Annotated in this window: 31 protein-coding genes and 1 tRNA gene; 20 read left to right on the plus strand and 12 right to left on the minus strand. The window is 47.6% G+C overall.

The annotated features are described in order from the left end of the window. The 4 genes from IQ217_RS18990 to IQ217_RS12805 form a co-directional block, all read left to right on the plus strand. The coding region (locus IQ217_RS18990) for a hypothetical protein (protein ID WP_228024090.1) at window positions 1-200 on the plus strand (200 nt) is incomplete at its 5' end. Between the two features lie 218 nt (window positions 201-418). Further along, window positions 419-1,951 carry a DUF4114 domain-containing protein gene (locus IQ217_RS12795; RefSeq protein ID WP_194020235.1) on the plus strand — a complete coding sequence of 511 codons (1,533 nt, stop codon included), beginning with the start codon at window positions 419-421 and terminating at the stop codon, window positions 1,949-1,951. Between the two features lie 163 nt (window positions 1,952-2,114). After that, the gene (gene tatC / locus IQ217_RS12800) at window positions 2,115-2,879 is read left to right on the plus strand and encodes a twin-arginine translocase subunit TatC (protein WP_194020236.1); all 765 of its coding nucleotides are present in this window, start codon (window positions 2,115-2,117) and stop codon (window positions 2,877-2,879) included. Window positions 2,880-2,932: 53 nt separating this feature from the next. After that, window positions 2,933-3,583: an LON peptidase substrate-binding domain-containing protein gene (locus tag IQ217_RS12805; protein WP_190598263.1), complete on the plus strand. Its 651-nt coding sequence runs from the start codon at window positions 2,933-2,935 to the stop codon at window positions 3,581-3,583. A gap of 88 nt (window positions 3,584-3,671) precedes the next feature. On the opposite strand, the gene ftsH2 is transcribed toward IQ217_RS12805, so the two are convergent. Then, window positions 3,672-5,555 carry an ATP-dependent zinc metalloprotease FtsH2 gene (ftsH2, locus tag IQ217_RS12810; protein WP_190598262.1) on the minus strand — a complete coding sequence of 628 codons (1,884 nt, stop codon included), beginning with the start codon at window positions 5,553-5,555 and terminating at the stop codon, window positions 3,672-3,674. Between the two features lie 243 nt (window positions 5,556-5,798). Between ftsH2 and IQ217_RS12815 the strand changes: the two genes are divergently transcribed. Then, entirely contained in the window at window positions 5,799-6,425 is a 627-nt protein-coding gene (locus IQ217_RS12815) for a Uma2 family endonuclease (RefSeq protein WP_228024091.1), read from the plus strand. A gap of 77 nt (window positions 6,426-6,502) precedes the next feature. Here the strand turns inward: IQ217_RS12815 and IQ217_RS12820 are convergent, their stop codons facing one another. Then, entirely contained in the window at window positions 6,503-7,957 is a 1,455-nt protein-coding gene (locus IQ217_RS12820; RefSeq protein ID WP_194020237.1) for a pilus assembly PilX family protein, read from the minus strand. A gap of 426 nt (window positions 7,958-8,383) precedes the next feature. Here IQ217_RS12820 and petE point away from each other — a divergent pair, with 426 nt between their 5' ends. Further along, on the plus strand, window positions 8,384-8,767 hold the full coding sequence (petE, locus tag IQ217_RS12825; protein ID WP_190598261.1) for a plastocyanin: 384 nt from the start codon (window positions 8,384-8,386) through the stop codon (window positions 8,765-8,767). A gap of 373 nt (window positions 8,768-9,140) precedes the next feature. Here petE and IQ217_RS12830 read toward each other — a convergent pair whose 3' ends face one another. Next, a complete protein-coding gene (locus tag IQ217_RS12830; protein ID WP_194020238.1) occupies window positions 9,141-10,487 on the minus strand; it encodes a 2OG-Fe(II) oxygenase in 1,347 nt (448 codons plus the stop codon). A gap of 304 nt (window positions 10,488-10,791) precedes the next feature. Between IQ217_RS12830 and mnmG the strand changes: the two genes are divergently transcribed. Beyond that, entirely contained in the window at window positions 10,792-12,699 is a 1,908-nt protein-coding gene (gene mnmG / locus IQ217_RS12835; protein WP_194020239.1) for a tRNA uridine-5-carboxymethylaminomethyl(34) synthesis enzyme MnmG, read from the plus strand. Here the strand turns inward: mnmG and IQ217_RS12840 are convergent. Next, window positions 12,672-16,208 (minus strand): hybrid sensor histidine kinase/response regulator, encoded by a 3,537-nt coding sequence (locus tag IQ217_RS12840; protein ID WP_194020240.1) that lies wholly within the window; start codon window positions 16,206-16,208, stop codon window positions 12,672-12,674. The genes mnmG and IQ217_RS12840 overlap by 28 nt on opposite strands. A 137-nt stretch (window positions 16,209-16,345) precedes the next feature. Here IQ217_RS12840 and trmFO point away from each other — a divergent pair, with 137 nt between their 5' ends. The 3 genes from trmFO (at window position 16,346) to IQ217_RS19410 (ending at window position 18,065) form a co-directional block, all read left to right on the plus strand. Beyond that, a complete protein-coding gene (trmFO, locus tag IQ217_RS12845) occupies window positions 16,346-17,716 on the plus strand; it encodes an FADH(2)-oxidizing methylenetetrahydrofolate--tRNA-(uracil(54)-C(5))-methyltransferase TrmFO (protein WP_194020241.1) in 1,371 nt (456 codons plus the stop codon). Window positions 17,717-17,780: 64 nt separating this feature from the next. Then, the gene (locus tag IQ217_RS12850; protein ID WP_228016627.1) at window positions 17,781-17,936 is read left to right on the plus strand and encodes a DUF2281 domain-containing protein; all 156 of its coding nucleotides are present in this window, start codon (window positions 17,781-17,783) and stop codon (window positions 17,934-17,936) included. Between the two features lie 36 nt (window positions 17,937-17,972). Further along, window positions 17,973-18,065: a PIN domain-containing protein gene (locus IQ217_RS19410; protein ID WP_338116552.1), complete on the plus strand. Its 93-nt coding sequence runs from the start codon at window positions 17,973-17,975 to the stop codon at window positions 18,063-18,065. Between the two features lie 50 nt (window positions 18,066-18,115). Here IQ217_RS19410 and glyS read toward each other — a convergent pair whose 3' ends face one another. Further along, window positions 18,116-20,284 carry a glycine--tRNA ligase subunit beta gene (glyS, locus tag IQ217_RS12855; RefSeq protein WP_194020242.1) on the minus strand — a complete coding sequence of 723 codons (2,169 nt, stop codon included), beginning with the start codon at window positions 20,282-20,284 and terminating at the stop codon, window positions 18,116-18,118. A gap of 235 nt (window positions 20,285-20,519) precedes the next feature. On the opposite strand from glyS, the gene IQ217_RS12860 reads away from it, so the two are divergent. From IQ217_RS12860 to IQ217_RS12870, 3 genes are all read left to right on the plus strand, one after another. Continuing rightward, a complete protein-coding gene (locus IQ217_RS12860; protein WP_194020243.1) occupies window positions 20,520-21,617 on the plus strand; it encodes a glucose-1-phosphate thymidylyltransferase in 1,098 nt (365 codons plus the stop codon). Window positions 21,618-21,865: 248 nt separating this feature from the next. Beyond that, complete coding sequence (locus tag IQ217_RS12865) at window positions 21,866-22,561, plus strand: aldehyde oxygenase (deformylating) (protein ID WP_194020244.1); 696 nt, start codon at window positions 21,866-21,868, stop codon at window positions 22,559-22,561. A 220-nt stretch (window positions 22,562-22,781) separates the two neighbouring features. Then, window positions 22,782-23,804, plus strand: a complete 1,023-nt coding sequence (locus IQ217_RS12870) for a long-chain acyl-[acyl-carrier-protein] reductase (RefSeq protein ID WP_194020245.1) — start codon at window positions 22,782-22,784, stop codon at window positions 23,802-23,804. A 382-nt stretch (window positions 23,805-24,186) separates the two neighbouring features. On the opposite strand, the gene IQ217_RS12875 is transcribed toward IQ217_RS12870, so the two are convergent. The 3 genes from IQ217_RS12875 to cobU all read right to left on the minus strand — a co-directional run bounded on the left by IQ217_RS12875 (window position 24,187) and on the right by cobU (window position 25,713). Further along, window positions 24,187-24,378, minus strand: coding sequence for a hypothetical protein (locus IQ217_RS12875; RefSeq protein WP_010873442.1), 192 nt, complete (start codon window positions 24,376-24,378; stop codon window positions 24,187-24,189). A 230-nt stretch (window positions 24,379-24,608) separates the two neighbouring features. Continuing rightward, complete coding sequence (locus IQ217_RS12880; RefSeq protein ID WP_190598251.1) at window positions 24,609-25,031, minus strand: hypothetical protein; 423 nt, start codon at window positions 25,029-25,031, stop codon at window positions 24,609-24,611. A 127-nt stretch (window positions 25,032-25,158) separates the two neighbouring features. Further along, window positions 25,159-25,713 (minus strand): bifunctional adenosylcobinamide kinase/adenosylcobinamide-phosphate guanylyltransferase, encoded by a 555-nt coding sequence (cobU, locus tag IQ217_RS12885; RefSeq protein ID WP_194020246.1) that lies wholly within the window; start codon window positions 25,711-25,713, stop codon window positions 25,159-25,161. A gap of 121 nt (window positions 25,714-25,834) precedes the next feature. On the opposite strand from cobU, the gene IQ217_RS12890 reads away from it, so the two are divergent. Beyond that, complete coding sequence (locus tag IQ217_RS12890; RefSeq protein ID WP_194020247.1) at window positions 25,835-26,815, plus strand: undecaprenyl-diphosphate phosphatase; 981 nt, start codon at window positions 25,835-25,837, stop codon at window positions 26,813-26,815. Here IQ217_RS12890 and IQ217_RS12895 read toward each other — a convergent pair. Together IQ217_RS12895 and guaA are read right to left on the minus strand one after the other, a co-directional pair. Then, window positions 26,783-28,066: a DNA cytosine methyltransferase gene (locus tag IQ217_RS12895; protein ID WP_194020248.1), complete on the minus strand. Its 1,284-nt coding sequence runs from the start codon at window positions 28,064-28,066 to the stop codon at window positions 26,783-26,785. The two genes, IQ217_RS12890 and IQ217_RS12895, sit on opposite strands and share 33 nt — an antisense overlap. 86 nt (window positions 28,067-28,152) lie before the next feature. After that, window positions 28,153-29,781: a glutamine-hydrolyzing GMP synthase gene (guaA, locus tag IQ217_RS12900; protein ID WP_194020249.1), complete on the minus strand. Its 1,629-nt coding sequence runs from the start codon at window positions 29,779-29,781 to the stop codon at window positions 28,153-28,155. A gap of 225 nt (window positions 29,782-30,006) precedes the next feature. Here guaA and IQ217_RS12905 point away from each other — a divergent pair. Together IQ217_RS12905 and IQ217_RS12910 are read left to right on the plus strand one after the other, a co-directional pair. After that, window positions 30,007-30,091 (plus strand) — tRNA-Ser (locus IQ217_RS12905). A gap of 235 nt (window positions 30,092-30,326) precedes the next feature. Beyond that, on the plus strand, window positions 30,327-32,960 hold the full coding sequence (locus IQ217_RS12910) for a PBP1A family penicillin-binding protein (RefSeq protein ID WP_194020250.1): 2,634 nt from the start codon (window positions 30,327-30,329) through the stop codon (window positions 32,958-32,960). A gap of 5 nt (window positions 32,961-32,965) precedes the next feature. Here IQ217_RS12910 and sppA read toward each other — a convergent pair whose 3' ends face one another. Next, complete coding sequence (gene sppA / locus IQ217_RS12915) at window positions 32,966-33,799, minus strand: signal peptide peptidase SppA (RefSeq protein WP_194020251.1); 834 nt, start codon at window positions 33,797-33,799, stop codon at window positions 32,966-32,968. 100 nt (window positions 33,800-33,899) lie between these two features. Continuing rightward, window positions 33,900-36,398 carry an ATP-dependent DNA helicase RecG gene (gene recG / locus IQ217_RS12920; RefSeq protein WP_420826689.1) on the minus strand — a complete coding sequence of 833 codons (2,499 nt, stop codon included), beginning with the start codon at window positions 36,396-36,398 and terminating at the stop codon, window positions 33,900-33,902. A gap of 185 nt (window positions 36,399-36,583) precedes the next feature. Here recG and IQ217_RS12925 point away from each other — a divergent pair, with 185 nt between their 5' ends. The 4 genes from IQ217_RS12925 to IQ217_RS12940 all read left to right on the plus strand — a co-directional run bounded on the left by IQ217_RS12925 (window position 36,584) and on the right by IQ217_RS12940 (window position 41,100). Next, window positions 36,584-38,629 carry an ABC1 kinase family protein gene (locus tag IQ217_RS12925; RefSeq protein ID WP_194020253.1) on the plus strand — a complete coding sequence of 682 codons (2,046 nt, stop codon included), beginning with the start codon at window positions 36,584-36,586 and terminating at the stop codon, window positions 38,627-38,629. A 103-nt stretch (window positions 38,630-38,732) separates the two neighbouring features. Beyond that, on the plus strand, window positions 38,733-39,917 hold the full coding sequence (locus IQ217_RS12930; protein ID WP_194020256.1) for an aspartate aminotransferase: 1,185 nt from the start codon (window positions 38,733-38,735) through the stop codon (window positions 39,915-39,917). A gap of 41 nt (window positions 39,918-39,958) precedes the next feature. After that, on the plus strand, window positions 39,959-40,534 hold the full coding sequence (locus IQ217_RS12935) for a Uma2 family endonuclease (RefSeq protein ID WP_194020254.1): 576 nt from the start codon (window positions 39,959-39,961) through the stop codon (window positions 40,532-40,534). Further along, window positions 40,519-41,100 carry a hypothetical protein gene (locus IQ217_RS12940; RefSeq protein WP_228024092.1) on the plus strand — a complete coding sequence of 194 codons (582 nt, stop codon included), beginning with the start codon at window positions 40,519-40,521 and terminating at the stop codon, window positions 41,098-41,100. The genes IQ217_RS12935 and IQ217_RS12940 overlap by 16 nt, the downstream gene beginning before the upstream one ends. Window positions 41,101-41,203 lie beyond the last annotated feature (103 nt).

Raw genomic sequence — 41,203 nt, forward strand, 5'->3', positions numbered from 1 at the left:
AAATAGTCCTTGGCCTGCTGAATTTCTTCTGGGGTCATAGATTTTTCCTGTTTTTCTTATTTTTACAGCAATTTTCTCTACTCACATCACTAAGCATTTATACTCAGGGCAAAAGTGGGATGCTCCCCAAGTTTACTCGTCAGCAAGCCCAAAAAACAATAAAACTTATAGCTAATTCAATTAAAAATACGGCAATATAAATAATTAAGGTACTTTCAATACAAGCCTTGTAGAAATCTCTACTGTCTTAATTTTATTTCAAGCAGCTATATTCGCTAAGGAGTTTACAGCAAATTCCGAATCAACTTGACACACACAGGATAGTCGTAATGATTATTCTGTAACGGTTTTGCTGTGCCACTCAAATACCGTAACCGTTGTAACTTTTCTAAAATCATTCTCTTTCTTGGTTAATGCAATGACTCCAACCCTCAAAATCTCGGCTTTTAAAGATATTTCAGCTTTTTTATTGAGCACCCTCCAGCCGCAGTTAGATATTAACTTAGAAATTAAATATGTCAAAAATGCTGATGAAGCCCATCAAGATTTGTTCGACAATAATGCCGATATAGTTTTAATGTCCTATGACGATACTTTGTCCCTATCATTAGAGGATAAATATTCTGCAATTTTGGCCCTTTTCCCCATTCACGGAGGCATTTTAGACCTGTGTGGCGAGATTGATCCAGAAGCGAATAAAAATAGAATTGGAATTGATACAAACACCGGTTACGCTAGGGCTTTACGTTCTTATTTAAGCCAAAAGCTCACGCCAGAAGAATACCAAAACTTAGATTTTATCAAGGCAGGTGCCACTAATTTACGCTATGACGAACTAATTAACAATCAAATCGATGCTACTTTACTCAATCCTCCCTATTCTTACTTAGAAGGTGCCCAAGCTGATCCAGGTTTTCAGCTTTTTTTAGGGGACTATCAAGGGGTTGTAGCTAATACGAATAAATATGTTTGGCAGGACCTCGACAAACGAGCTTTGCTAAAGGATTTTATGGTCAGTTATCAAGCTATGTTGCAAAATCTAGAAACGAATTCACAATCAACTATTCAAAGCTTATCCGATTACTATAGCATTTCTACAGACATAGCAACTAATATCTATAATCGTCTATGGATGCCCAATGGATTGAATGTCAATTTTCAGTTTAACAACCTCCAATTACAAGGGACGGAGTCTATTTTTTCTCAAGACACTAATGTCTTTGTTCCTTTGAAACGTTATTGGATCTTGAATCAAGACTTGAATAGCTTTTATCTTGATCCCAATGCAACTGATGCTTTTAATTTTCAGCCTAATACGGACAATTTAGGAAGTTTAGTCTACGATATTAGCTCTGTCTCCGGAGAAATTAAAGGCGAAATTGATGATGGTGCGTTGTCCCAAACCAATGCTCTATTTCATAACCTGGTGGGGTTTTATGCGGTGGAAAACACAAGCGGAAGCATTCTCGATGTGGATGATCTTAATGGTAATGGTCTGGTAGATGACTTGCTAAATCCAGGGGATAAAGGCTATGCCCAAACTGCGCTTCGTCAACACGTCAATAATTTTTTTCTGGAAGCTGGGGCCAATGGTGATCCCAGTAAAAATACCACTGCAAGTGAATTTGGAGAAGTGGTTTTGGCCGGAGGACGTTTTTATGCTCCTTTTTTAATCGCCAATGGGGGAGATTTATTAGTGAAATCAGGCAGTTTTGAGCAGGCGATCGCCGCTTTTTTAGCGCTCAATCCTGGGAATACAGGAGCCAGCCTGGAAAATTTTCAAACTAAGGCTGTTGCTTATTTTAGTTTTGGTGCCGCCAATCCTGATGCTTCTGAACATCTGCGTCGCTTGGAAAATAACACTTTTGGCTTTGAAGACCTGCCCAGTATTGCTGGGGTCAGTGACTATGACTTTAATGACACTGTGTTTAGCTTTTTTTATCGCACCTAGATTTTTGTTTTTTAGAAATTATTCTGGCCGGACGGCAGGACTACTTTATGCAAACCCACCATAATCCAGACCCCGGCGATCGCCCAGCCAACTTCCATATCTTCGCAATCAGTGGCTGGAGAATGTCAGAATAGGGGCAACTTGTTGTCCTTGCCGTTAAACCATGCCGACCCAGCTTGATAACATCACTTCCCCGGAAACTTCCCCTGATTATTTGGACGAAGTGCCTAATGACATGGAAATGTCTTTGTTTGATCACCTTGATGAACTTAGAACTCGCATTTTTCTGTCCTTGGGGGCAGTCTTGGTCGGAGTGGTGGCCTGCTTTATCTTTGTCAAACCCTTGGTGCAATGGCTCCAGGTACCGGCGGGCACAGTGAAATTTTTGCAGCTTTCCCCTGGGGAGTTTTTTTTCGTTTCCGTTAAGGTAGCGGGCTATAGCGGCATCCTCGTGATGAGTCCCTTTATCCTCTACCAAATTATTCAATTCGTTTTACCTGGTTTAACCCGTCGGGAACGTCGATTGCTGGGGCCGGTGGTGCTGGGCTCCAGTGTGCTTTTTTTTGCCGGTCTAGGCTTTGCCTACTATGCTCTCATCCCCGCTGCGCTCAAATTTTTTGTCAGCTACGGGGCAGATGTGGTGGAGCAACTCTGGTCCATTGATAAATATTTTGAGTTTGTGCTTCTGTTGATGTTTAGCACGGGGCTAGCCTTTCAAATTCCGATTATTCAAGTGGTTCTGGGCTTTTTGGGCATTGTCTCCTCCGAGCAAATGCTGAAGGGTTGGCGCTTTGTGATTTTGGGGGCGATGGTGCTGGGGGCAGTCCTCACCCCTTCCACGGATCCCCTCACCCAATCCCTTTTAGCTGGAGCAGTGCTGGGGCTTTATTTTGGGGGCATCGGTTGCGTGCGCTTACTGGGTAAATAGTCCCCAATCCTTTATCATTTGAAGTACGTTGCTTAACATTAAGAAATATTAAGATGGCATCCTCCGTTGCAATTAGGGAACTTCCTATTTTTCCACTGCCTGAAGTTGTGCTTTTCCCTGGGCGGCCCCTGCCCCTGCACATTTTCGAGTACCGCTACCGGATGATGATGAACACCATTTTGGAAGACGATCGCCGTTTTGGGGTGTTGATGATCGATCCCAGCACAGGGGAAATTTCCGATGTGGGTTGCTGTGCAGAGGTGTTGCGCTACCAAAGATTACCCGATGACCGGATGAAGGTTTTAACCCTGGGACAGCAGCGTTTTCGGGTGCTGGAATATGTGCGGGAAAAGCCCTACCGAGTCGGTTTAGTGGAATGGATTGATGATAAATACACGGGGCAGGATCTCCATGGCTTGGCCAAAGAAGTCGATCGCCTGTTGCATGACGTGGTTAATCTCTCCGCCAAGTTGACCGACCAGAATTTGGAATTGCCCGATGATTTACCCGTGTTGCCGGTGGAATTGTCCTACTGGGTAGCAGGAAATCTTTATGGCGTTGCCAGTGAGCAACAGAGTTTGCTGGAATTACAAGACACCGCCGAGCGCTTGCAACGGGAAGCGGAAATTCTCATGTCCACCCGCAACCACCTCGCCGCCCGCACCGCTTTAAAGGATGTTTTGGGTACAGAGGGAGAAGAATAGAACATTTTTTTAAAAAAGCTAAAAAAAAGCCCTGTTCCGGAGAATCAGGGCCTTACTGACCAAACTAATTTGCTAGAGAAGGGAAATTTTACAGTTGGGGAATTAATTGTTCCTTAACGGGAACCTCGGCGTATTCCGCCACAATTTGCCGAAATTCTTCCCCGTCAATGGTTTCTTTCTCAATTAAAAGATCCACGAGGCGATCGACTACTTCTCGTTGTTCTTGGACGATTTTGCGGGCCATTTGGTGACCCTGTTCGGCCAACTGCCGCACCTGGACATCAATACGGGTGGCTACTTCTTCGGAGTATTCAGAACGGTTCATCAAGCCACCGCCGAGAAATACTTCCCCGCCTGAACTCTCCAAAGAGATGGGGCCAAGGTTGCTCATGCCAAAACGAGTTACCATCTGGCGGGCCATTTCGGTTACCTGTTGTAGGTCACCACCGGCACCAGTGGTTACTTCGTCATCGCCAAAGACTTCTTCTTCCGCAGCTCGACCGCCCATGGCACCGGCAATGCGGGCCATCAGTTGGGATTTTGTGGTCAGGCCTTGTTCCTCGTTGGGGGTGAACCAGGTCAAACCTTGGGCTTGGCCCCGGGGAATGAGGGTGACTTTTTGCACCGGATCATGATCTTTTAACAACGTGCCGACAATGGCGTGGCCGACTTCGTGATAGGCAATTAAGCGCTTACTTTTGCTATCCACCAAGGGAGTGCCTTCCATCCCGGCCACAACCCGGTCTACGGCATCGTCAATTTCCAACAGGGTAATGGCAGATTTACGACGGCGGGCGGTGAGGATGGCGGCTTCATTCAACAAGTTGGCCAAATCAGCTCCACTGAAACCAGGGGTACGGCGGGCAATGGAGTCGATGGAAACTTCCGGCGCTAGTTTTTTGTTGCGGGCATGGACCTCTAAAATTTCCTTACGACCGGCGTAATCGGGAGCATCCACCATCACTTGGCGATCGAAACGACCGGGACGCATGAGGGCGGAATCGAGAACATCGGGGCGGTTAGTGGCGGCAATAATAATAATCCCCGTATTGCCTTCAAAACCATCCATTTCCGTCAGCAATTGGTTGAGGGTTTGTTCCCGCTCATCGTTACCACCACCGATGCCAGCGCCCCGTTGCCGACCCACTGCATCAATTTCATCAATGAAGATCAAACAGGGGGCATTCTCTTTGGCTTTTTTGAACAGATCCCGCACCCGGGAAGCACCAACCCCCACAAACATTTCTACGAATTCGGAACCGGAAATACTAAAGAAGGGCACTCCGGCTTCCCCGGCGATCGCCTTGGCGAGGAGGGTTTTACCGGTACCAGGAGGGCCTACCAGGAGCACGCCTTTGGGAATTTTGGCCCCTACAGCGGTAAAGCGTTCGGGCTGTTTGAGAAAAGTTACTACCTCTTGCAGTTCTTCTTTAGCTTCGTCAATGCCGGCCACATCATCAAACATGACACCGGTTTTGGCATCCATTTGAAAGCGGGCTTTGGATTTACCAAAGTTCATGGCTTGGCCGGGGCCGCCGGGCATATTGCTGGAACGGCGGAACAGGAAAAAGAGGGAAGCAATTAAAAGGACAGGGAAAATTAAATTACCTACAAAGCCCCAAACCATGCCATTGTTGCGGACAGGGTGGGAGTCAAGGCGAATGTCGGCATCCCGTAAACGGGCAATCAATTCCGGGGCGTTGGTGGGGAGGTCAACCCGGGAACGGAGGGTCCGGTCTACTTCTGGATCACTAACTTGCACGATCGCCGTGCGGCCATTTTCATATAAGTCCACACTGGTAATGCGGCCAGCATCCACATATTCGAGGAAGCGACCATAGGTCATGCGGGTGTTAGCAGTGTTGGAACCGAGGTTGGCATCTGCCCCTCCAAAGCTCCCCTGCCAGAAGAAAAAGCCGACTACCAACAGGGGTAGGGACCAAAGTAGGGCAGTTCTCCAGGAAAATTTCATATGTTAGCTCACTTTAAAAGTTAAGACGGTCGTAGGATTTAGTGTAATCGGTTAATCGTGGAACGGAGACTGAACCCCGCCATGGAGGACTAGCTCCCCGACGCCGTGGAATTGATTAATCTTGTTGACAATGGACTTTTGTAACAAAATCTTAACTAAATGTAACGTAATTCTCATAATTACGACAACCCCCTAGCCCTGGGCGGATTACCGCAGGGTCTACCGAGTGGGGAATTTGCTAGCTTGGAAAGTAATCGTTGGGGGCAAGCCACCATGGGTCAGACCGTCACAGACAAGAACCTAACTCTGGAAGAATTTTCTCAGCTCCCAGAGGGGGAAGTTAATTACGAATTCCAGGACGGCACGGCGATCGCCAAAATGCCACCAAAACGCATTCATTCCTGCCTTCAACGGGCATTACTCTTCCTACTATCTGATTGGGGCAATTGGGAAGGTTGTGCTTTACCTGGGGAAGCTTACCCGGAATGGGCTATTTGTCTGCAAAAAGATGAGCAAGATTGGGCCCCCGTGCCGGATGTGACCTACATTTCCGACGGCAAACTAGCGCCCTTTAACCTAGAAAATGACTTTTGCCCGGTGGCACCGGAATTGGTGGTGGAAATTGTTTCCCCTGGTCAGTCCTTTGCAGCCATGACGGAAAAAGCTGGGGATTATCTCGCCGCTGGGGTGGAACGGGTCTGGATTATTGGCAATGCTGAAGGTACAGTGCATACTCGCCACCGTAGCTTGACCATTTTTGCCCCCGATCGCCTCCCCATTACCTACCAAGGCGATCAGCTAGTGGAAGACGACCTATTGCCCCAGTTGAGTTTTACTGTTAATGAACTATTTGCCAAAGCTAAGGTTTAGATAAAAAATCAGCCCCAAACCTTTGTAATTCAGGGCTGAATCTGAGGCGACACGAAAACTTTTAGAGAAACAACTAGTTAATTCGTCGGTTTGGTTGACCAACTAGAAATCGGATTTAGATTTGGTGCGGATGGAGGAGCCTTAATGGTGTTTACCAGTTCCTCCCAAGTTAATCCAGAAATGTCGCTAAAGATCATCTGGTTAGAACTAGAAGAATTAATTACTTTTTTAATAATTAATGAACCGGTCACCCCACCATCATTACCACCACCATTAACTCCGTAAACATAGTCTGGAGCCAAAATAAAAGCTTCAATGTTATTTCCCCCAGAAGCCAATATCCGCGGCGGACTAGAAGAATAGGCCGCTTCTCCGTAACCAAAAATATTCAAATCCGTCGGCTTATAATTAGTACAAGTTCCAGAGCAAGAGTGGTTTAAATGGGTGTTGCCGCTTACATTCATGTCGCCCTTGACGTGCATCATCACGAGAAATCTTTGACCAGTAGTGGGATTAACGGTTTTTACATTGACGGTATCGTTTCCACCCAGAGCTATTTTGTTGATGCAGTAAACATAGGCAGGAAGAGTTGTTCCATCATTGAGGGTCATGTTCGTACTAGCGTCGGTACTTCTCGGCAAAGTCATACTCCCAGACAAGGTGGCAAAAGTATTAGAAGCTGGACAGGCAGGATAGGGGGGCAAATCCGGCTGGGGCACATTACTGTACATCGCTTCATAGGTGCCAATGGCAACCTCACTGTTGGGGAAATCGGCAGGGTCAACGGAAGCATTGCAGTCATTAACAATGATGTCGGAATAGACATCTTGATTGCCCGCAACGATTTCATCACCGGTGGCGGTTTCCGTAACCCATAAACTTGAAACCGAGGCATTATTGGGGAGACGGGTAATGGGGATTTTTACTTCTAACCGTGACCGGGCCTCATTGGCGGCAGCGGCATTGCGGTTAATGGCTCCTTCCACAACTAAGGTTCCTGTGCCCGGCCCAAGACCGATCGCCCCTCCATTGGCGGTATCTGGAGTGTATTGATAGCTAACTAAGCGAAATTCACCTTGGGGCAAAGTTTTCCAAGCCCGATTACTGACAGTTGCCGTTATATCGGTGGTGGTGGTTACTCGTGGCTGACAGGCCGCACCGGGGGTGGTAATTGTCCAGCTTCCTAGGTTAGGGAGATTATGCCAACTGGGGGTACTATCGGTATCGCTGCAAGTACTACTGCCGGAATTCCAATTCTGACAATCTGGCAAGGCGGCGATGAAGCGATTGGCCGGGGTATTCATCAAGTTAATTAACTTGGTAATGCCTGCTTCAGCAGCATTTTGGGCTTGGTCGGTGGCCGCTTTGCTAGTGGAGTTATTTTGTTGAAACATTGACCTTTGCATGATCACGACGCCAATAATCGTCAGCACTAGGCCAACCATAATTGCCATCGGCAAGGCAAAACCACCGTTATCAGCAGGACGGCGGTAAGAAAGAATTATGAAGCGGAAAAATTTGTGAGGATTCATAAGCGGTGCCCAACCTAACCCAGGGAGCTTTTTTAACCCACTAAAATTCTGATCGGGTTTACTGGGCTACTTTCCATTATCGTCTTGATTGAGGCAATGGCAAGCTAATTTTTATGACGGCGATCGCCAAAAATAAAGATAATTCAGCAATTACCACAGGCGGCTACAAATCCTAATTTAAAGTTCAGTAAATATAGCTAGAAAAACCAAGTATTTTTAGCAAAGTACTATTTGAATAGGACAAGGAATGGGCTTGTGCCCTCCGCTCAGGGTCGAGATGGAATGATCTACGACGAGCTGTCAAACATTGTGATACCATAGGCAAAAGAAAGGAAAAACGTCCCCGATCGCCTTTTGTGGCATGGAATAGGGCGTTGCCCCGACCCGTTCAACCACGAGTCCCTATAAATAAAATTGCCAAGAAGTATGTCTAAAAAATTCTTAACAATCCTCGCTGGCCTTTTGCTAGTGGTATCCAGTTTCTTTTTGTCCGTTAGCCCCGCTGCCGCTGCCAGTGCAACGGTAAAAATGGGTTCTGATAGTGGTGCCCTCGCCTTTGACCCGAGCACCGTCACCATTAAAGCTGGGGACGAAGTTAAATGGGTTAACAACAAGCTCTCTCCCCACAATGTTGTCTTTTCCGCCGCCGATGGTGTGGACGATGCCACCGCGGCTAAGCTCTCCCACAAAGGTTTGGCCTTTGCTGCTGGCGAAAGCTTCACCTCCACCTTCACTGAACCCGGCACCTACACCTACTACTGTGAACCCCACCGGGGCGCTGGCATGGTAGGCAAGGTTGTCGTTGAGTAATCCGACGGGTCCATTCTTCCGTTGTTGATTTAAGCTTAATGCTATGGGGTCTGTCTCTAACTCCCTCAGTTTTCCCAAATGGTAGAGATAAGTAAAATTTCTCTTGCTGATTGGGGATTGAGGGGAACGGATCGAAAGTCTACAAAACAGATTCTTGACTAAGCCATCTACTTAGAAAAACTTCTGCGTTTTGGCGATCGCATCTTTTAACCGAGATGCGATTTTTTTATCCCAAATTTCCAGGGTACCAAGGCTCGGATTAGGACAATATCTAGGAAAAATTGACGAGGAAATAAATTTGATTTTTTCTGTTCACCATATCCGAAAATCTTTCAGCATCGTTATCTAAAATGACTACCTTTACACCGATTTCTTAACCAAACACCAGGTTATCAATGATCTGTTGTAGTTGGCCGTTATCCCTAAGCTCTAGAGCAATTCTATGATTTTTGGAAGGGTATTCCACTAGCAGACAGGTTTCGCACTCAAGATATTCAGCATGTCTCCTATCAGCCCCATCACAGGCATGAGCAGGATAATGAATTTCAACCTGGGTTGCGTAGGGCTGTAAATTTTTTAAATCTAAACAATCGTGAAATGAAAACTCACCAAAAGTAAAATCTGTATTTGTTTTAAGCTGATTTAAATAGCGACAGGTATTATCGAAACGATTATCATGCAGAACTGAATTCTTAGTCTCATTTAAAACAGTCTGGGGCGCGAAACTGATCACTTTATCAAACTTGAGAAGATGACCAAATAAAATAACTGCATAGCCACCAGAGGAACAACCTATACCAACAATTTTTTTATATTTCTTCTGTCCAATTAATCCCTCCAGCCACGCTAGGGTCTCTTGCATCGTCTTCGTTTCGTTCTTGATGCCATCTAAATAGTATCGACATTGAATATCTCGAATAAACAGCTGATCAACCTGTGTATATTGTTGAAGAAAATTATGAAAAACAAAAGTCGGAATTGAATTCTTATCACCAAAGCCAGCAAAGGAAACCAGTAAAGTATCTGAATCTTGGTCTATATACCAATGGTTATCTGTGTCGGACCAAGGTTTTTGTTTCCGATCACTGTAATCTAGATCATAGTTGGGCTTATTGATCGATTTTTCTGATTCCTGGCTTAATAAATTGGGGATGTATTGTTTGAGTGAATCGGTTGATTGTAGTTTCTTTTTGCCGCCATCTTCATCAAACATAAATGATAGCAACGTATATCTTTTTCCAGAAATTACTGGTTTCACACCATGTAAAAGTTCTGGTTTAAAAATAATACAAGCGCCCTTCTTTAGCTTAAATTCTCGGTCGAGGGTAGGAAAATAAAGTTCCCCGCCTTCATAGGCTTCGGGGGCAGACAGAGCAATGACAAAACTTAGTTTTCTGTGCTCCATTTCCCCCTGAATGTCAGTATGTGGATTGTAGTGACTCTTATTTTGACCATCATAAAATCCAATTTTCCAACGCTCCCTATATTGAATTGCAATATCAAACTTTTCTTTGGCTAAGCCATCCACTGCATTAAAAATAAATGTATCAACTGGGGCGCAATCAATCCTAGAAAGAAAGCAATCTTGTCTGATCTTTTGTTTAGGATCGACACGCATACCAACTTTAGATGATTGAAACTCGTATTTTTTCAAAGTTTCAAAAATATACGCGATCAAAGAATCGGGAAGTAAATTTTCTACGATGATATAGTCGATCATTGTTTAATTTAATCCTGAGCTCAGTCACAAAAGAGAAATAAAATCATAGGTTCCATCTCTCTAATTGATTTTAAATTAAATTACAGATGATTATTATGAAAGAGAGTAAGGGGGAAGTTATTTGTTTTTTGGCAGTACATCTACTCCGCCATTTCGTTTGTGATCGGTGGTGCCCATTATACTGAAGTGTACGTTAAATGCCCTCGGATATAGCGTAGGACTTATGGCCCGCGGAACTCCCATTAGTTAAACTAGGGGATGGACCCAATCCAATTAAGTTAGTTATCAAAACTTTGCAGTTGCCATGACCCTTCGATCGCCAGTGGAATTCCAAGACCAATTTGATGTCATCGTGGTGGGGGCGGGCCATGCGGGCTGTGAAGCGGCCTTGGCTACGGCGCGGTTGGGCTGTCGCACTCTCCTGTTAACTCTCAATTTAGACCGCATTGCTTGGCAACCCTGTAACCCCGCCGTGGGGGGCCCGGCCAAATCCCAGTTGACCCACGAAGTAGATGCCTTGGGGGGGGAAATTGGTAAAATGGCTGACCGTACCTATCTGCAAAAACGGGTGTTGAATATTTCCCGGGGACCGGCGGTGTGGGCGTTGCGGGCCCAAACGGATAAACGAGAATATGCGGCGGTGATGAAAAATATTGTGGAAAATCAACCCAATCTATCCATTCGGGAAGGAATGGTGACGGATTTGGTGCTGGGGGAAAATGATGAAATCCAAGGTGTGCAAACCTACTTTGGCGCCTGCTTTGGGGCCCAGTCTGTGGTGATTACGACGGGGACTTTCCTGGGGGGCAAAATTTGGATTGGCAATAAGTCCATGCCAGCGGGGCGGGCCGGCGAGTTTGCCGCAGTGGGATTAACGGAAACATTGAACGCCTTGGGCTTTGAAACTGGCAGATTAAAAACAGGGACTCCAGCTAGGGTGGACCGGCGATCGGTAGACTATGACAAATTAGAGCCCCAACCCCCCGACGACCAAGTAAGTTGGTTTAGCTTCGACCCAGCGCTGTGGGTGGAACGGGAGCAAATGAATTGTTACCTAACCAGAACAACGGCTAAAACCCATCAATTAATTAAAGATAATCTCCACCTGTCCCCCATTTATGGTGGCTTTATTGACTCCAAAGGGCCCCGTTATTGTCCTTCCATCGAAGACAAAATTGTTCGTTTTGCCGATAAAGAAAGCCATCAAATTTTTATCGAGCCGGAAGGTCGAGACATTCCCGAACTCTACATCCAAGGTTTTTCCACGGGGCTACCGGAAAATGTACAACTGGCCATGTTACAAACTTTGCCGGGGCTCGAAAATTGCGTTATGTTGCGGCCCGCCTATGCAGTGGAATATGACTTTTTACCAGCGACCCAATGCTACCCCAGCTTAATGACAAAAAAAGTGGCAGGGCTATTTTGTGCGGGGCAAATTAATGGCACCACCGGCTATGAAGAAGCAGCGGCCCAAGGCTTAGTAGCCGGCATCAATGCGGCGCGTCATTGTCAAGGCAAATCCTTGGTCATCTTCTCCCGGGAGGAAAGTTATCTCGGTACCTTAATTGACGATTTATGCACCAAAGATTTGCGGGAACCCTACCGGATGCTCACCAGCCGTTCCGAGTACCGCTTAATTTTGCGTTCTGACAATGCCGATCAAAGGTTAACTCCCTTAGGACGGGAAATTGGCTTAATTGACGATCGCCGTTGGAACCTATTCCAGACTAAACAAGCTAACATTACAGCGGAAAAGGAAAGGCTGTACAGTACCCGCATTAAGGAACAGGACGAGGTGGGTAAAAGCATCGCCGACTATACCCAGCAAAGGATTAAAGGTTCTATTGTTTTGGCCGATTTATTACGGCGGCCGGGATTCCATTATCCCGACTTGGAAAAATTTGCCTTGGGGGATGGCAGTTTAACCGCCGAGGAAAAACAGGGCGTGGAAATCGAAATCAAATACTCAGGCTACATTAAACGGCAACAAACCCAAATTGAACAGGTGAGCCGCCACAGCCAAAAACGTTTGCCCCCAAGCTTAAATTACATGGCCATTGAAACCCTATCCATGGAAGCGAGGGAAAAACTAACCCAGTTCCAACCCCTCACCATTGGCCAGGCCGGTCGCATTGGGGGCGTTAACCCCGCCGATATCAATGCCCTCTTGGTTTATCTGGAAAGTCAACTAAGGCGATCGGTTTCCCCTTGAGCAATTTGAACTATGGGGGCAGGGTTTAAGGGCAATTTGATCACCATTGTTGTCCCTTTTTCCGGCACCGATTCTACTTGTATTGTCCCTCCCTGGAATTCCACATAGCGTTTAACAATGCTCAGTCCCAAACCAGTACCGGGAACGTCCCCCACATTACTGGCACGGTGGAAAGCTTCAAACAGTTTTTCTCGATCCTGGGGAGGAATGCCGATGCCTTCATCCTGTACTTGGAAAAGTAAATGATCTTCATCCCTACTAATGTCCAGGGTAACCGTACTGCCCGGGGCTGAATATTTAATTGCATTACTTAAAACATTTTCCAACGCATGGCGGAGCAGCCTCACATCCACCAAGGAGCGTTCCTCCGGCTTGAGATGGTAGTTAAACTCCAGATTGTGTTCACTGCCCAGGCCACAGCTAAAATTTTCGATTACATCGTTACCCAAGTTCCGGAGGTTTGTGTTACCCAGCTCAATTTCTAGTTTATTGGCGTCGTAGCGGCTGATGGAAAGTACATCATCAATTAGTTGTTTTAGCCGTTGGCTAGCATTTTGAATATTATTGATGTAGTGTTGTTTCTTTTCTAGAGAAAGACGGTCAAAATATTTGGATAATAACTCTCCAAATCCGATAATAGAAGTCAAAGGGGTACGAAATTCATGGGAAACAATATCGACAAATTGGCTTTTGGCTTCATTTAACTCCCGTTCTTTGACTAAGGATCTCAATATTTCGATTTCCGCCCGTTTAATGTCGGTAATATCCTGACCAAATACCACTACCCGAGCGGCTTCTGACAGATCATCCACTAAAAATTCTACTGTTTGTGCCCAAATTTGTGTGCCGTCTTTTTTCTCCATAGAGAAAATAGTCCACTCCCCTAGGTTAAAACGGGCCTGTTCTAAATTTTCTGCATGTTCTTCTCGGTGAATTTTTTGCCATAGCAGTGGATCTTCATACATTTCTTGGGGAGTGTAACCAGTTAAACTTTCAAAAGAAGGATTAATGTAATACCACTTGCTAAAATTCATCGTTCTCATACCGAAGAAAATTGGCAGATTTTCCACAATACAACGTAGGGTAGCTTCGTTATCTTGAATAATTTGTAACTGTTTTCTTTGCTCCGTTATATCTTGAATTACTGCCAGCACATTGGTCTCATTTTTTGAAGTGATCAGGGCAGTGGAAATTTCAATTGTACGCAGAACTCCGTCCCGGCGGACGATTTGCCACTCCTCCTTGACCATGTCTACCCCAAAAGCCACCGCTTTCATTCGGGCGATCGCCCTTTGTCGAGATTGTTCATCGGGGTATAGGGTCTGATACCAGCCGCACTGATTAATTTCTTCCCGACTATAGCCCGTGATGGTTTCCATGATTGGATTCCAAACACTAAATTCCAGGAAAGGAAATTGGGTAACTGGCTGATAAACACATAACCCTTCCACCATTTTTTCCAATAATTGCTGACGAAAGTAATTTTCCCGTTGCAATTGAGCTTGAATCGTTTTTTGTAGAGTTATATCATGGACTATGCACTGAACAATCGAATGGTTTTCATAGGTAATCACACTGGCGGAAATGTCGACGGAAATTAATTCTCCAGATTTTTTTACCAATTTGACATCGGTTAACTCGGCAATTTGTTCCCTTCTGAGGATGCGCCAAAAGTGTCTTTGTTGAGCCTGGAACTCTGAAGGCAATAGCCTGATGTCAAGCAAAGACCGTCCAATTAATTCTTCTTGGCTGTAACCACTTAACTCCACGGCCCGATAGTTTACTTCCAGGACAATGAAATCAATCGTAATTAAAATAATTGCGTCACTGGCATCCCGCACTAGGGCTCGATATTTTGCTTCTTGGGTAGCCAGGGTAATGCTCACCTGTTCTTTTTCAATAATTTCCTGTAATAATTGACTATTGCTAGTTTCCAACTCACTAGTTCTTTCTTCAATCAGCACTTCTAGATTTTCATTAATAGTTTTTAGTTGAATTTCCGCTTGCTTGCGTTCAGTAATGTCGGAAAAAGTCAACACCACTTCCTGGATGGTATTTTCATTGTAGGATTCAGGATAGGCATTAATATATGCCCAAAGTACTCGATCAATATCGGAACGGTAAATCCCCATTTCAAAATTTCTGCAGGGCATTTGATTGGCTAAAACCTGGGCCACGGGAAACTCTTCTTTTTTCAGCTTTTTTCCTGTTCCATCAAAAAACATCCAGTATTCATCTTCTATATTTCTGCCTTCTAAATCCGTTAAACCCAGGAATTTTTCTGCCCGAGGATTAGCATAAACAATTTCGGTGTCGGCTTTATGAACTACCACGCCATTATCGAGATTTTCTAATAGACGGTAGTATTTATCCTGATTTTCCCGCAGTTCATCCTCCATTCGTTTGCGGTCACTAATATCCCGTAGGGAAACTAATTTTGCCAATTGTCCATACCAAGTAATCTCAGTTACACTAACATCAACGGTATAAACATTACCGTCGTCCACTGATAAGCTAAATTCCGTATTTTCCAATGGGCTACAAATAGTTCCCACTAGCTCTTCCAAAGTACAGTTGAGAAACTTCACTGCTTGGGCATTGGCATAACAAATATGATTATCTTGGTCTAATACCAATAGCCCGTCGTTAATACTGGCAAAAATATCTCGGAAATTGGCCTCGCTATTCCTGATAGCCTGCTCTGTTTGAGCCCATTCTGAAATATCCCGACAATTGTAAAGATAAACACCACCGTTAATGGCAACTTTCTTAAGATTGATGAGTAGGGAGTGAATTTTACCTCGCTTATCCTGAATGCTGTGCTGTAAATTTTGCAATTCTCCTTTCTCTTTTAGTTCATACTCGTTAAAACTAAAATCACCCAGAAGTATCTTAATATTTTCCATGGCGTTTACTTCTGCCACAGAATAACCAAAAATTGTATCAACTTTGGGACAAATAAAAGTAAATTTTCCGATTGAATCAGTAACAAAAACGGTATCAGAAATGTTAGCTAAGATTATTTGACTAAGTTGTTCTATCTGACTATTATTTTCGTCAACACAAACGGATTCAGTAAAATTTTCCAGATAGCTATTATGGTATTCCAGGGTTTGCTTTTGCTGGAAAAGTTGTAGATAAATTTTGACTTTGGTCTGGAGAAAAAATTCATTGGGCGGTTGCTCAAGAAAATCAACTACTCCCAAAATATCTATTTCGGCCATTGCCTTGGTAATAATTTCTTGCCGAGCCAGAAAAATAATTGGGGTTTGTTCCGCCAGGGGAAAAGAACGAATAATTTTAGCGGTATTTAACCCGTCTAACTCAGGCATTTCCTCCGCCAAAATCATTAAGGCAAACTCTGTGGTGGCGGCGGTGGCGATCGCCTCTCGGCCGGAGTTGGCTGTGATTATTTCCACCGGTAGGGAACCCAGGGCGTGGGACAGGGCAGCAAGACGTTCCTGGTGCTCATCCACTAACAGGACTTTGGGGCTAGGAATGATAGGCATGGGTTCCAAGGTCAGACATTAATTAAGACAAGGAAAATTCCATTTTTCGGGAGATGGGGGCCTTCCCCACGGGCGGTGGACTATCCCCTGCATTAAAATGTTAGTCTCTAACGATTTTTGAATTTTCAAAGTTCCCTATGACCACTTTAACGCCCATCCATGTCATCGGTGGAGGCTTAGCGGGTACGGAGGCTGCCTGGCAAATCGCCCAAGCAGGAGTTCCAGTTATTCTGACGGAAATGCGCCCCGAACGCCTGAGTCCAGCCCACCACAGTCAGGATTTGGCGGAGTTGGTTTGTAGTAATTCCTTTGGCGCTAAAGCTGGCGATCGGGCAGCGGGACTTTTACAAACAGAATTACGCAAGTTGAATTCTCTGATTATCACCACAGCGGATCGCCATGCGGTGCCAGCAGGGGGCGCTTTAGCGGTGGACCGGGGGGTCTTTAGCCGGTCTTTGACAGAACAAGTGGCCAGCCATCCCCTGGTGGAATTACGGCGGGGGGAAGTAACGGAAATTCCCAGGGAAGGTATTACGGTTCTGACTACAGGGCCCCTCACTAGTCCGGCACTAACGGAGGATTTGCAACGATTCACCGGCATGGAGTACCTCAGCTTTTTTGATGCGGCCAGCCCCATTGTGGTGGGAGACTCCATCAATAAAGAAGTGGCATTTTTTGCTTCCCGCTATGACAAGGGGGAGGCGGCCTATCTCAACTGTCCCTTTAACCGAGGCCAGTATCTCCATTTTTGGCAGGCATTATGTGAGGCGGAACAGGCTGCCCTGAAGGACTTTGACCGGGAAACAGCCAAGTTTTTTGAGGGGTGTTTGCCCATAGAGGAATTGGCCCAGCGGGGGGAGGATACTATGCGTTACGGCCCTCTAAAACCCGTTGGTCTATTTGATGCCCGTTTGGGCGACTTCCGAGATCCAGCTAATAGGGAGAAAAAACCCTACGCGGTGGTGCAATTACGCCAGGAAGATAAGGCGGGACAATTGTGGAACATGGTGGGCTTTCAAACTAATTTACGCTGGGGAGAACAGGGACGGGTTTTCCGTTTAATTCCTGGCTTAGAAAACGCCGAGTTTGTCCGCATGGGGGTAATGCACCGCAATACCTTTATCAATTCGCCCCAACTCCTGAGCGCTAGTCTTCATTTCGGCGATCGCCAAAGCCTATTTGCGGCGGGACAATTAGTGGGAACGGAGGGTTATGCCGCTGCTACGGCTGGAGGATGGTTAGCCGGCACCAATGCGGCTCGGTTGGCGTTGGGTTTACCGCTGCTCACATTGCCCGTTACGACCATGATGGGAGCCTTGTTTAACTTCATCAGTTCCGCTTCCCCCAAACATTTCCAACCCATGCCGCCCAATTTTGGCATTTTACCGGAGTTACCCCAACGTATTCGCAATAAGCAAGAACGTTACGGCCAATATCGAGACCGGGCTTTGGCCGATTTAGAAGCTTGGCAAACTAGCATCAAAGATTTAGCAACCTGTCGAGTTTAGGGCTGGCAACTACCAAAAAAGTCGGCTTAGAATTGATACAAAGTCAAAATTAAGGAGCAATCCCATGGCAGACAGAGCCCTAATGGAAAAAATCAATGCTCTGCCCGATGCCATGAAAATTGAAGTAGAACACTTTGTCGAGTTTCTGCTGACTAAGCAATCACCAGTCAGTCCAGCAAATGATGATGGACAAAAAAATACCGTCAAGCAGATGTTCTAAAGGGGAAAATTTGGATGGCCGATGACTTTTGATTGCATGATTATCACTCAGGCTCAATGCCATAATTTGTCCGTCGTTAGCAAAGACGAAAATTTCAAGAAATATGATGTTAATTTAATCTGGGAATGAGAGCAATAATCCGTTGATAGGATTTATTTTTATCCCCTAAGCTTCATTGCTTAAATGCCTTTAACAATTGCCCCGAAATCTCCCAAGATTAAGGCATAATTACGGATTAGTCCGAGCAAGTTAAGGCGATTTTGCCGTAATTCGTCGTTTTCCGCCATCACCAACACGCTATCGGGGCCATCGAAAAAATCTGCTACGGTGGGGGCCAACTCATGCAGAGCATTTACCAAAGTTTCATAGTCACGGCTTTCTTGCACTTCTACCGCTTTGGGATAAATGGCCAACAATGCTTGGTAAACTGCTTTTTCCGAATCCTGGACCAGTTGGGGGGCTTGGATCACGGGACGGGGGTCTAGTTGGTCCATGGGTAAAGTACCCTTACTAGCTAGCTTGGCAGAACGATTAACAGTGGGATAAATCGCGTCTAAATGACCGTTGTCCCGCAATTCTTGCAGATATTGAGCCCTTTCCCTCACATCCTGTAAATCCGCCAACAGACGGTCAGACAATGTACTTTCAGCATCGTTGGAGTTTGTTTCCCCACTGCCCAACACAGCGTTGACTAGATCATAATCAATGCCCTGTTCATCCTGCAGTAAGGTTTGTAATCTTTGCAGAAAAAATGACTTTAGCGCTGGCAGCGGAGAGGTTTTGTCCGGGTGGGAAGTGACAAAATCTTGGCAACCCTGGGTCAATAGCTCCAGTAAATTGATTTCCAGGCCCGCCGCCCAGGCTACGTTAATCACGGCATTGGCGGCCCGCCGTAGGGCAAAGGGATCGGAAGAGCCGGTGGGAAGTAAACCCAGACCAAAAATACTCACCAGAGTATCAAGGCGATCGGCCATGCCCACCACTTGACCGGGCAAACCTTGGGGTAAATCATCATCCTGGTGCCGGGGGAGGTAATGCTCCACAATGCCCTGGGCCACCGCCGCCGATTCACCGCTAACGAGGGCATATTTTTCCCCCATAATGCCTTGCAATTCAGGAAATTCGTACACCATTTGGGTTACCAGATCCGCTTTGCATAGCATGGCGGTACTGTCGATTTCCCCCCGTTGTTGTTCCGTTACTCCCAACTGATCGGCGATCGCCGCCGCCATTTCCATAATGCGGTCCACCTTATCCCGCATGGTGCCCAACTCTTCTTGGAAAGTAACCGTTTCTAGTTGAGGCAGGTAACTGTCGAGGCTGTCGTCACAGTCAGCTTGATAGAAAAATTTGGCATCGGCTAAGCGGGCCCGGATGACCCGGCCATTACCCGCCGCAATAATCTCCCCTTTGCTGGGATCACCATTGGCAATGGTAATGAAATGGGGCAATAGCTGGCCATTTTTGTCCACCACGGGAAAGTAGCGTTGATGGGTGACCATGACGGTGGTAATCACCTCCCTAGGCAAATCCAGAAATTCCTGATCAAACTGTCCCAACACTGCGGTGGGATATTCCACCAACTGTTCCACTTCAGCGAGCAAATCATCATAGATAATGGCTTCGCCTTCTAGGGTGGCCACCTGGGCGGTAATTTGTTGCTCAATCATGGCCCGGCGTTCCTGGGGATCCACCACCACCCCGGCTTCTTTTAACTGGGCCAAATAATTTTGCCCATGGTCTAAGCTGACTGCTTCCGGGTGCAAAATGCGGTGCCCCCGGGAGAGGCGATCGCCGACTAAGGTGGTGGAACCATTGTCAATATGTAGGGGTAACACTTGGTCATCCAACAGACAAACCAACCAACGAATGGGACGGGGAAAGCGCCAATCTCCATCTCCCCAGCGCATAAACCGTCGGCCATCTAAAGTTTTGAGCCAACCCAGGGCCAATGTGGGTAACAAATCCCGGCTAGCTTGGCCCTGCACTTGCTTATTGACAAAAATAAAATCCCCTTTGGGGGTGGAGCGGACTTCAAAATCCTCTGGGTTAACCCCCTGTTTTTTAGCAAAGCCCAACGCCGCGGGGGTGGGTTGGCCATCCTTGAAAGCGGCACTGGCCGGTGGCCCCTTAATTTCCTCTAGGCGATCGGGCTGACATTCCGGTAAACCTTTGATCAACACCGCCAAACGCCGGGGCGTGCCGTAAATTTCCACTGACCCCGGTTGTAAAAACTCCGCCGCCAAACCTGGGGGAATTAACCCTTGCCACTGGGCGATCGCACTACGAACAAAATCGGCGGGTAACTCTTCGGTTCCAATTTCAAATAGAAAAGTTTGCAGGGGCATAGGGCAAGGGAGCAATGGGTCGGTTAGGGAAGGCAAAAGCCACCACCAATAACCATATCAGGCAAGTTGAGGTGGGGCATAGGGATTTTTGGCAATGGCATAAAATCAGCCCATTTACGGGCAGGTGCTTGCACCATCATTTCTGGACTAGGTTTTAATGGTCAGTGTTGACCATTGACCGATTACTGCCCACTGAACCCTAGACCGAAAATATAACCTTAATATCAAAGTTTTTATGAAAGCCCTCATCCTCTCCGGTGGCAAAGGAACCCGGTTGCGCCCCCTCACCTACACCGGGGCTAAGCAGTTGGTACCCGTGGCCAACAAACCAATCCTCTGGTATGGCATTGAGGCGATCGCCAAAGCTGGCATTACCGACATTGGTATTATCATCAGCCCAGAAACGGGGGAGGAAATTAAAACTGTCACCGGCAACGGGGAAAATTTTGGTGCTCAGATTACCTACATTTTGCAATCAGAACCCCTGGGGTTGGCCCATGCAGTGAAAACGGCGGCGGATTTTCTCCAAACGTCTCCTTTTGTGATGTATTTAGGCGATAACCTAATTCAAGATGACCTAGAGCAATTTCTCGATCATTTCCAAGCAAAATCTCTCGATTCCTTGATTTTATTGCGGCGAGTGCCAAATCCCAGCGCCTTTGGGGTGGCCACCGTTGATGACCAAGGTAAAGTGCTGGCCCTGGTGGAAAAACCGGAGCATCCCCCCTCCAACTTGGCCCTAGTGGGACTTTACTTTTTTGCCCCCACTATTCACCAGGCGATCGCCAATATTGAACCCTCTGCCCGGGGAGAACTAGAAATTACCGATGCGATCCAATATCTGATCAGCCATGGTTATGGGGTGGAATCTCTGCAACTAGAAGGATGGTGGCTAGACACCGGTAAAAAAGATGATCTACTGGCGGCCAATCAAATTATCCTCGATAGCCTAGTGGAGAAAAATATCCAGGGCACCGTAGATGAGCAAAGCAAAATCTCCGGTCGGGTAACCATTGGCCCCCACAGTCAAATTATCAACAGCGTCATCCGTGGCCCCGTGGCGATCGGCTCAAACTGTCATTTAGAAAATTGTTTCATCGGTCCTTACAGCAGTATTGCCGACGGAGTTAAAATTAGGGATGCGGATCTTGAACATAGTGTCGTGCTCCAAGGAGCCAGCATTGTGGCCATCCAACAAAGAATTGTGGATAGTGTCATTGGCAAAAATGCTAAAATCTTCCCCGCTCCCTGCCGTCCCCAGGCTTTACGTTTCCTGATTGGCAACGATTCGCAAGTGGAACTGATTGGACCATCTTCCTACCCCCAAGACTAAAACTCCCCGGCAACCTAGATTAGTTTTGCTAGAATGGTACCAACTCAAATCGCGGCGGATCTAGCCATGTAGATTACTAAATCAACCGGATAGGTGTTCCCTATGGTTCTGCTACCACCATCCCCCGGGATTTGCATTAATCTAGAGTCTGTATTATAAAGACAACCGGAGGTTAATTTCTTAACCTTTCTTTACCTTAGATCGGCATCGATCTTTTCACCGTCCATCCACAGGAGTCCAACGCCCCTATGCCCGAGCTTGCTGTCCGCACCGAATTTGACTATTCCAGCGAAATCTACAAAGACGCCTATAGCCGCATCAACGCCATTGTCATTGAAGGCGAACAGGAAGCCTACAGCAACTATCTCCAGATGGCGGAACTCTTACCGGAGGATAAGGAAGATTTGGTCCGTTTAGCCAAAATGGAAAACCGTCACAAAAAAGGTTTCCAGGCCTGTGGCAACAACCTCAAAGTTAGCCCAGATATGCCCTATGCCCAGGAATTTTTTGCCGGTCTCCACGGCAATTTCCAGCAGGCTTTTAGCGAAGGGAAAGTTGTTACCTGTTTGTTGATCCAAGCTTTAATTATCGAAGCTTTTGCCATCGCCGCCTACAACATTTACATCCCCGTGGCGGACGACTTTGCCCGGAAAATCACCGAAGGCGTGGTCAAGGACGAGTACACCCACCTCAACTATGGCGAAGAGTGGTTAAAAGCCAACTTTGCCACCGCTAAAGAGGAACTGGAGCAGGCCAACAAGGAAAACCTACCCCTGGTGTGGAAAATGCTTAACCAAGTGCAGGGGGATGCCAGGGTATTGGGCATGGAAAAAGAAGCCCTAGTGGAAGATTTTATGATCAGCTACGGTGAAGCCCTCAGTAACATTGGCTTCAGCACTAGAGAAATTATGCGCATGTCCTCCTACGGTTTGGCCGGAGTCTAGTCCAGGTCGGCAATATCTCAAACTATTTCATTAGGCCCACAAATCCCGAGCTTCCTAGGATCTGTGGGTTTTTCCCCTGTTTTTGGGTACTTTTAGGAAGCTGGCCCATGCCAACGGGAAGTTCGTCAAATTGTGCCATACTGTGTAAAGCTTTATGGCTATCGGAGTCGTTAACTGAGCGGAAAGCGATACCTTCCCCTATTTATTCTGACTATTATCAATGTTTGGTCTTATTGGTCATCTCACGAGTTTAGAACACGCCCAAGCGGTTGCCGAAGATTTAGGCTATCCTGAGTACGCCAACCAAGGCTTGGATTTTTGGTGTTCTGCTCCCCCCCAAGTAGTTGATAACTTTCAGGTGAAAAGTGTGACAGGGCAGGTAATTGAAGGCAAATATGTGGAGTCCTGCTTTTTGCCAGAAATGTTAACCCAACGGCGCATTAAGGCGGCCATTCGGAAAATTCTCAATGCCATGGCCCTAGCCCAAAAGGTGGGTTTGGATATTACGGCCCTGGGCGGTTTTTCTTCGATTGTATTTGAAGAATTTAACCTCAAGCAAAATAATCAAGTCCGCAATGTGGAACTAGATTTTCAGCGGTTCACCACTGGTAACACCCACACCGCCTATGTGATTTGCCGTCAGGTGGAAGCTGGCGCTAAACAGTTGGGTCTTGATCTAAGTCAGGCCACAGTAGCGGTTTGTGGCGCAACGGGGGACATTGGTAGTGCAGTATGCCGGTGGTTGGATAGCAAACACCAAGTTAAAGAATTATTGTTAATTGCCCGTAACCGCCAGAGATTGGAAAATCTCCAAGAGGAATTGGGTAGGGGCAAAATTATGGATTTGGAAACAGCCCTGCCCCAGGCAGACGTTATTGTTTGGGTGGCTAGTATGCCCAAGGGGGTGGAAATTGCCGGGGAAATGTTGAAAAAGCCCTGTTTGATTGTGGATGGGGGCTATCCCAAAAATTTAGATACGCGGGTGAAGGCGGATGGGGTGCATATTCTCAAGGGGGGCATTGTGGAGCATTCCTTGGATATTACCTGGGAGATTATGAAGATTGTGGAGATGGATATTCCTTCCCGACAGATGTTTGCCTGTTTTGCAGAGGCAATTTTGTTGGAGTTTGAGGGCTGGCGCACTAATTTTTCCTGGGGCCGTAACCAAATTTCCGTCAATAAAATGGAGGCGATCGGGGAAGCTTCCGTCAAGCATGGCTTTTGCCCTTTGGTGGCCCTGTAGCTGGCAAGATGTTGAATTTTCCGGAGCTGGTTCCGGTTGACGAAGTTTGAAACAGTGGTTAATCTCCGTTCAAGCCCCTCAACAGCCTATAGGGAATGCCGCCAATTAACCCTAATGGGGCGCAATATCTGCTAAAAATCTCTCTTCTCTACTGGAATCTATTAAATCAGCAAAACCAAAGGATGCGTTCTTAATTCTGCTAGGCTGACCGAAAGATGGACTGTTTTGTGTCCAAACTTATAGCTAGTTAAAATAAAAATGAGATGATGTTACTTTCTATGAAGCTTGTGTCAAGAGATCTTTAGCCTGTTACTCTGCCAGCACTCTTAATTAAATTAGCTATAAATAAAAGACTGATTACCGCAGTCTAATACCGCTGGCGTCAGAGGGTCTGGCTCAGTTGGGATAGGCAATGGCCCATGAGAAAATAGACCACCAAGGTGGCCGCCGCCGCTGCTGCTACCAGAGTTCCAGCTAGCATCAAAGAAAATTCCTGCTCTTCGATCGCCTGTTGCATCAGGTGGAGCGACCAAGCCACCAAAGCCACATCAAAAATGAGAATGGGCACCAACATATGTAACAAAATGTAAACCTTTAAGTTACATTCTAATCTATTAGCCAGCCCTGGCAATCAAAAATCCAGTAATTTAAACTTTTCTGCGGTTTTGAGGCACTGCCCTGGCAGATTTTGTCCGTGCTTCTCTGAAACCTATTCACTTTTATCGATGCGAAAAAATTTTCGCCCTAGCTAGTGACCCCTAGTTTGCTCAAAGGCGATCGGACAACAAAAGCACTGGCCACTGGTCAGTCTGCCTCTTCCTGCAGAATCAGCCGCTCCTGAACTTTTCTCAGAGTACAAACTCGATTGGCAGGTAGACGGGGCAATGGTAATTCCAAATTGGGCCAAGATTCCACCTCAACACAAGGACAAAGACAACTGGGAATTTGGCTGCGGGATAGGGGCACGGGCAATGCACAACGGGCACAACTGATAATCTCCCAATCACCGCTGAGCAAGCTTTGCAGAGTTTGTTCCGTCCCTTCTAGGTAACAATCTTCCCGACTGGTAAGGATACGTTGCCAACAGTCTTCAAAGGCCCGGGAAAATCTTTGGCCAGCAAAAATTGGGCTAGGCAAAACCACCTCGTCACTTTTGGGAAAGATTACTCCCCGGCCAAGCTGAAACCAGTGACCTAAATAGTTTTTAACTTCAATGGCGTCTGCCATGTCGAATAATACTCCTGAAAAACCCAGAAGTTTCCTCCTGCTGTGCGGCTGGCTTCCATGTTAACGATTTCTGAGTGGGCACTAGCATTTGTTTACAACAACTTAACGATTGCTTCAGTTTTCAAAATCAATCCCTCGATGGCGGTAAGGGTTCCCCCCATTGGCACAGATCCACCGCATAACCCCCGGTCACTAGGTAAACTTGACTACACAATCTTCCCAATTGGCGAGTTAACGCCCCCAAACGGTCTCGAAAAATACGTCCCAGGGCGTAGGCCGGAATCACCCCCCACCCCGTTTCTTCGGCAACGAAAATAATGGTGATGGGAACATTTTGCAAATCTGCCACAAAAGTAATGAAGTCCATTTGCTTAGTCCGCCATTGCTCCGGGGACAACTCCAGGGTATTGGCTACCCAGCCCCCCAAGGAGTCCACTAAGGCACAACTTCCCGGCGGTAGGGTTGCTAAAGTATCGGTCAAATGCTGATCAACACAGACCGTTTGCCATTGGGGCGGACGGCGATCGCGGTGTTGTTGAATACGGTTTTGCCAGTCTGGGTCGGCGGCATTTTCTTTGCCAGTGGCAATGTAGATAACTGATGGATGGTTTTGGGCAAGATGCTCGGCCCATTCACTTTTACCTGAACGGCTGGGGCCAGTGACGAGGATAGGAAGGGCCATGGAAGTACGACGGTGGGGCGATCACAATTTTAGGTTTAGGGGACAGTTTAAAAAACGTTTCAAGAAATTGCCCTGCCACTATAGGCTAGGATCTTTGAGTCCCGATTATTACCGACAGTGAATGTCCCCCCGCCAATTAAATTTTCTCAGTGCCTTTAGTCTCAGTGTGGCGATCGCCATTGTTTATCACCAAGCCTGGGGCATCGCATTGGCCCTACCTGTGCTACCCAGCGAGGGGATGGGAACAGGAACAATGGCCGCAAGTGCATCAATTAATCTTTTCCAGGCTTTTATATTGGGATTTATCCAGGGAGCAACGGAATTTCTCCCCATTAGTAGTACGGCTCACCTAAAAGCAGTGCCCGTGGCCTTGGGTTGGGGGGATCCCGGGGTGGCCTTCACCGCCATTATTCAGTTGGGCAGCATTGCGGCAGTACTGTGGTATTTCTGGGGAGATTTAACCGCCATCACCAAGGGCATTATCAAAGCAATTCAAACCCGCCAATACGACTCCCTCGAATTTAAATTGGGCTTAGGCATTGGTTTGGGCACCATTCCCATTGTCTTCTTTGGACTGTTAATGAAAGTGTTAGTCCCAGACCTGGACAATTCCCCTTTTCGTAGTTTGCCCACCATTGCCATCGCTTCCATTGTCATGGCATTGTTGCTGGCCCTGGCGGAAAAATTAGGTACCCACCGCCGCCCCTTTGAAAAATTACGCTGGCAGGATGGCCTAGTGATGGGCATAGCCCAGGCTTTAGCCTTGGTCCCCGGAGTATCTCGTTCTGGGTCAACATTAACGGCGGGTTTGTTTATTAACTTGGAACGGGCCGCCGCCGCCAGATTTTCCTTTTTGTTAGGCATTCCGGCCATTACCATTGCTGGTTTGGTGGAACTGAAAGGGGTAATGGATCAACATTTGGGTAACGATGCCATTCTGCCCCTTGTTGTTGGTACCATCTCCTCCGCTATTTTTTCCTACCTGGCGATCGCCTGGCTAATCAAATTTCTACAAAAGCGCAGCACTTGGATTTTTGTTTGGTACCGTCTAATTTTCGGGATAGTTATTTTATTGACTTTGGCAATGGGAACCCGAGCGTAAATATCGATTGGCTTGGGGCAAATTGTAACGTAACAATGTACGATCTTGGCGCTCTAATTCGTAAATGGGCAAATCTTCGATGGTATAGTCTAATGCTGCGATAACTTGTTTTCCTAAAGCCTTAGCCAACCAGGGAACGACGGAATTGCCAATTTCTCGAAAGCCATGCCAAATAGTATTATGAAACTGAAACCAATCGGGATAGGTATGGAGTCGAGCGGCTTCCCTAACAGTGATACATCGAGGCAAGGCGTAGTGTATTGGTCTCGGGGCGGTGTAAGCTCCCTTATCGCTGCCAGTTCCCGCCCTGAGGGTATTGCATAAACCGGTTTCTGATAGCCGCAGAAATCGGCTGGTTTTATCTACAGTTCCTGGCAAGGTATCAGCAAATCTTTTCATTGATTTTTCCGTATGGAGAGAACCAATATGGCCATAAACCAGATTATCAACCTGACGTTTATGACACAGAGAAAACACCCCATTGGGCTTGATAGCATAACTTTTTCTCAAGGCTGAATAATCCAGTAAATCTGCGGGAATGCCCCGATCTTCTCCAGTTAAATAGGGAGGATGGGGGGTGAGATCATCAATGGCTTCCCCACAGGTAAATAGGGGTTGGTAGTTTATAGTGGAGGGTGATTTTTGTGGATTTTTACCTTGTTCTACTTCAGTCAAATCGAGATGGGAAGGCGGCGGATAGGTAGCAGGAGTTACATCCTTTCTAGAGCCGAGAATGATTAATCTTTTCCGTTTTTGGGGAGCACCGTAAAGGGACGCGTCTAGAACTACAACTGGTTTTTCAATGTGGTAACCAATACTTTCAAATTCGCTCACTAACTCTTCTAAAAATTTTTTATGTTTCCCCGATTGGATACCTGGAACATTTTCAAATAAAAAATACTTGGGCTTAATTGCCCGAATTATGCGCACATATTCAAACACCAAGGAATTACGGGGGTCATCCAACTGTCTTTTGCCCATCAAGGAAAAACCCTGGCAGGGAGGCCCCCCAGCAATTAGGTCTATGTTGTCTGAATAACCATGGCTGTTCACCTCTCGAAGAATTTCCTCGGCAGTTACCTGGGCAATATCCCGGCAAATGGTGGCCCCATAGGAAAAATTATGATGATGAACTAAGCAATGTACAGCGTCAACTTCCACTGCGGCAGCAATGTCAAATCCAGCGGCTTCTAAACCCAAGGACATGCCACCACAGCCCGCAAACAAGTCGATGGCAATGGGTCTGGCCATGGTTTTTCCGGTTTGTTACTAGCGGCTCAATTATCTTTAGCTGGCCGCAGTTAGCTAGTTCAGCTATGCATTCTTAAACGTTGCCATTACTCCCACTCGATGGTGCCAGGGGGCTTGGAGGTGATGTCATAAACCACCCGGTTTACCCCCTTAACTTCGTTGACAATGCGGTTGGAAATAGCTTCGAGGATGTCGTAGGGGACCCTAGCCCAATCGGCGGTCATGCCGTCTTCACTGGTGATGAAGCGCAACACAACGGGGTGGGCATAGGTGCGCTTGTCTCCCATTACGCCCACGCTACGGATGGGCAGCAGTACGGCAAAGGCCTGCCAATAGTCGTGGTAAATGCCCCGTTTGGAAATTTCATCCCGCACAATGAAATCCGCATCCCGGAGAATGTTTAACCTTTCTGAGGTAACTTCCCCAATAATACGAATGGCTAGGCCCGGGCCTGGAAAGGGATGGCGGCGGACAATTTCTTCCGGCAGGCCAATAGAGCGACCTAGTTTACGGACTTCATCTTTAAAAAGTTTGCGGAGGGGTTCCACCAGCTTAAAGCGGAGATTTTTCGGTAGACCACCGACGTTATGGTGACTTTTGATTTTTACTGCCACCCGTTCGCCAGTTTTGGGGTCAACGTTGCTGTCGGCGGACTCAATCACGTCGGGGTAGAGGGTACCCTGGGCTAGGTAATCGAAGGGGCCAAGGCGTTGGGATTCTTCTTCAAACACCTGAATAAATTCGTGGCCAATCAGACGACGTTTTTCCTCCGGATCGGTTACTCCTTCCAACTGTTTGAGGAAACGATCCCGGGCATTGACGTATTGGACAGGAATATGAAACTGATGATCAAACAGTTCCACCAACCGTTCCGGTTCCCCTTTACGCATGAAGCCCTGGTCAATGAACATACAGGTGAGGTTGTCCCCGATCGCCCGATGGAGCAGAAAGGCCAAGGTTGAGGAATCCACCCCACCGGATAGGGCCAACAATACTCGGCGATCGCCTACTTGGTTCCGCACTTCCCGAATGGATTCTTCGATGAAAGCGTCGGTGGTCCAGGTGGGGTCGCAGTGGCAAATGTGATAAACAAAGTTGCGGATCAGGGCAATGCCCCCTACGGAATGGACAACTTCGGGATGGAACTGCACCCCAAATAGGGCCCTTTGGTGATCGGCGATCGCCGCACAGGGAGTGTTATCGGTGTGGGCCAATACCTCAAAGCCCAAGGGTAGATCCACACAGGAATCCCCATGGCTCATCCACATGGTACTACCGTTTTCTACATTGGTAAGCAGGTCGGTGGGGTCATCAATGTGCAAACTCGCCTTGCCATATTCCCCCCGTTTGGCCCGTTCCACCCGGCCGCCTAGTTGTTTGACCATCAGTTGCATGCCGTAGCAGACCCCCAACACGGGAACGCCCAACTGAAAAATTTCTGGGTCACACTCGGGAGCCCCCTGGTCATAGACGGAATTGGGACCACCGGAAAGGATGATGCCCTTGGGTTTAATTTCCCGCAACTGCGCCGCTGTGGTGCGATAGGACAAAACTTCCGAGTAAACCTCGGTTTCCCGGATGCGTCGGGCAATTAGTTCCGAATATTGGGAACCAAAGTCTAAAATGATGATGATCTGCCCCTTGAGGCGATCGGAAACGCGGTCCAGCAGAGGATGGTCGCTTATAACAGGGGGAATGGGGATTTGGGTAGTCACGGCGATCGGCAGTCAGGAATTTATACTGGAGGTGAGGGCGAATCCCCAGGCAAACCTCAGAAAGACTAGATTCGTGGTGTTGTTTCCGGGTCTAACTGACGGCAAGGCCATGGTCGTCAACAATCCCAGTATTCTACCCCAATACCTGAAACCCAGAATAACCCACCGCAAATCTGCGCTAAGATGGGGGCGGAAAATTGCAGAAGTTCTTCTCAAAAATTCCCTGGAGAGGTGGCAGAGCGGTTGAATGCGGCAGACTCGAAATCTGTTTTGGGGCAACTCAACGGGGGTTCGAATCCCCCCCTCTCCGTATCAGGATTAAACCGGCAAAACTAACAGTTGATTTGAGGGCTGGTCAGGGTTGGACAAAACTGTTTCCCCAGCCCCTAGTCTGCCCCTGAGATTTACCATTACTGAAATTTACCTAAATTTTTCTTGACATAATGGTGAGAGATACATTAGGAAAGGGCTTGTCGGCGAAACTATTCCGCTGTTAAGTTTGTCTTTTTTAACCAGATTCGGTCTCCCCGTGCCTACCAATTACCGTGTTTAAATCCTTTTCCCGCAAGCTTAAGCGTTCCACTGTCGACTTTCTCCACCAGTTAGCTAACACATTGGAAGTGGAGGAAGAGGGCAAGTCTTCGGCCAAGGCAGGGGAATTTCCCAATGGGCCAGATTCTTCTCCCCAGGGGGAGGCGATCGCCGAGTTATCGGAGGATTTATCTGGGCCAACGGCCAACTTAGCAAAGCCAGAACTAGACCCAGGCCATGGCAGGGAAATGGTGACCGCCATCAATATTCAAAATGTTCGGAATGGGGCCTCAACCCCGGAAGAAATTACAGCCGTTGAATCCAGTCAAAGCAACGGCAATAGCCATGTTGCGGTGGTGCCTCCCAGTGTTTCCCCATCGGCAGATGCCCCCCCTTCATCCTCTTTGGACCGGAGCAACCGGCGGCGGCGCCGAAGAAGAAGGAGTAAAGAAAATAGGGCTTCTTCCAAAGCGCCCCTGGCCCTAACTACTGGTCTAAAAACCCTGGGGCGATCGGTGTCCCGGTTTACCCAACAACCCAGATTTTGGTTGGTGTTTGGTTTTGGCTTGGGGGCTGGGGTCGGTACCTCTGCCTTGGCCTGGGGCTTTTACCAGTTGGAGACCATGACCCAAGTGGCGATCTCCGATGTGGTGACCTATGCTCCTCCGGGCACCATGACTATCAAAGCGGCCAATGGTGCCACTCTCCAGGAAATTGGCAACGTTAGCCACGATACGGTGACCATGGGTAAAATCCCTCCCCTGATTGAGCAGGCCTTCATCGCCAGTGAAGATAGTCGCTTTCGGGAACACCGGGGTATCGATCCCCAGGGCATTATCCGGGCATCCCTGTCCAATGTTCAATCCGGGGACGTGGTACAGGGGGGCAGTACCATTACCCAACAGTTAGCTCGATTAGTTTTTTTGAATCAGGATCGCACCCTAGCCAGGAAGTTGAAGGAAGTGCGACTGGCCCAAAAAATTGAGACTGCCCTGCCCAAGGATCAAATTCTGGAACGCTATCTAAATTTAATTTATCTAGGTTCTGGAGCTTACGGGGTGGCGGATGCGGCCCACGCCTACTTTAGTAAGACCCCAGAGGAGTTGACCTTAGGGGAAGCGGCCACCTTAGCAGGGGTGGTGCCGGCCCCCAGTGTTTATTCCCCCCGACAGAATTTAGAGTTGGCTACCCGTCGCCGTAATGAAGTGCTGAACCGTATGGCAGAGGTGGGCTTTATTACCTCCGCAGAAGCCCAGGCGGCGATCGCCGAGCCCTTGAAAATAAATCCCAGTCCTTTGAAGCGGTTTAATCGAGAAGCGGAATTTTTCACCGACTACATTTTGGATGAGTTGCGGGCTAAATTGCCGGAGGAGGAACTCCAACAGGGGGGGTTAACGGTGAACACAACCCTTAATAACCAATGGCAAGAGGAGGCTCAAACCATTCTCACCAATGCAGTGAAGAAATATGGCCGCTGGCAACGGTTTTCCGAAGGGGCGATGGTGGCCATGGATCCCCGCACCGGGGCGATCAAAATGATGGTGGGGGGCAAGGATTACCAAGGCAGTCAATTTAACCGGGTGACCCAGGCCAAACGGCAACCAGGTTCTACTTTTAAGCCCATTCTCTACGGAGCGGCGATCGCCTCGGGTATTTCCCCCAACAAAAGCTATCCCAACGTGCCCATTGACATTGGCGGTTACCAACCAGCTAACTACGGTGATAGTTACAGCGGTGGCAACATGTCTTTGCGGGATGCCCTCACCAGTTCCGTGAACGTAGTGGCGGTTCGTTTACTGCTGGATGTGGGTTGGAATCCGGTCATTAACCTAGCCAGGCAAATGGGCATTAGTTCCAAACTAGAACCCACCTATTCCCTTGCCCTCGGGGCCTGGGAAATGACTCCTCTAGAAATGACCAGTGCCTACGGAACCTTTGCCAATAAGGGTATCCATGTGCAACCCTACGCCATCCAAAATGTGGTCAACACCAAAGGGGAAGTAATTTACAAAGCCGAGCACAAACAAACCAAAGCCCTAGACCCGGACAGCAATGCCATTATGACTTCCATGATGCGCAGTGTGGTCACCTCCGGCACCGGTCGTCCAGCCGGACTAGGCGATCGCCAGGTGGCAGGTAAAACGGGGACATCGGACGAAGCCAAGGACCTGTGGTTTATCGGTTACATTCCCCAACTGGTGACGGGGGTATGGTTGGGTAACGATAACAGCCGCCCCACCAATGGGGCCAGCACCACTGCGGCCATGGTTTGGGGACAGTTTATGCGGGATGTCACCAAAGGAATACCCGTTGAATCCTTCCCTGCCATGCCCAAAAATCCGGACCAGCGCAAACCCAGTATCAAAGCTGAGCCCATTAAGCGTCGGGTGAAAGTCCTCGCGCCTCCCAGCTCCCCGGAAACGGACAGCCAAACCACCACGGATCGACCCCGTCGTCGTCGCCGTACCCAGACCGACGCGGCCCGCCCCAGCAACACCCAAACCGCTAGGACCACTGCCCCAGCTCCAGCTTCTGCGCCCTCTGCTCCGCCCAGGACAGTCAGTGCCCCGGCCCCGGCTTCCGCACCGTCCACTCCCTCTGCCGATGCCGGATTGCCCGCTCCCCCTTCGGCCCGTAAATCAGAGTAAATGGGTCAGCGATAAAGCCAGAGTGGTTGACCACTGGTGGATAGCTCAAATTCGCACCACTTTAAGGTTTCCCTCAAACCAAGGTTATCGGCCATGGTCTGTAGTTGACTGTCGCCACTGGTGAGTCTTTTGACGAAAGGTTTTGGGTCTTCAATGGTATCCAGTTCTGATTTGTCTGGATCCAAGCCCGCTAAGGTCGCGGCCCATTGCCTGGCCTCTTCCTCTGTACCTAGGCGATCGACTAAACCCAATTCCAGGGCCTGTTGCCCGGTAAAAATTCGTCCATCGGCAAATTCTTTGACTTTTTCCACCGCCAAATTACGCCCCGCTGCCACCGTGGAGACAAATTGCCCATAGCTGTCGTCAATTAAAGCTTGCAAAATATTCTGTTCCTCCGGCAGCAATTCCCGGTCGAAGGACAAAATGTCTTTGTAGGGCCCCGATTTAATTACCTTAAAAGAGACCCCCACTTTTTCTAGCAATCTTTCCAGGTTATTGCCCCGTAAAATGACGCCAATACTGCCGGTGATGGTACCAGCGTTGGCCATGATGTGGGGACAACCCATGGCGATATATACACCCCCTGAGGCGGAAATATTACCAAAACTGGCCACAACTTTGATTTTTTCGCTTAATTGCTTTAATTTGGTGTAAATTTCCTGGGAATCCACTATTGTGCCCCCAGGGGAGTCGATGCGGACTAATAGGGCGGGATATTTTTTTTCTTCCACCGTTTTGAGAGCCTTCAACACTGCTTTGCGGGTTCCACCGGCGATCGCCCCGGTTACTTCAATGCGGGCAATCTTTTTACGGGTGCTGGTTTTGAAGGGCCAAATCATAGATTTTAGTAACAAAAAGAGATGACAAAACAGTTAATCAACGGGCAACTATTCTAACAAACAAAGGCTGGGACAACGGAATTTACTGATGTACCTATGGTTAGGTCAGTATTTCTCCCCCCAATAACTTTTCATATCTCTGGGCTAATTTAGTTTTTAAATCGGGATACTGGGCTAGGGAAGGATCTTCGGCAATTAATTGTTCTGCTGCTTGTCTGGCCAGCAATAAAACATCCTGGTCTTCCACTAAACTAGCCAGGGCAAAATCCGGTAATCCCGACTGCTTGGTGCCTAAAAATTCCCCTGGTCCCCGCAGACGTAAATCCATTTCCGCAATGAAAAAACCATCCTGGGATTGTTCCATGACCCCTAATCTTTGCCGGGCATCAGCACTTTTGCTATTGGTCACCAATAGACAATGGGACTGGTGACTTCCCCTCCCTACCCGACCCCGTAATTGGTGTAGTTGGGAAAGCCCAAAACGTTCAGCATTTTCAATTACCATGACGGTGGCATTGGGCACATCTACCCCTACTTCAATCACTGTGGTGGAAACAATAATTTCCGTTACTTTTTCTCGAAAAGCTTGCAATACAGCCTCTTTTTCTGTGCTTTTCAATCGACCATGTAAAAGGCCGATGTTAAAGTTGGGAAAAATTTTTTCACTTAAATGTTTATGCTCTTCCACCGCTGCTTTGATGTCTAACTTTTCCGATTGCTCAATCGCCGGAAAAATAATATAAACCTGACGACCCTGGGCTACCTCCCGTCGAATTAATTCGTACATTTGGGGCCGTTCTTTGGTGGTGATCACACTGGTGTGAATGGGCTGGCGACCGGGGGGCAATTCATCAATTTGGCTCACTTCCAAATCCCCGTGGAGTGTTAAGGCAAGGGTGCGGGGAATGGGGGTGGCAGTCATGCTCAGTACGTGGGGGGCATTGCCTTTGGCCAATAGTTTAGCCCGCTGTTGCACTCCAAAGCGATGCTGCTCATCAATGACCACTAAACCTAGACGTTGAAAATTGACTGGCTCTTGAATAAGGGCATGGGTCCCCACTAGCAAGGGTAATTGACCCGTGGCCAATTGAGCATGGATTTCCCTTCTTTTGGCAGTTTTGGTGGAACCAGTTAATAATTCCACCGGCAGGTAGAGCAAATTAAACCAACTCACCAATTTTTGATAATGCTGTTCCGCCAACACTTCCGTCGGTGCCATTAATGCCGCTTGGTAACCCCCTTGGAGAGCGGCTAAAATTGCAAAGACCCCCACCACGGTTTTGCCCGATCCCACATCTCCCTGGACAAGGCGATTCATGGGGCTAGATTGATTTAAATCCTCTAGAATTTCGTTGACTACCCGTTGTTGAGCTTGGCTTAAACGGAAGGGCAGTAAATCACTAAATCTTTCTAACAATTCACCGCTGGGGGTGAAAATAGCGCTTTTTTGTTGTTGTTTTTGCTCGTAACGTCTCTGTAGAAACCCTAACTGTAAATAGAAAAATTCATCAAACACTAATCGCCTTCTTGCTAAACTTAACTGCTCCCCATTGTCGGGAAAATGGATTTGGGTAATGGCAGTTTTTAAATCAATTAATTCATATTTTGCTCGGATGTCCTGGGGTAGAGGATCGGACAATTGGGCGATCGCCGGTTGACAAGCTAAAACCAATTTCCGTAAAAAATCCGCTGTTAGACCTTCGGTGAGGGGATAAACGGGTAACACCCGACCCACTTTAAAAGAGTCAATGCTAGGACTATGGCGATCGAGCACCTCAATCTCCGGATTATCCAGGGTCAGACCAAATTTATTGGCTTTGACCAAACCAGAAGCGGCCACAACGGCATGGGGGGGGTAAAGTTTTTTAAGGGTTTCCTGCCAAGCTCGATGGGCAAAACGTCTGCCAGCGTAGAAACGGGATAGTTTGATGCGCCCCGTCTGATCCCGCAACTGGATTTGCAGAATAGTTAAATTCTGATTTTTGGGACTGGTAAAACAAGTGCAATTTACCACCCGCCCCACAATGGTTACTGTTTCCCCCGCTGTTAATTCAGCAATGGTTACCTTTTGGGCATAGTCCAAATAATCCCTGGGGAAATAAAACAATAAGTCTTCTGCCGTGGCCAAACCCAGGCTGTTCAGCAATTTAGTTTGATGTTGGCTCTGGGAAAGTACGGTTGCTAAGGGGGTGTGGAGTTCAACCCGACTTGATTGAGAGCGACGGGACTCAGAAACCCGGGGACGATTGACCAGGGCTGGGGGCGCCGTTTTCCCGACCGCATCCACAGGGGGAGATTCCAAACTGCGGCGCAATTGATGTAAAAAACGACGGGTACTGGCCACTAAACTCTTTCTTTCCGCCTGCTCCAGTTGGTCGTACTGGGCAAACCTTTGGGCAAACTCTCGCCACTTTTGGCGATCAACCGGGGGAGTACCAGGGGGGGGAGGACTGCCAAAACTCAAACAAAGGAAGTCTCCAAAGCGGTGCTGTTTACCCTGCAAATTCTGAAAGCCCCGCTCCACTTCTACGGTCAAGGCCTTCTGTAAACGAGGCCAATCAACGGACACAGATACCTCAATCAAACAAAATTGCGCCAGTCAAAGACGGTTTTCCCCATCCTAACCCAGGTAGCCAGGGCCGACCCATTCTCGTTAGAATGCCACTGGAAGCCTAGCATTGGCAACATTTAGCCATTTATCCCAGGACTCCCCCTCAAACTGTGCCGCTGTTGGCTCCGATGGGAACCAGCAAGCAAAATTAAGTAATTATTAAAACTATTAATATGCCTCCAGTCCCCACGCCCGTTGCCACCGCCGAACAAGATCGCGATGTAGTGGTGATCGACGCAGTGGTGGAAGAAATTCGTCCTCCCCGTTTACCCAAAAGTCATCTGGAAGATTTGGGACCTGTGAGTGATATGTTCCCGGAAAGTTGGGAATATAACCCAGATTTGATCATGGAATTTTATCGTAAGCGGCCGTTGCAGGTGTTGGGTCGTTTAATTAATATTTTGTTTCCCCTACTCCAGTTTGTCCTGGGCATTTGGTGGGAAAAATTGAGGGGCAAAGACCCCACTGTTTCCAGAGCTAAGGCTATTCAACTGCGGGAATTATTAACTAACCTGGGCCCCACCTATATCAAAGTTGGTCAAGCCCTTTCCACCAGGCCTGATTTAGTACCACCAGTTTTTTTGGATGAGTTGACAACGTTACAGGACCAATTACCTTCCTTTCCCAACGAAGTTGCCTATCGTTTTATTGAAGAAGAATTGGGGGCACCCGCTGGGGAAATTTATGCAGAATTGTCCCCGGAGCCCATTGCCGCTGCCTCTTTGGGACAAGTGTATAAGGGTAAGTTAAAAACTGGAGAAGACGTAGCAGTAAAAGTACAAAGACCAGATTTAGTTAAGCGCATTACCCTGGATATTTACATCATGCGTTCCCTCTCCCTCTGGGCCCGGCGATCGGTGAAAAGATTGCGCTCTGATTTGGTGGCCATTACCGATGAATTGGCCAGTCGGGTGTTCGAGGAAATGAACTACTTCCAAGAGGCGGTTAACGGAGAGAGATTCGCCCAACTGTATGGCGGCTTGCCGGAAATTTATGTGCCTAGCATCTATTGGCAGTACACCGGGCGACGGGTTTTGACCATGGAGTGGGTGGAAGGAATTAAGTTAACCAATATCAAGGCGATCCAAGCCCAGGGTATTGATGCCACCCATTTAGTGGAAGTGGGAGTCCAGTGCTCCCTGCGGCAATTGTTGGAACATGGTTTTTTCCACGCCGATCCCCACCCTGGCAATTTATTGGCCATGGCCGATGGGCGTTTAGCCTACCTGGATTTCGGCATGATGAGTACTATCCAGCCCTATCAACGCTATGGTTTGATCGAGGCTGTGGTCCATTTGGTCAATCGAGATTTCGACTCTTTAGCTAAAGATTATGTCAAACTAGATTTCCTTAAGCCAGATACGGATCTAAAGCCAATTATTCCAGCCCTTAGCCAGGTTTTTGGTAATGCATTGGGGGCTAGTGTGGCGGAGTTGAATTTTAAGAGCATCACCGATCAAATGTCGGCCATGATGTATGAATTTCCTTTTCGGGTGCCGGCCTATTATGCCTTAATTATTCGTTCCATGGTCACCCTAGAAGGTATTGCCATTGGCATTGATCCCAACTTTAAGGTGTTGAGCAAAGCTTATCCCTATATTGCTAAAAGATTGTTAACGGATCAATCAGAAGAACTACGCACTTCTCTGAAGGAATTACTGTTTAAAGAAGGCAGTTTCCGCTGGAATCGCTTAGAAAATCTATTGCGTAATGCCAAAAATTCTCCTGGATTTGATTTTGATTATGTGCTTAATGAAGCAACGGAATTTTTACTTTCAGACCGGGGACAATTCATTCGCGATCGCCTAGTGGCGGAATTAGTGAACAGCATTGATCTACTGGGGCGCAACACTTGGCAACAGGTTAGCCACAATATCCAGGAAAGGATTGGTTTTCTGGGCGAGCTAGGTAATGGCAACGGCAAGGCCCATCAGACTAAAACGATCAAAGTTGCTCTTCAACCTGCCATAGCTCAACAGGAGGAAACTTGGCAACATCTGCAAAATCTTTGGCAAATTCTTAAAGATACCCCTGGTTTTGACCCCCTCAAGTTTGTGCCGGTGTTGAGTGAGATTATTGTTAACCCCACTTCCCGTCGGATGGGGCAACAGGTGGCGGAAGGACTACTGCAAAGGGCGATCGCCAGGGTGATCCGGCAATGGGCCCTGGCCTTGGAAAGTCAGCCCAACCCAGCTATCAAAATCCGTAATGCGGCCTAGATGATGGTTACTATCGATTGCAGCCAAAATTTTGCTGGGGCAACATCAAGCCAGGGCCGGTCAATGCGACAATGGGAGGTTACGTCCCCAAATTGCCTTGGTAATGAGTCTGAATTGGATTAGTCGCGCCGATCGCCTACAAGCCTTACCCCCCTACGTTTTTGCCCGCCTCGATGAGTTAAAAGCTAAGGCCAGGGAACAGGGCCTGGATTTGATTGACTTGGGCATGGGCAATCCCGACGGCAAGGCCCCCGAACCAATTATTGAAGCGGCGATCGCCGAGTTGGGAAACGCTGAGTCCCACGGTTATCCCCCCTTTGAGGGCACCCAAAGTTTTCGCCAGAGCATTACCCGCTGGTACGCCCGCCAATATGGAGTAGATTTAGACCCCGATTCTGAGGCGTTACCGTTGATCGGCTCCAAAGAGGGTCTCGGGCATTTAGCATTGGCCTACGTTAACCCAGGGGATTTAGTACTAGTACCCACCCCATCCTATCCGGCCCATTTCCGGGGCCCCCTGATTGCCGGAGCGAAAATTTACCCCATTATGTTATCGGCCAAGGATAACTGGTTAATTCAACTCGATCAAATTCCTGAAGCGATCGCCCAACAAGCCAAAATTCTTTACTTTAACTATCCCAATAATCCCACCACCGCCACGGCTCCCAGGGAATTTTACGAAGCGGTGACCGACTGGGCCCGCCATTACGAAATTATGCTGGTCCATGACCTCTGCTATGCGGAATTGGCCTTCGACGGTTATCAGCCCACGAGCTTGCTAGAAATTCCCGGCGCCAAGGATTTTAGTGTGGAATTCCACACCCTTTCTAAAACCTATAATATGGCTGGTTGGCGGGTCGGTTTTGTGGTGGGCAACCAGGAAATTATCCAAGGTTTGAGAACCCTAAAAACCAACCTAGATTATGGTATTTTCCGAGTCGTACAAAAAGCGGCGGAAACGGCTCTGAGTTTACCGGAAAGTTACATTGAAGTGGTTAGAAAACGTTACCAAGAACGGCGGGATTTTGTCATCAATGGTTTAAGTAAACTGGGTTGGGCCATTACCCCCTCCCAAGCCACCATGTATCTTTGGGTTCCCTGTCCGGTGGGCATGAGTTCCACTGATTTTGCCCTTACCGTATTGGAAAAAACCGGCGTGGTGATGACCCCCGGCAATGCTTTTGGAGAAGGGGGAGAAGGCTACGTCCGCCTAAGTTTAATTGCCGACAGCGATCGCCTCGGGGAAGCTTTACAACGCATTGAACAGGCGGGTATTCGTTATAGTTGAGTCAATTAGTTAACGGTCAAATCCCCTGGGGAGCAAAGTAGATGGTTTTAGCCGCCGCCAAAGTACCAACCCTTTCCCTGGAATCCTTCTTGGCCCTGCCGGAAACCAAACCGGCCCAGGAATATTGCCGGGGCATTGTTACCCAGAAACCTATGCCTAAAGGTAAACACAGTGCCATCCAGTTTGAGCTAGCCGCCGCTATAAATGCCCAGGTAAAGCCAGACAAAATTGCCTATGCTTTGCCGGAACTTCGTTGTACCTTCGGCGATCGCTCCATTGTGCCGGACATTACCGTGATTCGTTGGCAAAACTTGCCTTTGGACAGTGGTGGTGAAATATCCGACCGATTTGATCGTGCCCCGGATTGGCTCATAGAAATTCTTTCCCCGGACCAGTCAGTCACCCTGGTGATGGAAAAAATTATTTTTTCTCTCAAAGCCGGCACAGAATTGGCATGGTTAGTGGATCCTATGGCTAAATCCATTACGGTTTTCACGGCCAGCCTACCCCAGGTGTATTTAGCTGAAACTGAAATTCAAGAATCCCTAACCGTTTTTGCTGAGCTTGAAAATTGGTCCATTACCGCCGCCGAGGTGTTTGATTGGTTAAAAATTTAGCATGGCTTAACTGCCTAAGTTTTAAAGCAATAATAGTGCTGTCAATGTTGCATCGATTGATTAAATCATTTTTAATTACCATTTTTGTACTTATATATCTCGTTGGCTTTTCCGCCCAGGCGATCGCCGGAGAAGCAAATTTGTTATGGCAGGGAGATGGGGGTTACCAAGTTCGAGCCCATGTGATTTACCCAGATGAATTTACTGACAAGTCAACAAAAATTGTGCAGGTAACCGGATTGCAAACACTGCAAAACTTGACAGAACTAACCGTGCAAATTGTTGATGATAAAGGTCAAATTCTGGCAAATTACAATAATGTCAATAATGGCCAAGTAAAGGGGAATGATTTTTTGCAATTCCGATTTGATCCCATTAATAAAGCCATTAAAGGCTGGCTTGACATTGGTGGAGCGGGAGCCAACGATTATTTTCTAAAGGGTCAACCGGACGCCAGTCTGGATCTTTTTCATCTGAATGAATATGGTAATGAGTTTAAAATTGACCATAACAATGGTGCAATGGACATTAGAGCTGGTTTTTATAGCAAAGGACGAGATAGTTAGGACAGTTCTCTCAACGCTATATCCAATGCAGAAATCAGCGATTCTCCATTACTAACAAGTTGGGAAACATAACGTTTTAGTCTCGCCCAGAACTTCTCAATTT

The sequence above is a fragment of the Synechocystis salina LEGE 00031 genome, assembly GCF_015207985.1.
Classification (GTDB): domain Bacteria; phylum Cyanobacteriota; class Cyanobacteriia; order Cyanobacteriales; family Microcystaceae; genus Synechocystis; species Synechocystis salina.

Coding starts and splice junctions, on each gene's coding strand:
- IQ217_RS12795 (WP_194020235.1), top strand. CDS start 419: ATGACTCCAACCCTCAAAATCTCGGCTTTTAAAGATATTTCAGCTTTT.
- tatC (WP_194020236.1), top strand. CDS start 2,115: ATGCCGACCCAGCTTGATAACATCACTTCCCCGGAAACTTCCCCTGAT.
- IQ217_RS12805 (WP_190598263.1), top strand. CDS start 2,933: ATGGCATCCTCCGTTGCAATTAGGGAACTTCCTATTTTTCCACTGCCT.
- ftsH2 (WP_190598262.1), bottom strand. CDS start 5,555: ATGAAATTTTCCTGGAGAACTGCCCTACTTTGGTCCCTACCCCTGTTG.
- IQ217_RS12820 (WP_194020237.1), bottom strand. CDS start 7,957: ATGAATCCTCACAAATTTTTCCGCTTCATAATTCTTTCTTACCGCCGT.
- petE (WP_190598261.1), top strand. CDS start 8,384: ATGTCTAAAAAATTCTTAACAATCCTCGCTGGCCTTTTGCTAGTGGTA.
- IQ217_RS12830 (WP_194020238.1), bottom strand. CDS start 10,487: ATGATCGACTATATCATCGTAGAAAATTTACTTCCCGATTCTTTGATC.
- mnmG (WP_194020239.1), top strand. CDS start 10,792: ATGACCCTTCGATCGCCAGTGGAATTCCAAGACCAATTTGATGTCATC.
- IQ217_RS12840 (WP_194020240.1), bottom strand. CDS start 16,208: ATGCCTATCATTCCTAGCCCCAAAGTCCTGTTAGTGGATGAGCACCAG.
- trmFO (WP_194020241.1), top strand. CDS start 16,346: ATGACCACTTTAACGCCCATCCATGTCATCGGTGGAGGCTTAGCGGGT.
- IQ217_RS12850 (WP_228016627.1), top strand. CDS start 17,781: ATGGCAGACAGAGCCCTAATGGAAAAAATCAATGCTCTGCCCGATGCC.
- IQ217_RS19410 (WP_338116552.1), top strand. CDS start 17,973: ATGATTATCACTCAGGCTCAATGCCATAATTTGTCCGTCGTTAGCAAA.
- glyS (WP_194020242.1), bottom strand. CDS start 20,284: ATGCCCCTGCAAACTTTTCTATTTGAAATTGGAACCGAAGAGTTACCC.
- IQ217_RS12860 (WP_194020243.1), top strand. CDS start 20,520: ATGAAAGCCCTCATCCTCTCCGGTGGCAAAGGAACCCGGTTGCGCCCC.
- IQ217_RS12865 (WP_194020244.1), top strand. CDS start 21,866: ATGCCCGAGCTTGCTGTCCGCACCGAATTTGACTATTCCAGCGAAATC.
- IQ217_RS12870 (WP_194020245.1), top strand. CDS start 22,782: ATGTTTGGTCTTATTGGTCATCTCACGAGTTTAGAACACGCCCAAGCG.
- IQ217_RS12875 (WP_010873442.1), bottom strand. CDS start 24,378: ATGTTGGTGCCCATTCTCATTTTTGATGTGGCTTTGGTGGCTTGGTCG.
- IQ217_RS12880 (WP_190598251.1), bottom strand. CDS start 25,031: ATGGCAGACGCCATTGAAGTTAAAAACTATTTAGGTCACTGGTTTCAG.
- cobU (WP_194020246.1), bottom strand. CDS start 25,713: ATGGCCCTTCCTATCCTCGTCACTGGCCCCAGCCGTTCAGGTAAAAGT.
- IQ217_RS12890 (WP_194020247.1), top strand. CDS start 25,835: ATGTCCCCCCGCCAATTAAATTTTCTCAGTGCCTTTAGTCTCAGTGTG.
- IQ217_RS12895 (WP_194020248.1), bottom strand. CDS start 28,066: ATGGCCAGACCCATTGCCATCGACTTGTTTGCGGGCTGTGGTGGCATG.
- sppA (WP_194020251.1), bottom strand. CDS start 33,799: ATGATTTGGCCCTTCAAAACCAGCACCCGTAAAAAGATTGCCCGCATT.
- IQ217_RS12925 (WP_194020253.1), top strand. CDS start 36,584: ATGCCTCCAGTCCCCACGCCCGTTGCCACCGCCGAACAAGATCGCGAT.
- IQ217_RS12930 (WP_194020256.1), top strand. CDS start 38,733: ATGAGTCTGAATTGGATTAGTCGCGCCGATCGCCTACAAGCCTTACCC.
- IQ217_RS12935 (WP_194020254.1), top strand. CDS start 39,959: ATGGTTTTAGCCGCCGCCAAAGTACCAACCCTTTCCCTGGAATCCTTC.